Here is a 57,671-nt window from a genome sequence, read left to right as displayed (position 1 = left end):
TCATGCTGTCTAATCCCCATATTAATAACTACAGCAATCCCTACTTTAAAAATTTGACTATGATCAAAAAGAGCTCCCTTCGGTCGACCGGTTGTACCCGATGTGTAGAGAATTTCTAAATCATCCTGCTCGGAAACCTCAACAGCCGGCTCATTTAGATTATGGGATAAAATCCTTTCATACGAATGGGATCCAGTTGTTTCTGGGTCACCAACGGTAATGACCAGCCGAGTTTCCGTGTCTTGTTTGGCAGTTGTGATTATTTGTTCAAACTCCTTGTCACACACAATTAAAGACGTATTGGATTGGTCTAAAATGTAGTGAATCTCTGATGCAGTTAGACGAAAGTTAACAGGTACACGGCAACGGCCCCAATTTTGGCAGCGGCAAAAAACGTAAAGACAAAGTGATCGGAATTCTTCATCATCATTGCCAACTTGTCACCCTTATTTACCCCCTGGACCAATAAGCCGTTTGCCAGTCTATTTACTTCTTCATTAAATTGGCGATACGTATAACTTCGTCCTTCACATTCGATGGCTAGTATTTCAGGAAATTTGCGGGCATTTTGCGCTAAAAGGTTTCCGATATTCATATAAGAATCCTCCTTCAAAAAGACTTCCCTCAATATTCACGCAATTTTTGTGCCAGTATTCAAAAAAAAACAATACGTAGGCAATCAGCCTGAAAAGCAGCAGCCTTAAATGACGATCTGTTTTTCAAGCAAACACAAAATACAAAAAGGTGTCCATTTTTTGGACACTTTTCACCCTAGGTCGGCAGTTTGTATTTTTTGATTTTTTCATATAAACCGGATCGGCTGATTCCTAGTAATCTAGCCGCTTTTACTTTATTCCCTTGTTCTTGTACTAATGCCTTTTTAATCGCTTCGAGTTCTGCGTTTTCGACAAGAGATACATTTAAAGAAGGCTCTAGAACGGAAACCTGCTTTACTAAATAATCGGGAAGATCCTCCAATCTAATTTTCCCATTTTCCGCAAATGTCATGGCCCGTTCCATAACATTTCGCAGTTCACGGACATTTCCAGGCCAGGCATAATCTAACATCGCTCCTCTTGCCCTTTCTTCGATACCAGTAATGCTAGTTCCTAAAATTTGATTCAATTCAATCATGAACCGCCCAATCAAATGATCTGTATCATACAGTCGATCGCGGAGTGGCGGGACATTTAATGAAATAACATTGAGACGATAATATAAATCCTCTCTAAAAAGACCCTCTTGAACCATTTCTTCTAGGTTTCGATTGGTGGCGGCAATGATTCTGACATCAACCTGAATTCTTACCGTACCGCCAACCCGGTAGAATTCTCTTTCCTGAAGCACACGCAGCAGCTTGGCCTGCAATGAGAGTGACATGTCCCCTACCTCATCAAGGAAGAGCGTTCCGCCATTAGCCAAATCAAACTTTCCAAGTTTGCCTTTTTGTCTCGCACCCGTAAAGGCCCCTTCGTCATAGCCAAAAAACTCTGATTCTAGCAAATCCTCTGGTATCGCTGCACAATTCACCACAATAAACTTTCCTGTATTTCTTGCACTGCTATTATGAATTGCTTGAGCAAACAATTCTTTACCCGTACCACTTTCACCACGTATAAGAATAGTTGACCTTCCTTTTGCCGCTTTGGCCGCACTTTTTTTCAATTTTTCCATATATGGATCAACGGTAAATAGGTGATCCCAGGTAAACCTGGCTGACTCTGACTTCTGAAATTGCTGATGATAAAAACTCGCTTTATTTTCCGCTTTCTGCAGCTTTTTGAATAACTCGCTGACCTCATTTAATTGTCTAAATACGACCTTGCCAATGGCTCCAATGATTCTTCCATTCTCTTGAATGGGAATTCGGTGGACGATATATTTAATACCATTGATTTCTAAAAATTCGCTAACCTCAGCGGTTTCTGATTGATAAACATTGTCTAATTGTAGTTCCGGTAAAACTTTCGCAACGGGATGGTATAGAACTGCTTCTAGTTGAAGATTAAATAATTCGAGTAGAGGAGGACTGACCATCTGGATGTTTTTCTTTTCATCCGTCATGACAATCCCGTCATAGGCATGGTCTAAAGCTGTTTCTAATGTCCTTTTTAAGGTTTTTACTGTTTTTAACTCTTGTGAGGTTTGCAGCAGTGACATGACCATATCTGTTTTCGTGAGGATTCCTACGACCTGGTCCTGTTCATCAATGATCACACCGGTGCCAACCTGACTGTTTTTGACAATCAATTCGATTTTTTCATATGGGGTATTAATGGGCAGTGTTTCAACCTGAGCTTTTATGTATTTTTTGATGGGAGTGGTTAGGGGTTTCTCGTCCAAAACCATTTGAAACAAACTGCTTCGGGTAAAAACGCCAACTAGTTTTCTAGCAACATCCGATACAGGAAGCAGGTTCCACTTCTTTTTGTTCATTAGACTGATGGCTTCAACTAGTGTCGTATTTTCGGTAACTATACAATCGACTGGCGTAATAAGCTCTTTAATTTGGAGCATTTCGTTACCCCCTTTTATTCATATCTTTATTGTAACAAAAAAGAGGGATATTTTTGAATATTTTAACAATACTTCTGATCATTCCATACGAACAAAAAGAGAAGGCTTGTTCCTTCCTCAACTTCACCTTTATTTCGGCTGCATTCTTATTGCCCCATCAAGCCTAATTGTTTCTCCATTTAACATTGGATTTTCAATGATGCTTTGAACGAGTTGTGCGTATTCACTCGGGAATCCCAGTCTTGACGGGAACGGGACCATTTTTCCAAGCGAATCTTTCGCCTCTTGTGAAAGGGTATCAAACATCGGTGTATGGAAAAGTCCAGGAGCAATGGTCATCACACGAAATCCGTAGCGAGCAAGCTCTCTTGCAATCGGCAGAGTCATTCCGACAATTCCACCTTTCGAGGCACTATAAGCAGCCTGGCCAATTTGTCCGTCATAAGCAGCAACAGAAGCAGTATTAATAATCACACCTCTTTCACCCTGTTCATTCACTTTACTACTGATCATCGTCTCAGCAGCGATCCGAATCACATTAAAAGTACCGATTAAATTCACATGAATGACTTTTGAAAAAAGTGAAAGATTATGCACACCATTCCTGCCAAGCACTTTCTCCGCAATCCCAATCCCTGCACAGTTCACTACGGTATTCACTCCACCCATAAACGCAGCAGCTTTACTAACTGCTTCCTGAATGTCTTCCTCTATAGTGACATCTGCTTTTAAAAATAAAACAGCTTCACCAAGTTCGTTTTGGAGACGTAAACCATTTTCTTCCGATTGGTCAAAAATAACCGCTTTTCCTCCGTTTTGAACAATGTTACGGATGGTTGCCTCTCCAAGCCCTGAGGCACCGCCAGTAACGATCGCACGACAAGTTTGAATTTGCATAGTTCATACCTCCTAATAGGATTTCCTATAATTCTCTTTTGCAAGTATTATGCCAAAAAGAAAAACTCTAGAATAATGGTCATTTTTACTATTGACCTTTAATGAATGTGTTTTAGGTATGGACATCTTTGCCAGAAAAGTGATCATTTACTGAACAGTTTAATAAAGTTGTAGATGAAATGGCTCCCAGGCTGGATTAAGACATAAAAAAGGTCAGGACCTCATTTAATATGATGTCCTGACCTTTTCCTTTGCTACCACGTCTTTTAACGACGCTCGTTTCTTTCTTTCCATTATTATAACTAAAACAATAGCTGCTATGAGAAATAGACTTGCGATACGAAAGATGGATGCCGTCCCAACAAACTGCGCGAGCACCCCAAAAATAAGACCGCTTAGCCCAATCCCCAAATCAATCGACGAAAAGATCATCCCGTTGGCCACACCTCGTCGATGTGCAGGTGTCATGAGTAAGGCCCAAGATTGAAGCGTTGGGATCAAGCAACCGAATCCGATACCGAATAATGCACCTGAAATGGCAATAAATAAGCTGGAATGTGCAAAAGAGAGTACCCATATGCCAACAAATGTAGCGAATGTACAGAACAATACAAGTCCTATTGGACCCTTCTCATCAAACCATCTCCCTGCAAATGGTCTGCCCAATGTGGCCATCACCGCATTAAAAATATAAAATAAAAAGATCTGCTCAATGCCACGTTCTTCACCAAAAATAACAATAAATGTAACCACTGATCCGTAACCTAAATTGATGATAATCGTGATAAATGCTGGAAACCAACTTGATTTTTCAACCAGTGAACCTAGATAGGAAAACTTCAATTCTTCTTTTCTAGTATTTGTCACTGCTTTAGGAGTTTGATACTTTACAGCAGTAAGTAAAATGATCGAGATAACCCCTAATATCGCTGAAAAATAAATTAGATTCGTGAAAGAAGTAATATTGTAAACAAATATTCCTACACTAGGGGCAATAATGTATGCAATTGTCATCGAAAGCCCGAAATAGCCCATCCCTTCTCCGAGCCGTGAATTTGGAATCACATCAACCGCCGCTGTGCCATTTACGGTTGTTGACCAGCCCCAGGCAAGTCCATGGACAAAACGGAATAATAGAAAAATCACCACAACCTGTGAAACTGGATAAAGAATCGTGACCAGTAAAAGCATAATTGCTCCTATTAAAACTAGTGCCTTTCTAGGCTTATACTCAAGCATAAAGCCGATAAACGGCCGGCTAATGACAGCGCCAATCGAAAACAATGCCGTCACTAGGCCAATCTCCAGCCCCGAAGCCCCAATGGATTTTATATATGGCGGTAGTGTGGGAATAAGCATTTGAAATGACATAAACACAAACAGATTTCCCACCATAAGCATAATAAACGACTTCGTCCACAAACGCTCTTTCAAACAATCCCCTCCCTCACTCCAATAAAAAAGAATCTTCACACTGAAGATCCGCTTACTTATATTTACTTCGTATTTCTAAATAATAGCACAGAAGATGGAAAAAGAATATTTGGATATCAGATAGTTTTATTAAATTTGCTGGTTTCTTCGGATTAGTGTCCGACTAGAAAACAAAAATCTTATCAATTTTTTTGATTTCCGTTATCATTAAATAAAGAAAACATTGTTAAATTGGAGGAATCCCCACTTATGAAAAAAATGGTTATCACCCGTAATATTGATCAAGATTACATAACACAAATCAATGCGATGATTCCTGATTGGGAATTGATAGTAGGCAAGGATAAAAATATTTGGCAAGCGCATCTAAAGGACGCAGAAATCATCGCCGGCTGGCATAATGGGCTAGAAGAATACTGCCTCGCTTCACATTCCAAGCTGAAGTGGTTCCAATCATGGAGTGCCGGTGTTGATTACCTGCCGCTTGAAGAGATGGATTCTAGAAACATTTACTTGACTAGCGCTAATGGCGTCCATGCCTATCCAATTTCTGAGACTATTTTTGCATTAATGCTTGGCTTAACACGGAAAATCCATACCTATGTTAAAAACCAACAGAAGAAAACTTGGCATCATGCCCATATGGGACAAGAAATACATGAAAAAACCATTGGCATTATCGGCGTCGGTACCATTGGGAAAGAAACAGCGAAAATCGCTAAAGCATTTGGTATGCACGTCCTTGGTGTCAGGCACTCTGGAAAGCCAGAGGACTATGTGGATGAAATGTATTCTCCAGACCAATTAGATCAGCTTCTGCCAAAATGTGATTATGTTGTGGTTACATTACCGCACACCAAGGAAACGAATCAAATGTTTGGCGCAGAACAATTTAAGCAAATGAAGAAGTCCGCATTCTTTATGAATATCGGCCGCGGGGAGATTGTCGTGGAGGCTGACCTTATCCAGGCATTAAAGGAAGGAACAATCGCGGGAGCAGGACTCGATGTGTTTGAAACAGAACCGTTGGGTCCGGAAAGTCCGTTATGGGAGATGGAAAATGTAATCATCACCCCCCACACATCTGGGTCAACCGATCACTATAATCAGAGGGTCATTGAAAACATCTTGATCCCTAACTTAAAAGAATATCTTTCAGGTCATATCCCATCGATCAATCTTGTTAATTTTTCAAAAGGATATTAATACAGGAGGACAGAAATTATTGAAAAAAGAAAATAGAGAGACTATTATTACAGTCTCTCTCTCCCAAATCTATCATTTTTTAAATCTTCCAGGTGTGAACTTTTCACTGGCTTTAAAGTTATAAACCGGTTTAATGAAACCTGCAATCTCAACAGTTTCTTCTACCTTTTCTAAAATTTCATTCATTGACTTATAGGCCATTGGCGCTTCATCTAATGTTTCTTCCGAAACAGACGTCGTCCACACGCCCTCCATTGTTTTATGAAAATCGTCCATATTGAGAGTTTTCATTGCTTTCGTGCGGCTCAATACGCGACCCGCACCATGCGGAGCAGAATAATTCCATTCATCGTTCCCTTTACCGACTGCTAGAATCGACCCGTCTCTCATATTAATCGGAATAATAAGACGTTCGCCTTTTTGCGCGGACACGGCCCCTTTTCGTAAAATCAGGTTCTCCGTGTCGATATAATTGTGTACCGTATCGAAGCGGTCCTGCTCCTCAAGTCCCATATTTTCCGTGATCGCTCTTGCAATTTCTTCGCGGTTAGCTTTTGCAAATGCTTGAGCTAACTTCATATCATGCATATAGTTATGAAAATCCTCGCCTTCCAAATACGCTAAATCATTCGGAATAACGGGATTCTTTTCTTTATAGCTTTTAATCATTGCTTCGATTTCTTTTTGACGTCCTTCCGCCTTTAATTGGTCAATGATATCAGTTAAATCCTGCTGACGAAGCTTTGAGATAGCTACCTTTTGGTAGTAGGTGGCAATCTTCGCCCCAACATAGCGGCTGCCAGTGTGTATGGTTAAATAGTGATAGCCATTGGTATCAACTGAGACCTCTATAAAATGGTTCCCTCCGCCTAATGTACCTAAGCTATAAAGGGTTCTGTTTTCACTCAAAATGTGATCTGCTTCAAATTCTTGATTGGCGGGAAAACTAGTATTAATAAACCTGACTGTCTCCTCAGTATGAAGCTCCTGCCCACTTGGGACATACGTACGAATCACTTGATCAAGTTTATTAAAATCAATTTTTTGATCCTGAAGTTTGACGGTTAACACGCCGCAGCCGACATCTACACCCACTAGATTTGGGACAACCTTATCCTTTAGCTGGATGGTTGTTCCAATCACACAACCTTTGCCGGCGTGATAGTCTGGCATAATACTAATCTTTGTATCCTTTAAAAAAGCTTGATTACATAGCTCTTGGATTTGCTCTAAGGCTGTTTCCTGAGGATAGTTTGAAAAAACACAAGCCTCTGTTTGTGCACCCGATACTTTAATCACTCATTTTCCCTCCTTCAAAACAGATTACCCATAGGCTACCATTTTTTTGACATTTGGGCAACGCAAATTCATAAAAAAGGAAGATGCCTCGGACACCTTCCTTTTTCAAATATTAATAGACGGTTTGCATACCTTTTCCTGCCACCGTCATCCACTCAAACTGACGCAATCTAACTTCAAATAGTGTCAACGGATCGCGGAACATTTCTGGATTGGTATTCATATTCGTAAGCATTTCTTGGTTTGTCTGGATTCCTAATCTTGCTTCCTCCACTGAACGATTTAACAGATTCAATGGACTCTTGAAAAATAGGGTAACATCTCTCTCCAGTGATTTTTCAAACAGCTCAAATTGCTGAAAAAACTGTTGCTTGACGGCAGAAATCGCTTCGATATACTCCTCATTTTCTACAAATGATTTGTATTTGTTAAAAAGCAGCGCTTTATTTTGTGTCATGGCACCAAACAGCTTACCAGCACTTTTTAATAAAAATTGAGACGGGGTTCTGCGCAGCAGAATATTGACAGTTTCCAACTGGAAGCGACTTGTCATCCGGTCAGTATCACGGTGCCAATCATCGAGCACTTTAAAATCGCAATCAAGGCTGAGGCGTTCTTCCCCATACATGTGATTAAAGCCTTCACCTATTTCATTCAAGAATTCCTGACCTTGCACGAACTCCTCTTTGCTTCCCTCGATCCATTCTTGGAGCAAGCGGTAATATTTTGGCATGACCGTCTGATCTAGGTACACTTCCAGTCTCTTGTTCATCTCATCATTAAGTTCTAAGTGAATCTTGCTAAAATTACTGTCTTCTTTAATGAAAGAGGAACACTCTTGAAGCATCTTTGGAACAGACTCTGATATATCCTTTTCAATTGAAGCTTTGATGGCACGGTAGGACTGCACCACTGCTTTTGTTTTTTGGGTCTCCGTATCCTTCAGTTGATTTACTGCCCCCGTTAACTTCTGGAGCATTTCTTCATTCCAACGCACGGATTCTACCAATTGATTTTCAACATCGATCCGTTTTTGCATAAGGCTGGCAATCGTGGTCCGAATATAGAACAACAGCTTTGCCAACCGCTTATCTTCAATGTTTCTCATATTTTTAATGGATTGGATAAACTCTTTTAGGTCCTTAAGCTGCTGACTGCTTTCATATTGCGATGAAAAAGCAAACACGAAAGCATCCGGTAAATAGGATTGAATCCTCGCCCTAGTTTCATCGAAAACTCTTATCGCTTCCTGCTCATTTACAAGTGTATCGGTCTTACTTAGTAGAAAATGAACTGGAATATCAGGAGCTAACTCTTGAATCTTTGCAAGCACTGACCTTTCTTTATCCGTAAACGGTGCATTTGCATCGAGCACAAAGAGAACGGTATCTGCTAATTGCAGATTCTTCAATACTTCATAGGAATCATTATAGTTTCCTTTTACGCCAGGGGTATCAATTAGAGCAACCTTATTTTCCTGTAAAAAGGCGTTCGGACGCCTAAATTCAATCATAGATTCCAACGCATTACGGCGTCGGTCCATTCGTTCTTGAAAATCAGAAAAACCAGATAAACGAGTCTTCTCTCGATCAGTAATTTCTATGATTTCTTCTTCCTTGGAATCTTTAAACATGACCACAGATGAGGTTGGGCTGTCCTGCAAATCCTCTCCGAGAACCAAATTAACAAAAGTCGATTTTCCACTTCCGCTTAACCCGGTAATTAATAGATGTTGTTTGTCAAAATCGACTAATTGCTCGACAATCCATTTTACTCGATTATTCTCGCCCATCTCATTTGATTGGGCCCAATTCGTAATAGCATCAAATAGTGTCAGGCACTCCTCTAATTCATCCATATCAGTTTCCGTAATGCTGATCAGTTTTTCAGCCTCACTAACGATAGACATACTTATGCTTGCTGGAAAAAGCTCATTCCATGAGAGCACGGCAGCTGCTGCAAGCACGGTATCTTTACGATCGGCAAGTCGTAACCAATTTGTCAGGAAGTCTGGAATAAAATCCTGCAGACTTTTAATGAAATATCTTCCATCAATTAAGTTGAAAAATGCTTCCTTATGGAGGCCTGAAAGTACAGATAAGTTTCTATCCCGACTGATTTCAAGGTTTAATAACAAATGGTTCATTTCTCTTATCCAAGTAAAATACGATTCTTCATTCTTATAGCTGTCCCAAAGGGCGGAAATAAGATTCTCAAATTTTTGTTTATTCAGACTAAACACTTCAAGTAAAGCCTGTGAAAAATAACTCGGCGCATGACTTCTAGCCACACCATTTTCCACATAGGTAATGATCATATCGTACCAGTCTAATGATTCCGTCCGTTTTGCCTCGTTTACTGCTAGTTCAATCGCATGATTCCAATCCTGCTGCTCTTCAAAAAAAGAACGAGCGATTTCCGTTACGTTCGGATAATCTGGGTTTGCAGCAATTGTTTTTTTAATCACCGACAAGGCCAAGTCGAGCTTTCCTCGCTCTATATACAACGAAAATAACTGTAAGGCCACTTCCGTATTTAGGGTGAGATTATTGGTTTGAATTGCACAATAAAGGTCTTCAGCAGTCGATAATAAACCTAACTCATAATATGCATCCGCAGTATTTTTCTTTGCCCAGGGTTCAAGTTCATTGATTATATTCTCCCATTTAAAAATGGCAGCCTCATAATCTTTATGATGGAAGTACACTTCCCCCTGCGCAAAGCGAATAGACGATAAATCAGGCAGGTCCTTTAGCGCTTCCTCCTGAAACAGTTCACCAAGCACCTGGATCGGATGAATATTTTCATGTTCATTAATGAACATTTCATAATACGTTTTCTGTTTTAATTGCGTCTCTAATGTCATATCTTTCCCTCCAATTACACCACTCTCTGTCATTCATATGGAAAAGAGGCCTAATTATTCTATATACTATTCGACGGATTTTCTGATTATAAGTCCTAATTATACGATTCTACCAGAGCAATTTTTTAAAAGGATGTCATTTGTATTTCATTTTGGAGACAAAGAAACATAATTAATGACACTTACTACATATTTTACGAAACTTATTACATATTTTCATACTCTTATTACATATTTTACGAAACTTACTACATAATTTCAGACTTTTATTACATATTTAACGAAACTTACTACATTTGCTGGATATTATTAGGAAAATATTGATTATTAGACGTAAAATGAATTCTTATTTTCAAATCAAACTAAAAAAATAAGCCCACCATGAAATGGCAAGCTTCATAGAGTTCACTTATCTGACTGATAAAGGTTTCTTACTCTTCGAATTCAAAACAATTTCCGAAAAGTATTCGACTGTCCTCATTTCTTCATTGAACAAGTAAGAAGACTTCCACGTCTCCTCTAAAAATACCTCCATTACCATAAGGGCACGGCGGTCACCGCTTGCTGCCTGTTCAAGCGCGACAATACTCTCAAGAATTTTCACCATAAGTTCGGCCGCCTTTTTCGAGTGAAAGGTTTTATGATCTGCGGATGCCGTACGTAATGATTTCGATAGGTTCCGCAATTGAATTAATTTATTTTCAACCAAATAAGTCCATTCGGATGGCAAATGGGCAACTCCCCGTAAGCGTTGACTCATCTCTTCTAAAAACAGCTCTTCTGCCTTATACTTCTCGATTAAACGCAGAACCTCCAACCCGAGAATATTGGCCGTTCCTTCCCAGACAGTCAGGACTTGGGCGTCCCGCAATAGTCTTGGAGTGACGAAGTCTTCGATATAACCATTCCCGCCGTGCATTTCAATCGCTTCATGTGCATAATGAATCGCTTGTTCTGCCGTTTCTTTTTTCAAAAGGGCGATGTAGAGACGATTGAGAATGGCCTCCTTTTGACTTGCTTGATTATTCATAACGCACTCAAATAAAGGAAGATAGCTAAAAACGGTGCGGGTTTCAATTTCCAGCTTTACTGCAAGCCGTGTCAGCGTGTCCTTGACCATTGGATAGTTTGCTAGCTTACTTCCGAACGCATCCCTTTTTAAAGCATATTCCTTTGCTTCATAATAAGCTCTTCTCATAATTCCTAATGAGGCAACGGCATTGCAGACTCTTGATAGATTTAGAGCTTCCATCATATAGTAAAAACCTTTCGCTGGATCGCCCACAACAAAGGCATCTGCGCCATCAAATTCTACCTCAGCAGAAGGGACTCCCCTGACACCGAGTTTATCTTTTAAACGGCGAATACGAATCCCATTAAGTGTTCCGTCCTGGTTTCGCCATGGCACTGCAAATAGAGTCAGTCCCTTCGTTCCTGATGGTGCACCTTCTTTCCGCGCTAAAATCATAGCGACCCCGCACATACCGGCATTGGAGGCAAAGTACTTTTCTCCATAAAGTTTGAAATGATCTCCTTCTTCAACAGCTTTCGTCTCATTCGCACCGACATCGGAGCCTCCTTGACGCTCTGTTAAAAATGTCGCACCCTCATAGTGTGGAACTTCACCTGTTGAGAGGACATGCGGCAAAAATTGCTCCTTCATTTCTTTCGAAGCATATTGGTTAAGTAAATAAGCAGTAGCCATCGACAATGTGACTGGACAGTAAAATCCAGGCTCTGTTTGCGAGAGAAGATACCCTTGTGCATAAGAATATATGTAATTTCCTTTTTCCCCGAGTCCAGGAATTTCTTTATGAACATAACCAACTATTCCAGTATTGTAAGTTTCTTCAACGGTTCTTCTGTAGCCCTCGTTCACCCATACTTCAGAAATATCTTCACCATAGGCATCATATTTGTTTAAGCGCGGCTGTCCTTCCCGGTCCGTAAACCTTGCCCGATCATCGATAGCAGTTGCACATTTCTCACCAAAGACAGTTAACTCCTTGTCTGCATATTCAAAAAAGGGTTGATCGAGTAACTCTTTAAGCAAGGATTGAAACTGCAAATCATCTTTGTAAAAATTCATCAAATAACCTCCTGGTTTATTTTTCAGAATAGTCAATAAATAAATTATACCACTTTCTAATTCAGTTAAATATAAGTTTAAGTTAAATTTGGACATTCTTTCTTTTTCATCTACTTTCAAAGTATAATTGGTTCAAATACATAAAGGGGAAATCTAAGTTGGAAAAGGAACAAGCTATATTTTTAGCTAACTGTATCGAATCCTCTAATTCATCGGCCTATGAGATTAAACAACTTGAAATTACAGGTGGAAGCCTCCAAAAGTTTCATCAATGGACTAATGGAAAACCAACGTTAGCAGCATATGAGGTAACCAGGCCAGATAGCGATACGGGTTATTATTTTTTATTCATTGATTGGCATCGTAATGACAACTATTATTTAGTCATTTATGCACATGATCGGTCCACAACCTGCGCAGAGATACGACAAATCCAAGAAATTGATGGGGTGCCTCATATTGTCTGGGGATACAAACCATTTAAACGGGATGGAAAAAATGACCAAAGAAAAGCCTATTTTAAACAAATGTTTGGTTCAACAACCGTTCAAATCAAACTGCCTTCTACATTACTTGAGGTTGAAGTATTTTTGGGACAATTATTTAAACTGTGTCAAAACCGGCTAAAAGCAGACCGGATTGTGGATGTTTTTGACTTTGAATAAAGAAAGGAGTAATAGAAATGACCACCTATAAAAACTAGATGGCATTCGAGGAAATAACAAAAAGGAGGCTTTGAGCCTCCCTTTTCGTTATAAAACCTTACTTAAAAACGCCTTTGTCCGTTCTTCCTTCGGATGATCAAATAATTCGTTCGGAACATTTTCTTCGACAATCAATCCGCCATCCATAAATATAACCCGATCGCCAACTTCTTTGGCAAAGCCCATTTCATGTGTCACAACCACCATCGTCATTCCTTCTTTAGCTAGGTCCTTCATAACCTCAAGTACCTCGCCAACCATTTCAGGGTCGAGTGCAGACGTCGGTTCATCAAAAAGCATAATTTTCGGCTCCATTGCTAGTGCCCTTGCAATCGCAACCCGCTGCTTTTGCCCGCCTGATAAAGAATCGGGATAGGCATCTGCCTTATCCTCTAATCCAACTTTCCGTAAAAGGTCCAACCCCTTAGCTCTCGCTTTTTCCTTTGGAATATTTCTTACTTTCATTGGTGCAAGCATTATATTTTCAATCACTTTTTTATGCGGAAAAAGATTGAATTGCTGAAAAACCATTCCCACTTCTGTACGTACTTTATTGATATCTGTTTTTTTGTCCGTCAAATCGATTCCTTCAATTAAGACATGACCACCGGTAATCGTTTCTAGCATATTTATGCAGCGAAGAAATGTTGATTTTCCGGAACCCGAAGGTCCAATTACCACGACTACTTCTTGATTCTTGACTGTAACATTGATGTCCTTGAGGACTTCGTTTTTGCCAAAGGATTTTTTTAAATTCTTTACCTGAATCATTCGGTTGCCAACCTCCTTTCAAGAAGATTTAACAGGAAGCTTAAGGAAAGTGTTAACACAAGATAAATAACTGCGGCCGCAAGATACGGTTCCCAGACTCGGAAATACTGTCCCTGCATGGCTCGTCCCCAATACATAAGTTCAGGGGCTGCAATAAGAGCCGCCAGCGATGACTCTTTTATTAAGACGATAAATTCATTTCCAAGCGGTGGAATCATTCGTTTAAAGGATTGCGGGAGGATGATATACCGCATAGCTTGTACATGATTCATCCCTAAAGAACGAGCTGCCTCCATCTGGCCCCGATCAATCGATTGAATTCCCGCACGGAAGATTTCAGCGATATATGCCGCAGCGTTTAATGATAGAGTAAGAATTGCAGCTAAAATAGGACTTGTTTTTCCAAGAAAAAGAGGTACGACGGCAAAATGGATTAATAATATTTGAACAAGTAATGGTGTACCTCGAAAAAAGGTAATGTAAATGGTAAAAGGCCAGGCGAGGAGCTTATTTTTCATTATTTTCCCTAATCCGATGAATAAGCCAAGAATGGTACCAATCAAAATGCTTGCGATTGAAAGCCCAATGGTTAATATTGTTCCTTTAAGAAAAAAAGGAGCATATTCAACTAAAATATCCCAACGAAAATCCATACTTTAAATCCCCCTATTAAACAACAAGCTAATTATCGAATCTAACTAGCAAAAATTGCGTAACTGCTAAGTAAGAGTTACGCAATTTAATAAGCAATATTACTGCTGATCCTTTAAGATTTGGGTATCTGGTTCTACTTTAAACCACTTCTTGTATACATCTGCATACGTTCCGTTATCAATAACCGCTTTTACAGCTTTATCAAAGTCTGCTTTAATCTTGCTTCCCTTTGGAAACATTAATCCGTAAAATTCCTTAGCAAAAGCACTTGAATCTTCAATGACAACAAAATTATCTTTCGGGTTGTTTTTTGCATATTGCTCGATAACTGTGTTATCAGCAACTACAGCATCTGCTCCGCCGCTTTTTAGTTCTAAGATTGCTAGGTTATTATTTTCAAACTTTTTGATTTTATCGCTATTTTTGCCTAAAAGACCTTCAACTGCTTCTTGTCCAGTTGTTGCATTTTGAACGGCTACCGTTTTATTATTCTTTAAATCTGCTGCACTCTTAATATCACTATCTTTTGGAACTAAGATTTTATTGGTTGATAAAAAGTAAGGTACTGAAAAATCATAGGTTTGTTTTCTTTCATCGTTGATGGTGATGGCGGAAAGTCCAATGTCAGCGATTTTCTTATCTAATTCAACAAAAATTGGATCCCAGCCAACATGCTCCACCTTAATTTTATAACCAGCTTCTTTTGCCACTGCATTGATAAAATCAATATCAAAACCGACAACTTCCCCTTTATCCTGGTATTCAAACGGTGCATAGGCGGCATCTGTTACCACACGCAATGTCTTCTTTTCCCCGTCTCCCCCAGTTGTTGTGCTTGTACTCTTACTCGTTCCACAAGCTGAAAGAACTAAGAGTAGTGCTGCCATTAATACAGTTGAAAATAGTTTAAATTTCTTCATTTGTTCAGACCTCCAATGTTTTTTTATAAAAGTAATTATTGTAAGAATTGATAATATTCCGAATATACATGATTATACCCTGTTTTGACTTTATATTCAATATTTTAAATATTTTACCATATTAATACTGTAATAACCTGAAGTGTTTAGCATCGTAGAATAATAACTTCTTTTATTTCCATCTATTACTCCTGGATCCTCCTTTTTACATTGCATATTCTTTTTCTTGAGATGACTTTGTCATGGGCATTCGCCGATACACCTCCTATACACCTACATAATCTATAGGGTATTTACCACATAAGGAGAGATGCCCAATGAATCCGTATGGTTATTATCAAATGCCACAAATGCCGGTTGATTATAATGCCTATGTACAACCAGAACAAATGAATTACTATGGTCAACCAGAACAATTTATTTCCTATGATCAACAAGAGCAAATGAATCCCTATGCTCCAGCAGAGCCATTTAATCCCTATCTTCAACCTGAACAATATGACCCAGCAAGGCAGCCACAGCAGGTTGAGCGCAGACTGAATCAACTGGAGAGGGCGAATGAGCGTCAAGAAAGGGAGATCAATCAACTACAACGCCAAGTAGCCCAAATCGACCGTAGACTCCAACGCGTGAATCAACGCCTTCGTGCAGTTGAAAGAAGATTTAATTTCCCATTCACACCATTTGATGGAGAATACTAAGAGAAAATCTAAGGACCGGGCATGCGCCCGGTTCTTTTTGCTTCCAAATATACATCGTCAGATTCTTTTACCCAATCTTAGATGACGATTTAAAATTCCTGTCAGTTTATCTAACAAAACCACTGACAAGAACCAAAAATTCAGTTAACTTTTCATTATAAACAAGAAAGAAAGGAAGATTTCAATGTATCGAAAAATTGATATTAAACTAGCTGAAAGAATCCTTCAATTAGATAAATTAAGAGATGAGTTGTATGAAGAACTCATGAAAACAATGGGATCTCAGGCGAATGAACTTTTAAGAAGACTTCAAAATTATTAATTTCAGTTTGAAGGGGTGATGAAAGTTGGCCACTCATTTGCGTAAAGGACTCGAACGCCTTAGGCAGTTTTATATTAAGAAGTTGTTAGACTCAGGCATGTCTTATTCTTCTGACCACGAGCTTCACTCTCTTACCTTCAATGAACTGGAAAGCCTATACAAAAAAATATTTTCCCCAACAAAATCATGACGAATGCACTCCATAGAAATTTCTTCTGAAAAACAAGTAAAATGGTTTGAATACCCAGTCCAATGTAAGAAAATCTAACATATAATATATTAAATTAACAAATTGATTAAATATTGAAACAACAGGGTGTGGTGAGAGGCAAAAATGGGAAAAGACATATCATATAAAGATAAAAAAGTGATTACAATTGGAATTGTTCGGGACCTCACCGGTCTCTCCGAACGACAAATACGATATTACGAAGAACGAAAGCTTATTTTCCCTGAAAGGTCTGCTGGAGGAAGCCGCAAATTTTCATTTTCAGATGTTGAACTATTGATGGATATTGCCAATAAAATTGAAGACGGAATTCAAACACATGATATTAGGAAAGAAATGCTTCGTGAACAAAAGAAACACAACCAAGAAGATGTACGCAGAAAGATGATTCAAGGGCAATTAAACGCCCAATTTGGTATACGGAAAAAGTAAGGAGCTAACCTTCAATCCCATTCCTTCTATAGAGAATGGGATTTTTTATCGCACTTTTCTCCCTCCGTTCAGACAAAAAGCTGGGGTTATGCCTCATTATCAAAAACCATGTTAGATTATCTTCCAAATTTATAGAAACTAATTCGGAATCATGTAAGAATACTAACATACCGAATGTTAAGAAAACTAACATCATTTAAAAGGGGGAGAAAAAATGGATACTTTATTCTTAATGAACAGTCTTTGGGTAATGCTAGGAGCGATACTTGTCATTTTAATGATCGGCGGGTTCATCCTGTTAGAAACAGGTTCCACCCGAATGAAAAATGCAGGACATATTGCTGGTAAAACCATTCTCACATTTAGTATTAGCTCAATTGTATTTTGGGCAGTTGGATTTGGATTAATTTTCGGAAAAGGAAATGCACTTATAGGCCTTTCTGACTTCTTATACTCAGGCTATGATATCGATAGTTTATCACTTTCTGGTTCTGTTTTCTTTTTATTCCAATTAGCTTTTGCAGGTATTTCCTTAACAATTGCATTTGGCGGGTTTGCTGAACGAGCAAAATTAGGTGTCTATCTCGTATTCGCTGTATTATTTTCTGTTATTGTTTATCCTCCAATCGCTCACTGGATTTGGGGCGGCGGCTGGTTAGCAGAGATTGGTCAACAAGACTTCGCCGGTTCCACCGTTGTTCACTTAACTGGTGCTATGGCTGCACTGGCAGCTACGATTCTATTAAAACCACGTATCGGAAAATTTAATAAAGATGGTTCCGCCAATAATCTAGCTGGTCATAACCAAGTATTTACAGCACTAAGTGTTTTACTCTTATGGGTTGGATGGTTCGGATTTAACGCGGGCAGTACATTATCCGTTGACAAAGGTTTCTTTGGCTTTGTCGCATTAAACACAAACCTTGGTGCTGCTGCTGGTACCGTTGCCGCAATGATTATCTCTTGGATCGTATTGGGTAAGGCAGATGTTCCAATGATGTTAAATGGTGCATTAGCAGGCCTTGTAGCGATTACTGCTTCTTGTGCATTTGTTGATACTTGGGCCGCTGTCCTGATTGGTTTTATCTCTGGTATTCTTGTATTTTATAGTATTCACTTCTTTGAGAAAAAAGGAATTGATGATCCAATCGCAGCACTATCTGTACATGGTACGGCTGGTGTCTGGGGAACGTTATCAACTGGTTTCTTTGCAACAAAAGAATTAGCCACGGTCGGAAAACCTGGATTATTTTATGGTGGCGGCTTCCATCAGCTCGGGGTTCAAGCATTAGGCGTTATCGCCTCTGGTGCCTTCGCCTTGGTCGCATCCTTTATCTTGCTTGCCATTATTAAAAAAGCAATGAATGGCTTGCGTGTCACAGAAGAAGAAGAGATTATGGGCTTAGATATGAGCGAGCACGGAAGCTATGGATATCCCGAATTGCTTAAAGCGGAACAAAACAAGGCTCTTTAAATTTTTATACATTAAGTGTGCAACTCCTATTTAGGGCTTGCACATTTTCTAGATTTTTTAAGTGGAGGTGAAAATATGAATGATAATACCTACTCAGCCATTGCAGAATATAGAAAATTTCACATGAAGCGCGTTACTCAGGATCACTTCAAATTAAACGAACTTCATGACAACATGATTAAACAGGTATTGGAGATATCACTGAAAGAAGTTCTTGCTCGATATGGGCCTCCTCCGTCTCCCTTTTCTTTCTTTGTAATGGGGAGTGCTGGACGTTTCGAACAATCTGTATGGAGTGACCAAGACCATGGCATTGTTTATCTCGATCCAACAACAGAAGCAAAAGCTTATTTTTTGTCATTAGGAAAGGAAATTGCAAAAGGTCTTTATCAAGTAGGCTATCCTTATTGCGATGGCGGTGTCATGGCTGGCAATCCGTTCTGGTGTAAATCCCATTCCGAATGGGAGAAGCAAATAAAGAACTGGGCCCAAGAGGCGTCTTGGGAATCGTTACGGTATCTACTCATCATTATTGACGGTCGTTCTATTTTTGGACAGCATCAAATCTTGGAACAACTAAAGACCTTTGTTTATCAGACTGTTCAAAAGGAACATCTTCTGCCAAGAATGACAAACAATACTCTTCATTTCAAAAAAGGGATTGGCGTATTAGGTCAGCTTTTAGTAGAGACTCACGGGGTACATACTGGGTCTCTAAATATAAAGGAGACTGCCCTCTTTCCATATGTGAATGCGGCTCGGTTATTGGCAGTAAAAGAAAATCTACCGGAGACCTCTACCCTATCAAGGCTCAACAAACTACAGATACATGACAAGGATTTATATACAGCTATGTTTTTAAAACTGTTAAACTATCGTCTTCTTTTTGTCAATCACTCAGACTATGATTCTGGTCACTATTTACCGGTCGACATCCTAACAAAAAAGCAAAAGAATGAAATGAAAGACATCATTAAAAATGGGGTTACTCTTCATCAATCCGTAAGAAAATTAATAGAAAAGGAGGGAAAACATGAGAATAAATGATTTAGCACAATACTTTAGGCAAATTTCCGGCAAAGTCAGTTCTAATATTTATGCTGGGATTCAGGGGCAAAGCTATCCACAACAACTCTCGTTCATCCGGCAGCTGCAGAAAGAAATGAAAGTAAAAAACAACTTAGATACCCCGCTTAACGAATTAGAAGTCGTTGTCTTTGATTTGGAAACCACTGGTTTTTATCCAGAAAAGGGAGATCGTGTCCTCTCGATCGGAGCAGTAAAAATGATTGGTCCGCATATCGAGGATAATCATACTTTTTATTCACTTGTAAAATCAGACCTTCCTCTTTCCGCAGAAATTTCAACTTTAACAAATATTCATGAAGATCAATTGCGGGATGCTCCGGATGCCAGGGATGTCTTAATTCAATTTTTTAAGTATGCACAAAGCCATATCCTTGTCGCACATCACTCTAAACATGAAAAGTCCTTTATGCAAAAAATGACATGGGATCTGTTAAAGGCACGATTTGAACATCGAATCATCGATACCTCCTTCTTAATTCGTCTATCAGATTCATCTATGAAATCATTACCACTAGAAGAAGTCTGCCATAAATGTGGGATTGTTATAAAAGATCGCCACCATGCACTTGGCGATGCAATCATGACAGCGCAAATTTGGTCCAGCTATTTAAAAATAGCTCAAAAAAACGGATATAGTAATTTACGAGAAGTATATGAACATCTTGCAAAGCTTTGATCATAAGAACACTATTTTAAACTAGTGTTTTTTTGTCTAGAATTAAAAATTTTAAGTTTGAAATATAATTCACTTTGCAACACCACCATCTTACTTACCTCTGAATATTCCCCCCGTTTCGAGGACAAAATAACCTACAAATAAAAAAATTTCAAAAAAATTTTTTTCGCTGTTTTCCTTATCACTACAATAATGTAAACGCTATCAACTTTTTTGATTTATTTGAATTGTCAGATTTTTTCATTGACCATGTTTTCGATTGGTTGTATGATTATCGAAAATAATCATCTATTCAATAACTGCCATAGCTCCTCACCATTTGGAGATGGGTATGGCAATTCTTTTTAAAAAATTTGTTTAGTCATTTAAAAGCGTTCTATCACAAAAGAGGAGTGGTTAGGTTGGGGAGTCAATGGATTTTCCTTGGCGGCGAGTTCGTCAAGAAAGAAGATGCTGTAGTTTCAGTTTTCGATCATGGTTTTTTATATGGTGATGGTGTGTTTGAAGGCATACGCGTTTATAGTGGAAACGTCTTTAGACTCGATGCTCACCTGAAAAGACTGTATGAATCAGCACAATCCATTATGCTGAATATTCCATACACACAGGAGGAAATGACTCAATTAATCGTAGAGACAATTATAAAAAATCAGCTAGAAAGCGCCTATATTCGTGTCGTTGTTTCCCGTGGAAAAGGGAATCTCGGCCTAGACCCTTCTTCCTGCTCGATACCAAGCGTCATTATTATTGCTGAAGAACTTAGCATGTATCCTAAAGAGTATTACGAACGTGGAATTAAAATTGCATCTGTTGCGAGTCGAAGGAATCGCCCAGATGTCCTAAGCCCACAGATTAAATCACTTAACTATTTAAATAATATTCTTGTAAAATTAGAGGCTAATCAAGCTGGCGTTGAGGAAGCATTAATGCTTAATGATCAAGGTTATGTTACTGAAGGCTCAGCTGACAATATCTTTATTGTAAAAAATGGTGCCATCTATACCCCGCCTGTTTATTTGGGGGCGTTAGAAGGAATTACCCGAAACGCTATCCTAGATATTGCAAGAGACAAGGGCTTTGAAGTCCGTGAATCACCATTTACAAGACATGATGTCTATGTGGCTGATGAGGTGTTCTTAACCGGCACAGCTGTAGAAGTAATTGCAGTTATTGATGTGGATGGCCGTAAAATTAGTGATGGAAAACCTGGTGAGGTTACTAAAGTTCTTTTAGAAGAATTCAGGAAAATTGTAACAACAGACGGAGTGGCTTGTTACCCGACAGGTTCAAACCATGCAATCGTCAGTTAGGAGCTAAATTAATATGCGAAGCGATATGATTAAAAAGGGAATTGATCGGGCACCCCACCGTAGCCTTTTATATGCAACAGGGGTAAAAACGAGTGATCTTGAAAAGCCGTTTATCGGCGTATGTAACTCGTTTATTGAAATTATTCCAGGACACAAACACCTTAATCATTTCGGTGAGATTGTAAAAGAGGCCATCCGTGAGGCTGGCGGTATTCCATTTGAATTCAATACGATTGGTGTGGATGATGGCATTGCGATGGGACATATTGGGATGCGATATTCCCTTCCAAGTCGCGAGCTTATCGCCGATAGTGCCGAAACCGTGATTAATGCTCATTGGTTCGATGGTGTTTTTTACATTCCAAACTGTGACAAGATTACACCTGGCATGTTAATGGCAGCAGCGAGAACAAACGTCCCTTCTGTATTTGTATCAGGTGGACCGATGGAAGCAGGTGTTTCGCCTTCGACTGGAAAGAACCTTTCTCTTACTTCTGTATTTGAAGGTGTTGGAGCTTACCATAACGGTACAATCAGCCAACAGGAACTGCTTGACATCGAAAACAATGCCTGCCCTACTTGCGGGTCATGTTCAGGGATGTTTACAGCCAACTCAATGAACTGTCTGATGGAAGTATTAGGAATGACTGTTCCTGGAAACGGAACAATTGTAGCAACTTCAGATCAAAGGCATGAATTAATTCGCCAAGCTGCAAAGCATTTAGTTGAATTAGTGAAACAGGATATTCGTCCACGTGACATCATTACAAAAGAAGCAATCGATAACGCATTTGCTTTAGATATGGCCATGGGTGGTTCAACCAACACGGTTCTTCATACACTAGCTATCGCTCATGAGGCTGGGATTGATTATGATTTACGTGATGTTAACAGCATTGCTGAAAGAGTACCTTATTTAGCAAAAATAATGCCGGCATCCGATTATTCAATGGAAGATATTCATCATGCAGGCGGTGTTAGTGCCATTATCAATGAGCTTTATAAAGTTGAAGGCGCCTTACATGATAATTGCTTAACTATTACTGGAAAAACCCTTGCTGAAAATGTGAAGGATGCAACAATCACGAATGAAAATGTCATCCGGAGTAAAGACTATCCATATAGCCCTGTGGGTGGATTATCCATCCTTTATGGAAACATTGCTCCAGATGGAAGTGTTATCAAAGTTGGTGCAGTAGATCCATCCATTAAAAAATTCCTGGGTGAAGCAATTGTCTTTGAATCCCAAGATGAAGCACAAGAAAATATTAATAACGGTACTGTTCAAGCTGGACACGTGGTGGTTATCCGCTATGAAGGTCCAAAAGGCGGTCCAGGAATGCCTGAAATGCTTGCACCTACTTCCGCGATTATGGGTCGTGGATTAGGTAAAGAAGTTGCCCTAATTACAGATGGACGCTTCTCGGGAGCTAGCCGTGGTATCTCCATCGGTCATATCTCTCCTGAAGCAGCAGAAGGCGGACCAATCGCCCTTGTTGAAAATGGCGACAAAATCTTAATTGATCTTGAAGCACGCTCGATTGAACTTCTTGTAGATGATGAAGTGTTAGAAGAAAGACGTAAGGCATGGGTGAAACCAGAGCCAAAAATCAAAACAGGTTACCTTGCAAAATATGCAAAACTCGTTACATCTGCTAATACTGGCGGGATCATGAAATTTTAGAAATACCAATGGGAATTCGTAGTACCCCTCCCCTTCCTAAGGAAGTTAAGGTATTATTGGCGTTAAATAAAGATCTTTTGACAAAAAAATAGCGAATAAATCGATGACGGGAATAAAGGAATAAGATTTAGTATTTTCAGAGAGCTGGGGTTGCTGGAAGCCCAGTAATACAACTTATTCCGACATCATCCCTGAGTGTTGAGCTGAACGGTCCTGACTTTAGTAGGCTCAATCGGGTGCATATCTTTGAGCACCTGTTACAAAAAGAAGCGTTCTATGCTTTCGTGGATCGCTTCATAAGGCAGTATTCGTAAGGATACTGTAAAACCGGGTGGTACCGAGAAAATGAAAGGCCTTTTCTCCCCGATTATTCTGCTTATGTTTTCGTTTTTGCAGTTAATTCGTGGAGAATGGGCCTTTTTAACTATGCATAAAGATTTATTGTCAAATTCCGACGTTTTACCAACAAAATTTTCTGTTTATTTACAAATTTCTATATTATAATACAAAAATAACAAATCACTATTTTCCGACATCTACATTCAATTTTACCCTTAAGGAGGGATTATGACGTGAAAGTAGAAGCAAAAAAGCTTGAGGTCCAAACTACAACAGAGCCGAGAACCGGTGCAGACCTTCTCATCGACTTACTGAAAAAGGAAGGTGTGGAAACGCTGTTTGGATATCCCGGGGGTGCCGTCCTTCCAATCTATGATGCCATTTACCGCGCCCAGGGTACAATCAAGCATGTTCTCTTCCGACATGAACAAGGAATGATCCATGCAGCTGAAGGGTATGCCCGAGTTACAGGGAAACCTGGAGTCGTTCTCGCCACATCAGGACCTGGGGCAACCAATCTTGTGACTGGGATAACCGATGCGATGATGGATTCCCTGCCACTTGTTATTTTCACCGGCCAGGTTGCACGAAGCGTCATCGGAACAGACGCCTTTCAAGAAGCCGATGTTATGGCGATTACAACACCAATCACGAAACATAACTATCAGGTACAATCTATCGAGGACTTACCACGCATCGTCAAAGAAGCTTTTCATATCGCTTCTACTGGACGACCAGGGCCCGTCTTAGTCGATGTCCCTAAAGATATTTCCGCAGGATTTTTAACTGAGGAACCAGAAGAAGCAAGCATAAATTTACCTGGATACCAGCCAACAACAAAGCCAAATCCATTACAAATTAAAAAACTTGCCGATTCAATTTCAAAAGCTATCAAGCCTGTAATTCTTTCAGGCGCAGGTGTTCTCCATGGGAAAGCATCTGCTGAACTAACTGCTTTGGCGGAAAAACACCAGATCCCGGTGGTCACAACTTTACTTGGACTTGGTACTTTTCCGGCAGATCATCCCCTCTCGTTAGGAATGGGTGGAATGCACGGAACATATGCAGCTAACATGGCCATTTACGAATGTGATCTGCTTATCAATTTTGGAGCCCGCTTCGATGACAGACTAACAGGTAATCTTAAACACTTCGCACCTTTTGCGAAGGTTGCCCATATTGACATCGATCCAGCAGAAATTGGTAAAAATATTCCAACAAATCTCCCAATCGTTTCTGATACGAAAGAGGCACTTACTGAACTGCTTGATCAAGCGATTGAATCACCAAATTCTGCTGAATGGCTGGAAAAACTGAGCCAAAACAAGCAGGAATATCCACTTTGGTATAAGCATGATCCGAACGGAATGTGTCCGCAATGGGTCATTGAAGCAGTCCATAAAGTAACGAACGGTGACGCCATCGTCGCAACCGATGTAGGGCAGCACCAAATGTGGGCAGCACAGTATTACACTTTTAAAGAGCCGCACCGCTGGATTACCTCTGGCGGACTTGGAACAATGGGCTTTGGCTTCCCTGCTGCGATTGGCGCACAAATTGCCGCACCGGATAGTACCGTTGTTGCAATTGTTGGAGATGGCGGTTTTCAAATGACACTTCAGGAATTATCGATTATTTATGAAAGAAACCTTCCTGTAAAAATCATTATTGTCAACAACGGCGCACTTGGAATGGTTCGCCAATGGCAGGAACTATTACACGGAAACCGTATTTCAGAATCGATCCTGCATACACAGCCTGATTTTGTCAAACTTGCAGACAGCTATTCGATTAAGGGTTATCAAGTTAATAATCAAGAAGAACTGATCACTGTTTTACCGGAAGTATTTGCTCATAATGGCCCGGTATTAGTTGATTGCCGTGTACTTCAACAAGAGAAAGTATTCCCAATGATTGCCCCTGGCAAAGGAATCCATGAAATGATTGGGGTGAAACCATGAAGCGAATCATAACCGCAACCGTTCAGGATCGAGCCGGTGTACTCAACCGCGTTACTGGACTTTTGCAAAGACGGCAATTCAATATTGAAAGTATTTCCGTTGGTCCAACAGAAACGGAAGGTGTTTCAAGAATGACCCTGGTTGTCGAGATTGAGGATGAACAGCGTCTCGAACAAGTGACAAAGCAACTCAATAAACAGATTGATGTTTTAAAAGTTTCTGATATCACTGATAAAGCAGTCGTTGTCCGCGAATTGGCCTTGATTAAAGTAGCCAGCAGCAGCCAGCTCCGCAGTGAGATTAACGGAATTATTGATCCATTTCGTGCGATTGTTATTGACGTAAGTAAGGATAGCTTAACCATTCAAATCACCGGCAAACCTGAAAAAGTCGATGCATTACTAGAATTGCTTCGCCCTTATGGAATTAAAGAGATTGCCAGAACAGGGTTGACCGCCCTTTTACGCGGGCATCAACCGCACGTAAACGAACTAACTCACCACACCCTACTAAAATAATAATTTACCTTGAAAGGATGATAGATCATGGCAAAAGTACTATATAACGGAGATATTCAAGAAGAGGTTTTACAAGGAAAGAAAATCGCAGTAATTGGATATGGTTCACAAGGTCATGCACATGCACTAAATTTAAAAGAGAGCGGTTTTGATGTAGTAGTTGGATTAAGAGGCGGAAAATCATGGGATAAAGCAGTTGAAGATGGCGTTGAAGTTACTTCAGTTGCCGAGGCAGCTGCAGCAGCTGACGTTATTATGGTTCTTCTTCCTGATGAAATGCAGCCAAAGGTTTACAATGAAAGCATCGAACCACACCTTGAAGCAGGTAAAGCCCTTGTTTTTGCCCATGGTTTCAATGTTCACTTTAGCCAAATCGTTCCTCCTGCAGATGTAGACGTATTCTTAGTAGCACCAAAAGGCCCAGGTCATTTAGTACGCCGTACTTACACTGAAGGCGCTGGTGTACCAGCACTTTACGCGGTTTATCAAGACTACACTGGTCAAGCACGTGATCTTGCCCTTGCCTATGCAAAAGGTATTGGCTCAGCCCGTGCAGGTGTTTTAGAAACTACCTTCCAAGAAGAAACAGAAACAGATCTTTTCGGAGAACAAGCTGTTCTTTGCGGCGGAACTACTGCCCTTATCAAAGCTGGATTTGAAACTCTTGTTGAAGCTGGTTATCAGCCTGAAGTTGCCTACTTTGAGTGTTTACATGAATTAAAATTAATCGTTGACCTTTTATATGAAGGTGGCTTTGAAAATATGCGTTATTCAATCTCCGATACTGCACAATGGGGAGATTTCGTTTCTGGACCACGTGTCGTAAATGCAGATACCAAAGCACGGATGAAGGACGTATTAACAGATATCCAAACTGGAGTGTTTGCAAAGGGCTGGATCCTTGAAAACCAAGCAAACCGTCCACAATTCAACGCAATTAATCGCGCTGAAAACAATCACCAAATTGAACAAGTAGGTCGTGAGCTTCGTGCATTAATGCCGTTTATTAAAAACAAACCAGTAAATGCAAAGAAAGAAGTGGTGGTAAATGGTTCACGTTAACATCTTCGATACGACATTACGCGATGGCGAACAGTCCCCTGGTGTAAATTTAAACCAGCTTGAAAAATTGGAAATCGCAAGACAACTTGAACGGTTTGGTGTTGACATTATGGAGGCCGGCTTCCCGGCTTCCTCCCAAGGCGATTTTGAAGCAGTAAGAGCAATCGCCCGGAATATTAAAAATGTATCGGTCACAGGCCTGGCAAGAGCGACGAAATCGGACATTGACATTGCGTGGGATGCGTTAAAAGATGCTGCAGAACCAAGGTTGCATGTTTTCCTTGCCACCTCTCCTATCCATATGCAATATAAACTAATGAAAACACCAGAGGAAGTTACCCAAATAGCGGTAGACATGGTTTCATATGCAAAACGGAACTTCCCGCATATTGAGTGGTCTGCTGAAGATGCTTCTCGCTCTGACCTTGATTTTCTTGTTCAAATTATTACCAAGGTCATCGATGCTGGTGCAACAGTCATCAATCTTCCGGATACAGTCGGATATACCACACCAGAAGAATATGGACGCATGTTCCGCTACATCCGCGACAACGTTCCAAATATTCATAAAGCAGCATTATCTTGCCATTGTCATGATGACTTAGGGATGGCCGTTGCCAATTCCCTAGCTGCTATCGAAAACGGGGTTACGCAAGTCGAGGGTACGATTAATGGAATTGGAGAACGCGCAGGTAATGCAGCTTTAGAGGAAATTGGAGTTGCCTTAAATATTCGTAAAGATAAGTATCCTTATACTACGAATCTCGTGTTAAAAGAAATAAAACGCACGAGTGACCTTGTCAGCCGCTTTACAGGTATGATTGTTCCTCCGAATAAAGCAGTTGTTGGAAAAAATGCCTTCGCACATGAATCAGGGATCCACCAGGATGGCGTCTTAAAAAATACGTTAACCTATGAGATTATTACGCCTGAATTAGTAGGGGTTAAATCTAATGATTTAGTTCTTGGCAAACATTCCGGACGCCATGCATTCAAAGATAAAATTGAGCAAATGGGCTTTGAACTCTCGGACGAAAAACTAGTCGAAGCGTTTACTGCTTTTAAACTATTAACCGATCGTAAGAAAGAAGTAACAGACGAAGATTTATTTGCAATTTTAACCGATATCCAAACAACGGCTGTTGATATTAAAAAATATGAACTGGTTGCCTTCCAAGTCCATTACGGTTCAGCAAACTTGCCAACCGCAACTGTGGCTCTAACCACACCCGAAGGTATTCGCGTGGAAACGGCGCGCACAGGCTCAGGCAGTGTCGAAGCTTTAATGAATACCTTAGAAGCACTGATTAAAGAAGAAATTCATCTTACTGATTTTAGATTAAGCTCGATCGGTCAAGGACGGGATGCACTTGCTGAGGTTCATGTCAAAATGACGGTGAACGGATCACCTGTAACCGGGCGCGGTTCAGCACAGGATGTACTGGAAGCTTCAGCAAAATCATTCTTGAACGCAGTGAATCGTGTATTTTTCAATCAAAGTTCAACTGTGAAAGAAACGGCGAAAATATAAAAAATCAAACAAAAAATGAGGAGGTTGCTTCTAATGAAAAAACGAATTGTCTTACTTCCCGGTGATGGCATTGGTAAGGAAGTTATTAACTCTGCAAAAGACGTGTTAAATGCAATTGCTGAAGAATACAATCATACTTTTAGCTTTGAAAGCCATGAAATCGGAGGAGCAGCCATTGACCTTTACGGCACACCGCTTCCTGAAACAACCGTTAATGCTTGTAAACAGGCAGATGCGGTCTTGCTGGGTGCTGTTGGGGGGCCAAAATGGGATACCAATCCCTCCCATTTACGTCCTGAACGAGGCTTGCTTGGAATCCGGAAGGCACTTGATTTATATGCGAATTTAAGGCCGATCAAAGGATTTAAAAACCTTCTTCATGCATCACCCTTAAAGGAAGAAGTAGTCTCTGGGAGCGACCTCCTTATCGTTCGTGAATTAACTGGCGGCCTTTATTTCGGAACACCAAGTGAACGCCGCGACAACGGAAACACCGTTGTAGACACACTTGTTTACTCTCGCCAAGAGATTGAAAGAATTGTTGATAAGGGCTTTCAAGCAGCCCAGCAGCGCAGCGGTCATCTTACTTCGGTTGATAAAGCAAATGTACTTGAATCCAGTAAGCTATGGCGCGAAATTGTCGAAGAGAAAAAAGCTCAGTATCCAGATGTAGCCGTTGAACATGTTTTAGTAGATGCTGCTGCTATGAAATTAATCACTAACCCAACTCAGTTCGACGTAATTGTAACGGAGAATCTATTTGGTGATATTTTAAGCGATGAAGCCTCTGTTATCACAGGATCACTTGGTATGCTTCCTTCTGCTAGTTTAAATGAAAATGGCGTTGGTCTTTATGAGCCTGTTCATGGCTCTGCCCCAGATATCGCTGGTAAGGGTATAGCCAATCCAGTTGCAATGATTTTGTCTGCAGCACTGATGCTCCGCTATTCATTCCAATTGAATGACGAAGCAAAAGTGATTGAAGATGCAGTCCAATCTGTTTTAGATGCTGGCTTCCACACAGGCGATCTTCAAGTTGCAAATGGACGCCTTGTTGGGACAGCGGAAATGACGAAGCTTATTGCAGATTATATTAAATCGCAAAACGCTTCGAAATGTATCGCCAGCTGTTATTTTTAATGATTGATTGGGTGGGTAAATCGTCTTTGTTGCGATTTACCCCTAAATTTATCCAAAATAATTGTTAGTTAGTCATACAATAAAATTCATAAATGTGAGGAAGGACGCTATGCAAACTCCAAAAAATATTATCCAAAAAATTTGGGAAAAGCATGTTGTACATCAAGAAGAAGGAAAGCCGGATTTATTATATATTGATTTACACCTTGTTCACGAAGTAACCTCTCCTCAGGCATTTGAGGGCTTGCGAATGAACGGGCGCAAGGTGCGACGACCGGACCTTACTTTCGCAACGATGGATCATAATGTTCCAACTCGCCAGCGTCTTGTTATCAATGACCCTATTTCAAAAAAACAAATCGATACACTGCAAGAGAATTGTCAGGAATTCGGGATTACACTCGCTGATATTCATCATCCTGATAACGGGATTGTCCATGTAATTGGACCTGAACTTGGTCTTACCCAGCCTGGTAAAACGATTGTTTGCGGTGATAGTCATACCTCTACACATGGTGCATTTGGTGCACTTGCTTTTGGAATTGGTACAAGTGAGGTCGAGCATGTTCTTGCAACACAAACACTTTGGCAAGCACCGCCTAAAACGTTAAATGTCAAAGTGAACGGAAAGCTAGGTACTGGCGTAACTGCTAAAGACTTAATTCTTGCCATTATCGGTAAATTCGGTGTCCAATTTGGAACTGGCTATGTGATGGAATATACAGGTGAAGCCATCCGCGCCCTCTCCATGGAAGAACGAATGACCGTTTGTAACATGTCCATTGAGGCGGGTGCTAGAGCCGGGCTTATTACTCCGGATGAAACCACTTTTGAATACTTAAGAGGAAGACGGCATGTCCCTCAAGACGAAGCGTTTGAAGAAGCAGTTGCACAATGGAAGGCTCTTGCTACGGATGAAGATGCTGCCTATGATCGGGTTGTTGAAATTGAAGCAGCCGAAGTTGAACCACAGGTAACGTGGGGAACAAATCCAGGAATGTGTATTCCAATTACTTCCAATGTACCAAACCCTGATGAAACTGAGAAGACAAGCGAGAAGGACGAGATTAACCGTGCGCTTGAATACATGGGTCTTGAAGCAGGTCAGCCTATTTCAAGTGTAAAAATTGACCATGTTTTCATCGGTTCTTGCACAAATTCGCGCATAAGCGACTTACGAAGTGCAGCTGAGGTTATACGGGGCTTAAAGGTCAGCCCATCTGTTACCGCCATCGTTGTTCCTGGTTCATTTAGCGTTAAGCTTGCGGCAGAAAAAGAAGGACTTGATAAAGTCTTTACAGATGCAGGCTTTGAATGGCGCGAAGCAGGATGCAGCATGTGCCTTGCGATGAATGATGATATCGTTCCACCGGGGGAACGCTGCGCATCCACTTCTAACCGAAATTTTGAAGGGCGCCAAGGTAACGGGGCCAGAACCCATCTGGTCAGTCCTGAAATGGCAGCCGCTGCGGCTGTTGCAGGCCACTTCGTTGATGTCCGTCAATTCTCTGCAGCACAGGAGGTTAGATAATATATGGAACCGTTAAAAACCCATCAAGGCCTTGTTTATCCATTAAACCGGTCAAACGTTGATACTGACCAAATTATCCCTAAGCAGTTTTTAAAGCGGATTGAACGCAGCGGCTTTGGCCAATTCCTGTTTTATCATTGGCGCTTTGATGACAATGGAAATCTTCGACCTGATTTTTCTCTGAATGATCCAAAATATAATGGCGCATCAATTTTGGTTGCCGGTGAAAACTTTGGCTGCGGCTCCTCTCGTGAGCACGCTCCATGGGCAGTTCAAGATTTTGGCTTTAAAATTGTCATTGCCCCGAGTTATGCAGATATTTTTAAAAACAATTGTGTAAAAAATGGGATTCTCCCTATCCAGGTTAGTGACGAACAAGTTCAGTACATTATTAAAAAAGCTGAATCCGAAGAATACCAATTAACCGTAGACCTTGAGAATCAAGTGGTTTATGATAACGAAGGCTTTAAGGTTACATTCGAAATTGCCCCGTATCCAAAAGTCATGCTGCTTAATGGCTGGGATGAAATTGGTGTTACCTTGACATATGAGGATAAAATTTCACAATACGAACTAAGTAAATAATAAAAAATGAGCTTGGATACCCAGGCTCATTTTTTTAATTGGAGAAAGCACAGCACCGGTGTCACAACCCGTTTAAAATATTTTTATTCTCAGTTTCTTCGTTAAAGGTCAGGACCTCCTCAACTGGCTCATATGATTCACCATAAAACTGATGATCTTTATAGGTGTGAATCATATCATATGTTTTTCTCATGGCTTCAAAAATCATTTCTTCTGATTCTTCATTAGGCGCCCAGTAGAGGATCTCCATCCTATTAACTTCATTTGTCGCCAATGATCTTCTCTCATAACCAATAGACACGGCGTGCTCGAATCTTTCTCTTTTGTAAAAATGGAGACGTTTTTCGGAATGGCTGTCTTCATAGTTGACTGGCTCTACTTCAAGGATAATGGGCTTACCCTTTCGTTTTAACTTTTCCAAGAGTTTATGGCCAAGTCCCTGTCCACGGGCATTTTTTGAAACAAATAGATAATCAATAAACACAAAATTGTCTAATTCCGCATACATCAAAACATAGTTTGGCCCCTCATCCTTATGATAGATGTTTGATCGCTCTTTCAGTAAGGTTTCCATATGTGCTCTTGATTTCATTTCTTCAACAGGAAAATACTGATTCAACTTTTCATACCAATGCATGGACACACTCCTTAAAAACCAGGTAATTGATCCAGATTATTTTCTTTAATTCCGTCTGGCTCACTACGGATGATGTCACGACCATATTTGTGAAAGACATCCACATGAGCGATCTTACCAGCTTTCGCCTCATTCAAAGCCGTGATATAATCCAACTCGCGTCCAGCGCTTGTTTTAAAAGCGATAATATCTCCATCATCGTTCTTCCTGACGGAAACGAACTCTTCTTTGCCATCTGGATTACTATCACCTGCTTCAATTTGGGCTTGCTGCTGACTCTCCTGCTTGTATTCTTCATAAATTTGTTCAAAATCTTTTTGATCCATTGATTCCACCTCCGAACATTTGTTAGTATTTTTCTTTTTTTATTAATTATCCCCGCTAGACACCTCATTTACGTTTTTCAAAATTAAAAACATGAGATAAATAACTACGAGCAAAAAAAGCTTGTAGACTGGTGAAATTCTGTCCACAAGCTAATCTTTCCTTTTGTTAAAACTTCTGAGGGAACTGTTTGATGATTCCATCTGATATTATGTCAGCAATTTTAATCAGGTGGATTTCGCCTTCATCAAAAGCACGAATGTCTCCGTTCCAATCCTTTTTAAGTCTTGCTAGTACACTCTGTGTAATCATTTTTAAGTGCGCATGAAGTAACTGCCTCACTGCATTTTTATTCCAGTTTGGATTTGTACTGCTGAGAAATGCGGCAATATCATCCGCATTTTTGTACCATGCAGTATTATATTTTTGCAAATCAGCTTGGTTATTGGCTTTGGCAGCTTCAAGTACCTTTCCGACAAGCAGGATATCCTCTCGTAAAAATTGTGCAAGCTTTGTTCCTGCTGCTTCGCCGTAAAATGGTTTGATTGCATTTCCGAGTTCATCTTGATTTTTCAAAAGTCTTGCCAGGACAATTTCTTGGTCCTCAAGATTTGCTGCCGCACTAACAATATAACTTCTCGTCCAAATGCCATGCTCCATCCAAAGTCTTCTAAAGTTAAACTTTAGCTCGTGAGCAGACTCACTCATGGTCTGCTTCTGGTTAACTGGTGGTGGAGGCGGGGTTGCCTTCACGCTAATGGCAGGTAAAATTAAGGCGATAGACAATAGCAATACGGTAAATTTCTTAGTTAACCTTTTCAATTCATAATCTCCTTCTAGTAAAGTAATTTCAAAAGGATTTTTCCCTAAAAATGAAAATATTATTTATCGCCGAATAATGTCATAATAATTTTAATAAGAATTTCCTTTGGAGTGAGAAATGATTGCTTTATTTAGAGAAAAACCATGATCCAAGAAAGAATGCCGCAATCCTTGCCCAATTTACAAACCAAATTGACCTAACAAAGGCCATTCAGGTAACCGAGCAACTTTTCAATCGAATACGTGGGAATGAAGCCTCTCCTCGTCAGAAGGAAAATCCGCATTTAACAGGATCACTTCTTCAAAAAATTACAGCAGCTTTTTTTCGTCTCTTATCGACGACCGCCAATTCTGATGATCAAGTAAAGGTTAAGGTAGATTCTGAAGGAAATGTGATTCCGGATTGGAAAGGTATGTTGGATGAAGAAAACTTGAATTTACATAAGAATATGATGAAAGAGGTGCATGTTGAAGATTTTGGAGCAATTGGCGATGGGAAGACGGATAACACCCTTGCATTTAAAAAAGCGATTGGCAACGGCAAGGTGAAAGTGGTTGTACCAGCTGGAGTATTTATAACAAAGGGAATCCAACTGCCCTCTTGGACCATGTTTGTTGGCGCAGGAAAAGGTGTGACAACCATTAAACTTCATGATTCAGCTAAAAAAGGCACCCGACTCATCACAAACTCTAATCATTGGAACGGAAATCACCATCTTTTCGTGGGGTCGCTAAGTTTGGACTGGAATGTAGAAAGACTAGGCAATGTCGTTAAAACAAGTACCTGGGGGAACCACTCAAGCTGCTTAACGTATGCAAATGTTACCTATGGCTGGGTTAAGGATGTTGAAGCGATTAATCCGGGACTGCATTGCTTTGATGTTTCATCAACTCTGTACAATTATGCGGGTGACGGCTTTCGTGCCCGCGGCGGCAGCAAGTATGTTTGGCTCGATAACCTAAATGGATATGGCTTCGGCGATGATGGTATCACCACCCACCACAGCGATTATATTTTTATCTCACGTTGCCATATGTGCGATCCAAGTGGTCGTGCCCACAAGATGGGCTTTTCCAACTCCAACGGGATTGAGGTCGATGATGGTTCGAGGAATGTGGTCCTTTTCAATAATTCTTCTGCTCGTTGCTTTGGCGGGGTGGAAATTAAAGCGCACGAAAATTCTTCAGCCGCTTCAAATGTACAAATTATCGGGCATATTTCTGTCAACGATAACCGCTCATTTAATTTCCGGCATATTGGACATCACAAAAGCACGGAGGCTGAATCGCAAACTGCCTACAATATTAGTGCTGCCAATCTTGTATCCATCGCACCGATTTTTACTGAGTTATATAAAGGCTCAACGCCACGCGGAATGGTTGTCTCAGCTTATAAAAATGTAGTCATTAACCATTTTACTTTGGTTGGTGATCCCGATTATGACTACAAAGGCCAACCGGTAATTGCCCTTCAGTATCGGGCCAGAAATGTGATAGTAAAACATATATCTGTTAAAGATTTTAAAAAAGCGGGGAGTGATATTAAAGTCTTCGGTGGTGAAAATCGAGCGGATTCTATTCAAATTTATGATTTAATCAGCCGAAATTCCTCACCAAAAGTGATCGAAGTCGGATTAGGGGTCAAAGATATTACCATTGAAAATGCAAAAAGCGTCGACAATTATTTGTGACGCTTTGCTTCTTTTCCTACTGTTATGTCATCGACTAGTTTTTCGGCCACTTTCCGATATAAATTACTCATATGAACGAGAGAAGAAATCATTAATACCTGCTCAAGATACGGCGAGTTTCCTTTTTCATCCTCGGTGATTTCTTCTCTAACATCCTTTACTCTTTCCTCAATGTCTACTTTGAAATCCTCAACATTTTGGCGTGTTAAATTCAGATAACTCGTATAAAAAGAATCTAACTCCATCTCCTCTTTGATAATTTTTTGATTGATCCCTTGAAGGGTAACTTTAATATCATTGATGGATAAGGCCCCTTTTAGCTGGTAAATTAAGCTCATGAGGATTAGGTGTTCTTTTGAATATTTTTTATTATGGATTGGAAAAATGAGCTTTCCTTTTGCATAGTTATTGATCATGGTTTTGGTGAGGACTTTGTCGTCATCATTCCGTTTTGTTTCCGTGAATTTATTTTCAAATAATTGAATCACCTGGTCCATATATAAATCGATCTGTGGGATCTCATCTAAAGCTAAACAGGCTTCTAAGCCGAGTTGCTCAATAATTTGATTGATATTTTCCATTCATTTATCTCCAATCATGTTCTTTATTTTTTTATTATACCTAAAGATATATGCATTGACTAGATGTCGATATATCGTTATTATAATAAGTAGTTATTAAAACTACATGCTGTGCTGGGAGGCATATAAAATGAATAATTACATTCGCGAACCTATCAATGGACTAACCCATTTAGCTGGAGCAGTTTTAGCCTTTGTCGGGTTGCTTGCGATGGTTATCAAGGCCGCTGCGACGACAAGTTCACCGTCTTCAATTACTGCGGTCATTATTTTCGGCGTTAGTATGATTCTGCTTTACTCGGCATCGGCAACCTATCATATGGTAATTGCTCGCGATCAAGTCATTGCCTTTTTACGACGGCTGGATCATTCAATGATCTTCATTTTAATCGCAGGTACGTATACTCCTTTTTGCTTTATCAGTTTGAACGGAAAAATAGGGGCGATTCTATTTTCAATTATTGCAGGAATTGCAATTAGCGGGGTTGTTTTTAAAATGGTCTGGTTTAATTGCCCTCGCTGGATTTCTACCTCCTTGTATTTAGCGATGGGTTGGATGATTGTGTTTGTATTCTCGCCGCTAACTGGAAGCTTAAACCCGATTGGTTTATTTTTGCTCATTCTCGGGGGAATTTTTTATACGATTGGCGGGGTGATCTACGGTGCAAAACCTAAGTTCTTGCAGTCAAAGTACATGGGCTTCCATGAGATTTTCCATATTTTCATTTTGCTAGGAAGTCTGGCACATTTTTTAACCGTGTTCCTATATGTCATTTAATTTTTGGTGCATTTGAAACGCCCTCTTTTGATGGCGTTTTTTGTTTTTTGAAATAAACTTTTTAAAAATAGTACAAAATAATATGGTATATACTAATCAGAATAAATTAACCCTAACGATTGTGACGGATAAGTATGAAGAGCTTACGGATGAACTACGGGTCACGGTAACGGATACAGAAGGGGCATTCACCCATAATCCCAAAAAGGTGTTAACCACGGTGATTATCAAATTAAATGAAACAAATCACACGATTAGAACGGTGGATCAAAAGGCGTTTGTGAATATCATGCAAACGATGGAGGTAATGGGACGCTTCCGAAGGGATTAAAGAGGGGCTGATGCCCATGGAACTTAATTTTTTTTTGTGAAAGGGGATCATACGCTCGAGGTACCTCCTACTTCAACGTTCCATCGCAATTAATCTACCAAGTTCCTCCATCAATACCAGTGCGTGATTATGTACCGAGTCCTTTGCTCCATAGAGGAGTGTTACTGGGCCCTTAGCTTCCATTTCAATGATTTGCCGGATATATTCCCGCTTTTGTTCGTCGGTTCGAAGTTCATCAAGGTATCTTCTACTAAATTCCTCAAACAGCTCTGGCTTATGACAAAACCACTTCCTCAGCTCATTGCTTGGAGCTAGATCTTTAAACCAAAACGAAAGCTTCGCGGCTTCTTTCGAAATCCCCCTCGGCCATAAGCGGTCAATTAAGATTCGGCAGCCATCCATTTCCTCATAGGGCTCATAGATCCTTTTCATAAAAAGATTAGACATTATAATTCACCTCATTCTTATCTTAGTTTTTGTGTCCACCGCGTATGGACAAATCCATAGATTTGTCCACGAATGGTGTCAGGCACCAAAATTGAAATGGTATCAAATGCGACTTAGTTAATCTTCGTCTTTTACGTCGATACTTTCTGGGATGGGTTCGTTCAGGATTTCTTCGATTAGTTGTTTGTATTTTTCCATTTGTTTTAGGTGGGTGCTGAATTGTTCTTTGTAGATTAGGTACTCTTCCCCGTCAAATAGGGCGCGGATTTTCTTTTGTTGGATGAGGCTTTTGACAGTTGCCTCAGGAACCGATAAATATTCTGCTGTCTCTTTTATAGTAATGTACAATATGATTTCTCCTCTTTTAATAAATTGATTTGTTGGACAACCCGGCCTGCTTTTCCCATTGTATTGCCCGCCTGTGACAATGAATTGAGGATCGTTTCTTCAGCTGCTTCCGCCGCCGCTGTAAAAAGTTGATTCTTCATCGGATCATCCCTGGCCGATGATCAAGAAAGTTTTGATAGGCAAATCCGCGGACCACTTCTTCACTGTAATATTTTAATAGTTCATTAATAAGATTTTGGCTCTTCGAGGCGTCATCTAAATTCGTAATAAATGTCGAAATCCCATCAAAATCCGAGCCAAATCCAATTTGTTTGACTCCGCCCAATGAGCAAAAGTGATCAATATGTTTAACAAGATCTGAAATCGTCACTTCTCCCGATTCTTTTACAAAAGGTGGATTGTAGACAACATGAATGAGGCCACCCTTAGCAAACATTGCCGCCGCCTGTTCATCTGTGAGGTTTCGCAGATGGTTGCAAAGTTCTCGAGCATTCGAGTGGCTCGCAATCGGATACTTGGCTAATTCAATGACTTCCCAAATCCCTTTGTCGCTTAAGTGAGAAACATCAGTCAGGATTTGATGCTCGTTATTAAACTCGACAATTTCTTTTCCGAACAGCGTCAGCCCCGCGCCGCGCGGTTCACCAGCGCCATCAGCGGCAAGATTGGCTTGGTTCCATGTCAAACCAACGGAACGGACACCTAGTTGATAGAGAATATGGAGCTTCGATAAATCGTTGCCAATTGGATCCACGCCTTCAAGCGTTAACATTGCGCCAATCTGACCGATCTTTAAGCGATCAAAATCCGACCATTCTTTGATATGGAACATGTCTGGATTTTTCCCAAGCACTTCCTTGTAAAAATAATCGATTTGCTCAAGGACAACCTGAAATTTCTGGTCCCCCTTTATTTCGGGTTCAATAAAAATCGCAAAACACTGGACTTTGATTTGGCCCTGCTGGAGTCGTGTTTTACAAGTTTGTAACTCTGGCGCATCAGCAAATCGTAACGTACCATGCGCTTCTTGGAGTTTCATTAGGGCATCACAATGTAAATCAATGATATTCATTTAGCAAGTCTCCTTTTTATAAAAATTTTAACACAACAAAATAAGGCTAGGAGAATCATTTACCTAGCCCAACATAAATTTAAGTTTTTCAAAAAAACTGGTTAGTTTGATTCCGCCATTTCTTTGACCATTGGGAGCACCTTGTCCCAAATTTCAGCACTTAAATCGCGGTATTTCTTCCCTTCCGGCATCACTGAGAAATCCCCTTGTAAAATATGTAGAGTCGTCTTTCCATTGTCCTCAGACAAACGGAAGGTGATCCCGTCTTCTTCCGTGACAAGTGCCTTTTCCTCACTCCGAACATCAAATACAGTAAACCGAAGGAGTTTATTCTTCTCAAGAGCCGTCACATTTCCTTCAACAATGACGGTCCCATCCTCCCCTTTCCATAGTACAGGACTTCCAAGCTCCCAAGTGGAATCGAGATGAAATTGTGGTCCGCCGCTTGAAAATTCAGTCGCCCAACGGTTATTATACTGACTGACCGTAAGAATATCCCATACCTTAGACGCTGGAGCATTGATCTCAATCGTTTGGTCAACAAAAAGCTTACTCATTTCTTCCCTCCTCAATAATAGTTATTATAGATACTCTCATTATACTTCAATGAAAAACCTAACTACAATTATTCCTGTAATGACAAGGAAAAATCGGCGATGGATGATACACCAGCCGATTAATATTTTCTTAGAAATACAGGTTCTTTTTCCAATACTTTGATCCTAATGATTTCATGACAGACATGTAAGACTTTTTCTATAACCTGTGTTGTATTCGCCAATACCCTTAGGGCAAACCCTGATACGGCTAGTATCGAAATACCAATTCTAACATCAAGGAAAGTATCGAGAATTTCTTGCAACTCTTCTACTAAAGAAGGATTGATTCGATGATCAATAACAATCATCGTCCCAAAATGAGAAAATCCTTCCATCATGCCAATCCCTTTAAGATCATTGTCAGGTTGAAGTTTTACATGATCAAATAAAATAAGTTTGTCTTCCATATAAATTTCCATTTTTGCTTGGAGTAAGTCATATTTAAAAAGTGTCCCATCAGGAGCCCAGCCTGGAGTAAAAATATCTGTGCAAATAAGAGAAGAGTTTTGTTCCATTCGAATGACCGTACGCTGTTTGAAACAAGCATGCTGGTAAGCAATAACTGGATCTGGCAGATATTCAAAAACACTTCCGCTTTTCAAATATATGTCCATTTCCTGCAAAGCCGGAGAGGTTCGTGTTTTATATATTTTAGTAGAGGATTGAGTGGTAACAACTACCTCAGCATTCTCCTCCAATAAGATGACCGTTTGGTAGGAATCACCATCAATGTACCCCCCGCCCGGATTCATCACATAAAGATAGGCTTCGCCGCCTCCTGTTAGGTAAACAGGTCTAGTAATTTTTAATGCACCCTCTGAGTAGGATTCTTTTAGAATCGTTTTCTTACCTTTCTTTGCACCTGTTAGTCGCAAATATCCGGTCCGCTGTTCCACCTACCCTAATCCTTCCAATAGCGCATTTAACTTGAGCCACTCAATAACCTCGTTTACACCAACATCCTCTTTTAAGTTTGTAAAGATATATGGCTTCTTGCCTCTTGCCAGCTTTGTATCTGCCTCCATGACTTCTAAGCTTGCCCCTACATATGGGGCTAAATCAATTTTGTTGATGATAAACAGATCAGATTTAATCATCCCTTGGCCGCCTTTACGCGGAATTTTTTCCCCTTGAGCTACATCAATAATATAAATAGAAAAGTCTACGAGTTCGGGACTAAAGGTGGCAGCTAGGTTATCGCCGCCGCTCTCGACAAAAATAAGTGATAGATTCGGATGTTTCTCCTTTAGCTCATCAATGGCTGCGAAATTCATGGATGCGTCTTCCCGGATCGCCGTATGCGGGCATCCTCCTGTTTCCACACCAATAATTCGATCCTCTGAAAGTACACTATTTTTTATTAAAAATTGTGCATCTTCCTTGGTGTAAATGTCATTGGTTACGACCGCCATGTTATATTCATTTTTGAGGTGTCTCGTTAATCGCTCCACAAGCAACGTCTTCCCTGCTCCAACTGGTCCGCCAACTCCTATACGTATCGGTTCCATCGTTACCCCTTCTTTCATCATTTTTTAGGACATAAACAAACGGGTATGTAATCTCTCGTGGCGCATTTGTGAAATTTCAATTCCAGGAGCCACAGCTCCAAAGTCATCAGCATCCATTCCTTCAATTATCTCTGTAGTCTTTTGTAAATAAGGGTGAAATTCTAAAAGAATACGTTGACCTGCTGTTTGCCCTAGTGGTATCCCTCTTACACCATTCTGAATAAGGGTCACCATACTTGAATACAGGAAAGTCAGTATTCCTTGTCTTTTCTCGATTCCTAAGTACTGGCAGATAATCGAAAAAGCAATTCCAGGATGACCATACGCCTCCTTGGCACGTATCTTTTTTAGGTATTCTTCTAATAATGGGATCGAATATAAATCAATTCCCATCCGAATCAATCTTTCCCCAATCCTCCGGTTTGCCTCTCGTGCTTCTTTAGGGATATTCTGGACAAACAATTTTTGATCGAGCACCCATAGCCCTTCGATATCATCTTTAAATAAGGCGTCAAAGGTTAGGCGGCAGGCAAGTCCATCGGTATAAGCGATTTGTTTTTCCAAGTAAATTCGAATCCATTCAAAAAAGGTTTCCTTACTATAGACGATTTCTTCCTGTATGTAGGTTTCCAATCCAAATGAATGTGAAAAAGCTCCCGACGGAAAATTGGAATCCCCTATTTGCAATAAGGACAAGAGTTGATTATCCATGGGAGTGACCGATATGCCGGAATGCCTTTTTCACTTTTCTATCTTCCCTTGCGTATGGAATCTCTAATTGTTTCAGCAGTTCTTCAACAAGATAATCATATTGGACGAGCATCACCTGGCCTTCAAATTGTGCAGGCAGGTGTCGGTTACCCAACTGATGCGCAATTTCCCCCATTTGCTTAAAGCTTGTCGGATGAATTACCAGCAAGTCGTCACTGGTGACACTGACAACAATCATATTTCGGTCATCCATGAATAATACATCGCCATCAATCAGGTCTTTTGGTTCTTTCAGCCGGATGCCAATCTCTTTACCGTGGTCCGTTGTCACCCGCTGAATTCGCTTCACTAAGTCATCACTGGCTAAATATACTCTTTCGATGTGTCGGCCAGAGGCTGCGATTTCATCTACATTTCCCACGATTTGTTCAATAATCATGATTTTCCTCCTAAAATAAGAAATAACGCTGTGCCATCGGTAATACTTCTGCTGGTTCACAGGTCACTAGCTCCCCATCCACAATAACTTCATAGGTTTGTGGATCGACTTCAATTGTTGGCATTTCCGCATTGAGCTTCATATCTGTTTTTGATAGTTGGCGAATTCCCTGTACTGGTTTGATTTGTTTTTTTAGTCCAAGCTTTTCAGGTACACCAAGTTCAATGGCTGCTTTTGACATGAAAGTAATCGAGGTGCTGTACTTGGCTTTTCCGAAGGAAGCAAACATTGGACGGTACAGAACTGGCTGCGGAGTAGGAATGGAGGCATTCGGATCTCCCATTAAACTGTGGGCAATCATTCCACCTTTAATGACGATCTCTGGTTTAACACCAAAGAATGCAGGTTCCCAAATGACGAGATCCGCCAATTTCCCCACTTCCACCGAACCAACCTCCTCAGCAATACCGTGCGTAATTGCCGGATTAATCGTATATTTGGCAATGTATCGCTTTACACGGGAGTTATCTCCTACTCCTGTGTCTTCAGGCAACTTGCCTCGTTGCTTTCGCATCTTATCAGCGGTTTGCCAGGTTCGAGTAATCACTTCGCCGACTCTTCCCATTGCTTGTGAATCTGAACTTATCATGCTGAATACGCCCATGTCGTGGAGAATATCTTCCGCTGCAATCGTTTCTTTTCTGATGCGTGAATCAGCAAAGGCAATGTCCTCAGGTACGTCCGGGTCTAAGTGATGACAAACCATTAGCATATCTAAGTGTTCATCTAAGGTATTTTTTGTATAGGGTCGTGTTGGATTGGTGGATGACGGCAGGATATACGGGAAGCTTGCGACCTTAATAATATCGGGAGCATGACCGCCGCCGGCCCCTTCTGTATGGTAAGTATGGATAACTCGGCCATTAATGGCTGCCAAAGTATCTTCGACAAAACCGCCTTCATTTAATGTATCGGTGTGAATGGCAACTTGGACATCATACTTGTCCGCTACCCTGAGGCAGTGGTCAATGGCTGAGGCGGTCGTCCCCCAGTCTTCATGCAGTTTAAGTCCAATCACACCGGCTTTGATTTGTTCAATTAACGGTTCTTCAGCGGACGAATTTCCCTTTCCTAAGAATCCAAGATTCATTGGGAATTCTTCGGCAGCTTCTAACATTCGGTGAATATTCCATTCTCCCGGTGTACAAGTGGTTGCATTTGTTCCGGTTGCCGGACCAGTGCCGCCGCCAATCATGGTTGTAATCCCAGATGAAAGGGCGGTTTCGATTTGCTGCGGGCTTATAAAATGGATATGGGCATCAATGCCGCCAGCTGTTACAATCATGCCTTCTCCAGCAATGACTTCCGTTGAAGCCCCAATGATCATGTCTACTCCTTCCATTAATAGAGGATTTCCACTTTTTCCAATCCCAGCGATTCGGCCATCACGAATTCCAATGTCCGCCTTATAAATCCCGCTATAATCTAGAATAATTGCATTGGTTATGACAGTATCAAGTGCCCCATCTGCTCGTGTAGCAAGCGGATGCTGCCCCATCCCGTCACGGATTACTTTTCCGCCGCCAAATTTGACCTCATCACCATAAACCGTAAGATCTTTTTCTATTTCGATAAATAAATCGGTGTCCGCTAGCCGGATGGCATCACCCGTTGTAGGACCAAACATGTCTGCATATTGTTTTCTCGACATTCGAAAGCTCATATCGGATTCCTCTCTCCTTGGTCCAATGGGCCATCTGTTTTATTATTTAACCCATAGACTTCACGCTGACCGGCGAAGGGAACGAGTTCTACTTCTTTCGCATCCCCTGGTTCAAACCGGACAGCGGTACCGGCAGGGATATTTAGGTGCCTGCCAAATGCTTGGTCTCGTTCAAATTTTAGTTCGGAATTCACTTCGTAAAAATGAAAATGTGACCCGATTTGAATTGGCCGGTCACCTTGATTGAGCACCATAACTTTAGAAGCCTTCCTATCCTGGTTGCAGATAATCGGCTCTTGCCTTAATCGATATTCTCCTGGTATCATTTCTTTTACTCCCCCTTCCCAATTGGAAGTTATTTTACATTTATCGTAAAATTAACTATCTATTTCGTAAAATAACTTCATTTTTTGTAAAATCGAACTTCTCATTCGTAAAATAAATTTGTTTTTTGTAAAATTAACCCTCTATTTTGTAAAATCCCCCTATCTTTCTTGTAAAATTAGATAAAAGTCACACCAAACCGCTCTAAATCTAGCGAATCGGCTCATGTACGGTAACAAGCTTGGTTCCATCTGGAAATGTTGCCTCTACTTGGATATCGTGAATCATTTCCGGTATCCCTTCCATCACATCTTCGCTTGATAATATCTTTGTTCCCTCACTCATTAATTCAGCCACCGATTTCCCATCTCTTGCCCCCTCCATAATTTCGTAGGTGATGAGGGCAATCGCTTCGGGATAATTTAATTTTAGCCCCCGGTTCTTTCGGCGCCTGGCCAAGTCTGCTGCAATGACAATCATTAATTTTTCCTGCTCCCGCTGGGTTAATTTCATCCCTTACCTCCCCCTAGTAAATCGTAAAGTGTACAGGCAATAATCTTTGTCGCATCCACCAGATCATCTACACGGATATTTTCATCAGCCCGGTGCCCATTAGCCTCTTCCAGCAATTTGGGCCCAACACCAAACATGATCGTTGGGATGCCTTTTTCATAAAAATGGCGGGCATCTGCATAGATCGGTACTCCGTTTATCGCTAAATCACCTTTCCCTTTCATAATGGACCTCCAGTTCGTGGATAATGCTGAAATCAGTGGTGAATCTTCCGGAACAGGCCCGAAGCTTTCTGCATGAAGTATTTTTCGAATTTCTAGTTTTATTCCTTGAGTCGTCTTAACCGCTTCTTCCACAACTTTTCTAAATTCCACTTCCGCTTGAGCCCCGTCTTCGCCTGGAATCAATCTTCGGTCAACCCTTATTGTACATTCATCAGGTACAACATTTGTGTTAATTCCTCCCGAAATGAGACCGACAACCAAGGTTGGATGGTCAATCCCAGGCACAGAAGATTTATTGGCCGCGAGAGTCTGACGATATTCGTATAAACCATTTAAAATCTTTGTCGTCGCCTCAAGCGCATCAATTCCTGTATGCGGCAGGGCGGCATGGGCAGACTTCCCTGTTGTTTTCACTTCAAAATGTAAACAGCCGTTATGGGCATTAACTGCCGAATAGGTAAAGCCGGCTGCAATCGCCTGGTCAGGACTGATATTCCCTTGATCAAGCAGCCTTTTGGGTCCTAATTCTCCGCCTGTTTCTTCATCAAAAGTAAAAGCAAGGTCGACTTTCCCGTGCAGAGGTTGACTGATTTTGGCTTGTTTTAAGGCTAAAACGGCGTAAGAATAGGCAGCAATATCGGATTTTGAAACTGCCACGCCACGTCCATACATCTTTCCATTAATGATCTCCCCTCCGTATGGGTCAACACTCCAGCCTAACCCAGGGGGCACCACATCACCATGTGCATTTAAGACAATATTTGTTCCTTCCCCGTTCGCAAACACGGTGCTGCTAAGGACATTTGCCAAACTAATCATTCCAGCAGCTTTGACTTCCTCTTCATCTACCTCTAATAGAGATACATCCACAAAGCCAAGCTCTTGAAGCTGGTGGTGTAAAAAGGCAGCAATAGGGTAACAATCACCTGCAGGGTTATCTGAAGGAACTTGCACTATTTTTTTTAAAAAATCAATCATTTCTGTTTGGTGCTCCTCAATCCACTGGACCAAACTTTCCTTATCCTGATTCATAAAGATCCTCCTTTTTGCTGCGTGTCCACTTACAAGCAAACACCAAATTTCTCCTGGATCACCCCGGATTGATCATCAAAAATGACCTTTCCTCGTAAAATCGTTTTCTTCACCCTGAGCAAAAACTCCTTATTTTCATAGGGTGAAAATACATTTCGAAAAGCCAATGATTGTTTATCAGCAATCGTTGATTCATCTAAACGTATCAAAACAAGGTCAGCATCTAAGCCGGGACGAATTCGCCCTTTTTGGTCTGCTATTCCAAACCGTTCAGCCACATTCGACGTCCCTAATGGTAAAATTTGTTTAAGACTAATTTTCCGTTTAAGGGCCTCATCTAGCAGTGAAAGCCACGTAAATTGAACCCCTTGAATCCCTCCCCATGCGTCCCAGATGGAATCCGTTGCTTTCATCGAATAAAGACACGGGGAATGATCGGAGCCAATTGTGTCAATCCAGCCTCTCTTAATGCAGTCCCATAGCCCCTCTACCTCTTCGCGCGGTCTTAGCGGCGGTGCACATTTGAGGATGGCACCACTTTTAATAAAATCCTCTTCATCAAAAATCAAATAATGCGGGCAGGTTTCAACCGTGACGTCTACACCGCTTTTTTTGGCTTGCTCGATTAGTCCGATTACTTTCGCCGAACTAATATGAACAAAATGAAGGGCTGTTCCGTATTTGGCAGCAAGTTCTAAAGCATAACTAACCGCTTTCTCTTCCGCTGACACGGGCCTGCTCGCGAGAAAGGCCTTTCGTTCATTCATCCCGTCCCTATGTTTATAGAAAGCTGTAAATTTATTAATCTCTTCATTCCATTCTGCATGGAGGGCGAGAATCTTCTTATGCTCCTTTGCTGCTTGCATGGCTTGTTTCAATCCATCTGGCGGGACAAATCGGAAATCTTCAATCCCGCTCTCACTCATAAATGCTTTCCAGGCAATAATCCCCTTACTCATTTGAGTGAGTTCTTCCCGGTTAGCGAGGTTCGTGTCTGTCATTCCGCCCCAAAGAGCATAATCAACATGTGACATAGAGGTTAAATAATCTTTTTTATCAAGTAAATTCTTAAAATTAGTAACAGAAGGTGCACAATTCAGTGGCATATCAAAAATGGTAGTCGTTCCACCAATAGCTGCAGCTCGGCTGCCTGTCTCAATTCCTTCCCAATCCGTTCTTCCTGGATCATTGAAATGGACATGGGCATCAATAAAGCCTGGAACCACTAGACACCCGCTTGCATCAATAATCGTATCCGTTTCCTCTTTCAATGGTTCTCCTTCACTTTTTAAAAGGGAGTCAATCCTCTCATCAAGGACTCGAATATTTACCTCTCGAAAGCCTTCCTCAGTAAAAACAAGCCCATTCTTCACCCAAAGTTCTTTCATCTTATGACCCTCCTTAACTCCCGCGATACGTACTGTACCCACCCGGTGAAATCAACAATGGTACATGATAATGTGAGGCGGGTTCAGAAATGCCAAAGCGAATGGGGACACAATCTAGGAACGAAGGATCTCCGAGTAATATGCTGCGATTGCTGAAATAATCTCCAACATGAAAACGAATTTCATAAACTCCCTTTTTCATGGATGCCCCTTCGAGGAGAGGTTGATTGACCCGGCCATCTTCATTCGTATAGCTGATTTGAATGAATTCGAATTTGTTGTCTGGAATAACTTGCCATAATTCCACCAGGACGCCACTTGCCGGCTTTCCCAAACTTAAATCAAGGACATGGGTAGTTAACTTTCCAGTCATTTCGGTGATTCCCCTGGATTTTCTAAATCTTTACGTGTCATGGAAAAACATTGAAACCCATACGGAGGACGCGGTTCGGTAAAAACTTTCCCTTCTTGTGAGGCAGGAATTTCGTCTAAAACGGTTTCCCAGGTCCGGTTATTGGATTCAAAGTGAACCTCCACTAACTGTGGAAAACGCTCTAATATACGAAGACCAATACGGTAGATAAGATTTTGAATGGAGGGAGAATTCTCTTCATGAAAAACCGTATAAGAAATATCTCTAACTTGCTCTGCTGCGACATACCCATCTGTGGTACTGCCCTTTGCAGCATCGAAATCGTTATAGCGCCACCCAATATTCAAAAAGATAAATAGTGGCCGGTCATAGGATTCTGGCAGTGTCGTATATTCATCCTTCACAAATCCATAAAAGGAGCTGCCACGTACCTTTAAAAGCTTTAGTCCCTTCAAACTGCTGAGATGATCGGCTGTGATGATCTTTTCTCCAGAGCGTTTCACTTCAACTTGAGCCACCGATTGTTCATTTAATGAATAGCGGAATACGAATGGACTCGGTTCAAAACTATCTTTCGTTGGTACTGGGAGCTCGTCAAATGGGATTTGTTCGCTAGAGATATCGACAGCACTCATATGAGAATACGTTTCAAGGAAACGGCGGGCGACAAATTCTAGGAATCCTTCTTGTGTTGAACCTTCATAATCACCAGCATGTTTAAGAATGAAATTTTTCATCGAATCGGTTGCCACAACTAATGTATTATCCCCCTCTTTAAACGACGATAAGAAGGCTTCGCCTTCTACTGCCACCTTCACATTCATTCCAAACAGAATATTGCTTCGGCCCGTAAAGGCTGATTCAGGAATCGGACGGACTCCTGTTAATGGGGCTGCGTAGGTACGATAAACCCAAACATCTGCTTTTCCGTAGCGCATCGTTCTTTGCATATCATCATCCCCCTTTATTGAATAACATCATTTAAGCGGAACCCTGCAATTTTATAGACCTCATCCAAAGCTGTCAGGAATTCTTGATCATAGGTATTGCCCACACGTTCTTTCATCGCTGTAAGAATTGTTTCCTTGCTTTGGCCCTTCACTGCCATAATAAAAGGAAAATCAAATTGCTCGACATACCTCTGATTGAGTGAAACAAACTCACTATGTTCATTCTTCGAGAGCCGATTAAGACCTACTCCAGCTTGCTCCTTTTGCGAAACCTCTGATATTTTTAATCTAGTACCAAGATCCGGATGGGCACGGAGCAGGGCCAATTGAAAGGCTGCCTCTGCATTTTTTACAACTGTCACCATTATTTGTAAGAGTTCCTCACGAGATTGAAAGGGTATACTCTCCCATGCCTTCTCAGCCACCCACGGGGAGTGCTCAAACACCCAGCCTACTGTTCTCACAAATTCCTCTTTGTTCAATTGATTTATTTCCTCTATGGAGCCTTGATTATTCTTCATTACATCCATGGTTTCATCTCTCCCAACCTAACTGATTTCAGCAGGATTTCAGGAGAAACAGACAACTTGCCTCTCTTCACCACTCGTGCCTCCACCCTTTCAGCCATTCATATTCATCTTTGGTATCGACGTCAAAAAAGTCCCAACCGTTCTCATAGTTAACTAGTATGCCAGTTAATTTTTCCTTTTTAAAAAGCTGTCGTGCCCCTTCATCCCCCTCTAGTTTCAGTAAATCAGGAACCACCTTTGGCGAAAAAATAATGGGCGGTCTCGGAATCCCCTGAAAGCTAGCCGCTATAAACGGAACATTTTTATTTCCCTGATATTCTTTCAGGTATCGTTTAACCAAATCATTGATGATTTCTACTGATAAGAGCGGTTGATCAGCAAGAAGAATCATGATTCCTTTCGGTTCCATTTCCATGGCTGCAAGCAATCCACATTGCAAGGAATGTGCCTGCCCTTTATCAGCAGCACGGCATCTCAATGCTTTCCAGCGTTCTCGGAGGGGGGTACTGAAAAGGGTTCCATTTATCCAGTTGAGCGTATCCTCTTCCCTTGTCACCACAATGGTATAGTCCAGTGTGGAATTCACTGCCTTTTCTAAGCCTGAATTACCAACAGTTTTCTGCCCCCAAGGGAGTGCCAGCTTATTAACTCCCATCCGGCGGCTCTTACCCGCCGCAAGATAGACTGCGATGACTCCGTCGTTATCCTTCAAGAGAACCCACCTTTTGATGCCTTTTTTGAATCCCTTCCATCTTGACCCCCTATTCATTGCGAGTTACCTAACACTATATATATTGATAGACCTCCCAAAATACACCCAGGTTCTTTTTCAATTTTCTGATACTGAGTAGATTTTCAGTAGATAGACGAACATTACCAACAAAGCTTATGTCATCTTTTTTCACAATAATATCCAAAAGGGGAAATAGTATCTACACTAATGTCATATAATCTAACATGGAAAAATTGTTGATTGGAGCCGATATCAACAGGCAAGTAATCAGAGCAATTTTATAAAAAAATATGTTAGATATACCTACAACAATTGAGCAATTGTAAGCATCATGTAGAATAATGTATTTTAAATTAATTAACTGGAATGGAGAGGTTGTATGACAGATTCTCACTTTATGGAAAAGGCAATTGAACTAGCGCTAAATAATGTTATGACGAAGCAAGGGGGACCATTTGGAGCTGTCGTCGTCAAGGACGGAAAGGTTATTGGAATCGGCCGAAATGAAGTAACCGGGACAAACGATCCCACTGCACATGCCGAGGTGCAAGCCATTCGAGATGCCTGCCGGAATTTAAACGACTTTCAGCTGAACGATTGTGAAATCTATACCAGCTGTGAACCTTGTCCGATGTGCATCGGCGCCATTTATTGGGCACGACCCAAGGCTGTTTATTATGCTTGCACCAAACAAGATGCAGCGAAAATAGGGTTTGATGATCAATTTATTTATGATCAACTCTCCCTCCCCATCGAATATCGAAAAATACCTATGAAAAAGATTTTTCCACCAGATGGAGATATTCCGTTTAGAACATGGGAGAATTCACAAGATAAAGTAGAGTATTAATATGACAGAAAAGGATGTTGTCCTATGGAGGGAAAACAGTTAAAGAGACGAATCTCTATAGCATCTAAAAGAGAGCCAGCGGATACGGTCATTAAAAATGGGAAAATTATCGATGTCTTTAATGGAGAAATTATTGAAGGAGACATTGCGATTGTTGATGGATACTTTGCCGGTATAGGTGATTATGAGGGGAATAGGGTGATTGATGCAAATGGCCGCTATATATCCCCTGCTTTTATCGATGGTCATGTTCATATTGAGTCCTCTATGGTCACACCAAATGAATTTGCAAAGGTTCTTCTTCCGCATGGGGTAACTACCATCATTGCAGACCCACATGAAATTGCCAATGTATTAGGTGCTGAGGGGATACAATACATGCTTGATTCCTCTGAAAACTTACCGTTTGACTTTTTCTTCATGCTTCCTTCATGTGTTCCTGCGACCGAATTTGAAAATTCCGGCGCTACTCTTAATGCAAAAGATCTAAAACCCTTTTATCAGCAGCCACGAGTCTTAGGATTAGCTGAAGTCATGAATTTCCCAGCAGTTCTAAAGGCTGAGGACGACATGCTTGAAAAAATCTTAACAGCAAAACAATTTGGCAAAAAAATTGACGGCCATGCGGCGGGGCTATCGGCCAATGATTTGAATGTGTATATGGCAGCAGGCATTCGAACAGACCATGAAAGTACAACAGCAATAGAAGCAAAAGAACGTCTCAGAAGAGGAATGTATTTAATGATTCGCGAAGGTACGGTGGCAAAAGACTTACAACAATTGATTCCCATCGTCAATGAGCGAAATGCAAGAAGATGTTTATTTGTAACGGATGATAAGCATTTAGACGATCTCATCCATGATGGCAGCATCGATCACAACGTAAGACTTGCTATCTCCTCAGGTCTATCTTCCATAACTGCGATTCAAATGGCAACCATTAATGCAGCAGAATGCTATGGGCTTGAGGCTAAGGGTGCGATCGCTCCTGGATACAAAGCAGATTTCTTCCTGTTTGATGATCTTGATAAAATTATTATTACAACCGTTTATAAAGATGGGATTGCCGTTGTCGAGAATGGACAGCTTATTATTGAATCACAGGACCATTCCTTGGTTGAAACAGACCGGTTAAGAAATTCTGTTCGTTTCCATGAATTAACGGAAAATCATTTCCAAATTCCATTAAAAACGAATAAAGCAAATATTATTGAAATTATCCCCAATAGTCTTGTAACGCGTCATATTATTGAAAAAGTTAATGCTAGTGATTCAGGGATATTTCAACCCTCTATCATAAATGACCAATTAAAGCTGGCCGTGATTGAGCGCCATCATATGAAAAATCAAATTGGATTAGGGATTGTCAAAGGTCTAGGTTTAAAATCCGGTGCGATTGCAACCACCATTGCTCACGATTCCCATAATCTTATTATTGCCGGAACAACCGATTTGGATATGGTAGTTGCTGCCAAAGCGATCAAAGATATCCAAGGGGGTCTCGTTGTTGTCAATCAAGGCGAAGTGATTGCCTCATTGCGACTTTCTATCGCAGGGTTAATGTCAGATCGCCCGTATCAAGAGGTTTATTCCAGTTTAAATGAGATAAATCTTGCCCTAAAAAAACTAGGTGCACACGACCACTTCAACCCATTTTTAACGATTTCGTTTTTATCACTTCCTGTCATACCGGAACTAAAGTTAACTGATAAGGGTTTGTTCCAGATTAGTAAGTTTGAGCATATAGATCTCGACGCTTAGGAAATAATAAAATATCCAGCAAAGGTGCTGGATAGAAGAAAACACCCTGGTTTGAAAGGATGGGAAAATGAAGAAAAGTATATTTAATGAGGGTGATGAAGTAAATATTCGTTCTTCGGGTGAATCAGTAACAATCAATAAATCTCAATATGTAAAAAACATGAAAAGGTACTCTTACATTGTCAATGAACATCCGAATACCTTTTTCTTTGAAGAAGAACTAACAAAAGATTAAGCTATTTTTTTGCTGAGTTCTTTGTCATTGGAAATTATATCTTTAAATTCAAAGGAGAAATACCCCAAAATGTCGAAGATAAGGTAAAGGGGTTGTCCAATGAATAAAGCTGAATTATTAAAAAATCTACACTACGCCAGTCGGAGTAATTTATTTTCAATTGAGATTCCAAAGGCTGTTAAAGAAGATGAAAAGCTTATTGAAGGCTTGGTTAGAGAATTAGTACAAGACGGAAAAATAAAAATGAGAGAAGTTGTCCAACGAGACTGCTCCGTTTATTTATCCGGAATTATCAAGTATGCAACAAAGTAATCGGCTCTTTTGAGGGAATTCCCTCATAAAAACATCCCCTCGCAAATAATTCCGAGGGGATTTCTTTTTTAAACATCTTTTTACATTGCAACCGATTCTTGCTTTTCCACATTTTTATTATAGTAACGATTGAGAAAATGCCCATTTAACGAGGCAAGTATTTGCTGAAATAACATCCCAACCACTACTGGTACCGCAACTGCAGCTGGGAAGTAAGTAATAGCTATAACGGCCCCAGCACTAATATTTCTCATCCCGCCAGTGAATGTCAGCGAAATGACGTTGTCTCGTCCACCATTAAAAAATCTACCAATTAAAAATGAAAACAAGTAACCAGTCAGCGCAATCAAGAAGACCGTTAAGGTTATACTCACTAGTTTAAGGTTAAGTTCTCTTAAATAGGGTGCGACTACTGCCCCATTAAGCATGACCACAAATCCAAGGCTAATTTTTGAAAAAGGAGCAAGCCGTGTCCCTAATTGGTCTTTAATTTTCCCCTTTGTAACTTGGTTTAAGTACATCCCAATCAAGGAAGGAATGACCACCATTCCCAATAGACCTTTCATTATACTGATAAAGTCCATTTCAATTTTTTCACCTATAAATAACGATAGCGAATATGGAACAATGATTGGTGAAAGCAAGGTATCAATTAAAATGATCGATAAGACTAATGGAATGTTTCCTTTGTAAATGGCTACCCACATAAAGCTTGTCACTCCTGTTGGAATGACCATTCCCAAGACAAGTCCGGTAATCGTGTAAACATCACCAGAAAAAGCGACATGACCTACACCCCAGGCCCAAATTGGCATGAGAACATGAAGGATTGCCATTGCAATAAAAATTGGAAACGGATGAACGATTACCTCTTTTAATGAATGGAAATTGGAACTTAAACTCCCAGCGAAGGTCATAAAAGCAAAAATCCAAGGAATTAAAAATGAAAAATCCTTAAGATGGCCACTGAACAATACTCCAGTCAATACACCAACCGGGGTAATTAATGGCATGATTCTTTCTAGTTGTTTATTTATCTTTTGCAGCATATGCCTCTCCCCAAACACTTAAATTGTGTATACTCCATTATCAAGAATACCACATTTATTCAGCTTGGAGCTCAAGAATTTCGAGAACCTAAAAATATCCAAATACGCCTTTTTTATTAGTTTTTCAAATTTAAAAAGGATTTTCTCCAAGGGAAGGGTCGTCCTCTATAACAATGTCAGTATATGGTATATCTTCCTCAGGTGGTATGGAATTTACGTGAGATGATGACTCATTATTTTGGGAATCTGTCTGTTTTTCTGCACTAGTATGATTTTTTTCCATTTCCTCTTTTACAGTCTTCATTTTTGCTAGGTCCTCTTTTACCTGCTCAGTTATTTTCTTTGGTACAACATCTCTTCCGTATGTGGCACCAATGTTTAGGGCACCACTCAGATGATTAATGCCAAGCTGGGCAAAGTTGTTGTTTTGCTCATATTTATCTAAATAAAGCTTATCTATATATAATGTGTTACAAATGGAATCTTGCTGCATAGTCGCATCTTCTGTTTCCACCATTTTCTTTGTTAACTCATTACATTTTTCTATAAGATTATCCACTCTTTTAAGTAGCCCAGCTTGTACTTCATTAACTAGTAAATAATTATTTTCCAACGCAAGGACTCTCATTTTGATATGTGAATCAAATGATTCAACATTTGCTTCTTCCAGCTCGTCCCCATCACAGGGTGAGCCGATTACTGCTATTCCTTCTAATATCGATTGATTAATTCTCTCTTCCTTAGAGAAGCCGTTGAATTGATGGTTTTCTCGTTCCATTAGTTTCAAAATTAGACTTTCCAACGACCTTACTTTTTCTTGCATCATTTCTTGCTTTTTAATATGAGTAGCTAATTTTTCTGAAAGACGTCGTTCCACTAAATGTAGCAATCTTCCTTCCCTCTCCTGTTCTTCTTCCACGGACAAGGAAGTGGTCTTACTTGTATTTACGGATAATATTATTTCTCGAACAGATTGTTCAAACTTGTTTAGCCTCCCAGTCAGTTCATTAAGTTTTTTGTCACACAAATCACATTCCTGGGTTTTTTCAAGGTTTTCTAACGAAGGTTGACCTTTTATTTGAGACTTTTTGTTTACCTCGTTTTTACGTTCAATCCAAGGATTCTCTTCTTTTTCTCCTCTGCCCATTCCAAGCATGAATGTCCGAACCTGTTTTTCAAACTTTAACAAATTTTTCATATGAACTTCAAGTGCATTTATTCTTAAAATCTGCTGTTCAAACTCATTCACATCATTTCTCGTTTTTTTACTATTTTGATTAAAAATCCCTTTCATAGACATAATAAATCCCCACAATTATTTATTTTTTCCCACAGTATATAGACCAATGAAAACCAGTAATTCTTCAAACAAGTAAGGTTATTCAATTGGTACTTGCTCTTCATTCCTAAATTGCCGTTTATATGCAACAATAAGAAGTCCATTATGAAATCTTGCCCGAATCTGATTTGGAAACGTAGGTTCTGGGAGCTGAATCATTCGTTCAAAATCTCCCTGATACCTTTCTTTCTGCACTAGCTCACCTTTATTTGTCTGGTTGTTGTTTCCTTTAATTAATAGCTTTGTACCTGACACAGACAATTGAATATTTTCTTTCCCGTAACCGGCCAGATCCGATATCAACATAACCTCCTCATCTGTTATGTAGATATCTGTTGGTGGAAATGTTTTTGCTTGTCTAGGTTCTAAAGAAGAGTCACCGGCCTGCCAAAAATCTGACTTATTCTTCATAAATTCATCAAAGGAGGACTGTCCTAATATCTCATTCCAAAAATCGGTATTCTGATAATTTTTCGCCAAATCCATCCATTGCAACATCTTATTCATATCCATGATGGATCCCCCCTTGCGATGTATCGTAATGATTTAAATATTCCTAAAAAATGTCTCATCTATAGATAATCATATTTAATTTTTATTAATTCATTCATAAAAATCTTTAGAGCTTAACCGTAAAAATATCATTAGTCCCATCTTATAAACTATCTAGATTATCAGCTAACATAATTTCTACTAAAGATGCATATCTTTACATACCCGGGAAGAAAAAAAGGAAGGATAATGATCTATGTTCTTTTTACCAACCAAGGTGAATATCGGCGCTTTTAAACTGAATAATATTGATCATTTAAGTTCAATATCATTTAGCTCCACTATTAAAAAAAACAGAAATGTAAGTGCCAAAAAAAATCAAGGGTTTGGGCAACAAATAGCAGATAATACCCTGAGAGTTTACTCAAAAGGTTCAGTCATAGATAATGATATCGAGGATTCTTACACAGTAAAATCAAATATTTAACCTGTATGAACTACTTAGGAGGTTTAACATGGCTGGTCCAGTCCCTTATATCAACATAAATATAAATATTATTAAAGTGAATTCCTTTGAGAATGCATCAGCTATAAATGTTGGTCAAAACCTTTTGGCTGAATGGCATAACTCAGACAAGAAAAATATGGGGTTAGGGCAAAATATGGGAGATGGAAGCAACTTTCTTGGTACGAGGAGCAGTGTTGATGATCGGGATCAGTTTGATTCCAATTCCTCTTTTGAAACAGCTAATCTGCCTAACCCCTTAGGAATGACACCATGACATTTGCGCCAGTTGTACTCAATATTTTAGGTATTAAGATTAATTCCATTGACCATGGAGCAGTTCTCAATCTTGGTCCAAGTCAGCACCTGGATCTATTTGTTTCATACAAACGGAACCAAGGAATTGGGGAACAGAATGGAGATTTATCCCCCACCATACAATCTCAATCCGGGGTATGGGATATGGATTTAATTGATAGCCCGACGGTCAAATCAAGTTTTTTATAGTATCTCTTTTAGGACCATTCTTGAGCTTATAGGATTTTATATTACAAATTGAGGTGTTTATATGGTATTTATCACTCCGACGGTAATAAATGTTCTGGGATTTAAAATTAATACTATTGATAATGGAGCTGTGGCGAATATGGGCTCTCTTCAATTAATCGACCAACTAGTGAGCTATAAACGGAACCAAGGAATTGGGGAACAAAATGGAGATCTATCCCCTTTAAATTTTCCAAGCGTTGCTTTATTTGATCCTGATGGCAGCGATAGTGCTACCGTTAAAAATAGTGTGGTTTAAAACATTCGAGCCTCCGAAAAAATCAAAAAGTTCTTCCTCAAGATACAAGAATACTAATCTTGTATGTTTTTATTGAATACCCTCTGGATGCTTTGGAAATTAAAGAATGTAGGACTAATAATATTAGCAACTGAGTTAATTCAGTTGCTCAGGCTGTCGAGAAACTTTCGACAGCCTCTTATTTTCTACAATAACTTTAATCATTCACCGCATTAATTTGTTATAATATTATTAATATATACACTTTGCAACATGTCTGTTGATTTGCGCTCCAGGCGTGCCGAGGAGCCTCCTCGGCGCTGAA

The 57,671-nt window shown here is 40.3% G+C and carries 65 protein-coding genes (1 of these 65 running past the window's edge); 29 read left to right on the top strand and 36 right to left on the bottom strand.

Features of this window, described 5'->3' with window-relative positions:
- The 5 genes from J7E66_RS19360 to J7E66_RS19345 all read right to left on the bottom strand — a co-directional run.
- Positions 1-326 carry the 5' end (the start) of a class I adenylate-forming enzyme family protein gene (locus J7E66_RS19360; protein ID WP_308162551.1) on the bottom strand. The gene continues 931 nt to the left of window position 1, outside the view, so the window shows 326 of its 1,257 coding nt (coding positions 1-326); the start codon lies at positions 324-326; the stop codon falls past the left edge of the window.
- Between the two features lie 11 nt (positions 327-337).
- Positions 338-595: an AMP-binding protein gene (locus J7E66_RS32645; RefSeq protein ID WP_308162549.1), complete on the bottom strand. Its 258-nt coding sequence runs from the start codon at positions 593-595 to the stop codon at positions 338-340.
- A 176-nt stretch (positions 596-771) separates the two neighbouring features.
- On the bottom strand, positions 772-2,517 hold the full coding sequence (locus tag J7E66_RS19355) for a sigma-54-dependent Fis family transcriptional regulator (protein ID WP_215002849.1): 1,746 nt from the start codon (positions 2,515-2,517) through the stop codon (positions 772-774).
- A 129-nt stretch (positions 2,518-2,646) separates the two neighbouring features.
- Positions 2,647-3,414 carry a 3-hydroxyacyl-CoA dehydrogenase gene (locus J7E66_RS19350; RefSeq protein WP_215002847.1) on the bottom strand — a complete coding sequence of 256 codons (768 nt, stop codon included), beginning with the start codon at positions 3,412-3,414 and terminating at the stop codon, positions 2,647-2,649.
- Positions 3,415-3,639: 225 nt separating this feature from the next.
- Positions 3,640-4,848 (bottom strand): MFS transporter, encoded by a 1,209-nt coding sequence (locus J7E66_RS19345; RefSeq protein ID WP_251033011.1) that lies wholly within the window; start codon positions 4,846-4,848, stop codon positions 3,640-3,642.
- 249 nt (positions 4,849-5,097) lie between these two features.
- On the opposite strand from J7E66_RS19345, the gene J7E66_RS19340 reads away from it, so the two are divergent.
- Positions 5,098-6,054 (top strand): D-2-hydroxyacid dehydrogenase, encoded by a 957-nt coding sequence (locus J7E66_RS19340; protein WP_215002845.1) that lies wholly within the window; start codon positions 5,098-5,100, stop codon positions 6,052-6,054.
- A 72-nt stretch (positions 6,055-6,126) separates the two neighbouring features.
- Here J7E66_RS19340 and J7E66_RS19335 read toward each other — a convergent pair whose 3' ends face one another.
- The 3 genes from J7E66_RS19335 to J7E66_RS19325 all read right to left on the bottom strand — a co-directional run bounded on the left by J7E66_RS19335 (position 6,127) and on the right by J7E66_RS19325 (position 12,308).
- Positions 6,127-7,353 carry an RtcB family protein gene (locus J7E66_RS19335; protein WP_215002844.1) on the bottom strand — a complete coding sequence of 409 codons (1,227 nt, stop codon included), beginning with the start codon at positions 7,351-7,353 and terminating at the stop codon, positions 6,127-6,129.
- A gap of 112 nt (positions 7,354-7,465) precedes the next feature.
- On the bottom strand, positions 7,466-10,219 hold the full coding sequence (locus tag J7E66_RS19330; protein WP_215002842.1) for a dynamin family protein: 2,754 nt from the start codon (positions 10,217-10,219) through the stop codon (positions 7,466-7,468).
- A gap of 409 nt (positions 10,220-10,628) precedes the next feature.
- The gene (locus tag J7E66_RS19325; protein WP_215002840.1) at positions 10,629-12,308 is read right to left on the bottom strand and encodes an acyl-CoA dehydrogenase family protein; all 1,680 of its coding nucleotides are present in this window, start codon (positions 12,306-12,308) and stop codon (positions 10,629-10,631) included.
- Between the two features lie 158 nt (positions 12,309-12,466).
- On the opposite strand from J7E66_RS19325, the gene J7E66_RS19320 reads away from it, so the two are divergent.
- Positions 12,467-12,973 (top strand): hypothetical protein, encoded by a 507-nt coding sequence (locus J7E66_RS19320; protein ID WP_215002838.1) that lies wholly within the window; start codon positions 12,467-12,469, stop codon positions 12,971-12,973.
- A gap of 87 nt (positions 12,974-13,060) precedes the next feature.
- On the opposite strand, the gene J7E66_RS19315 is transcribed toward J7E66_RS19320, so the two are convergent.
- The 3 genes from J7E66_RS19315 to J7E66_RS19305 form a co-directional block, all read right to left on the bottom strand.
- Positions 13,061-13,783, bottom strand: a complete 723-nt coding sequence (locus J7E66_RS19315) for an amino acid ABC transporter ATP-binding protein (RefSeq protein ID WP_215002836.1) — start codon at positions 13,781-13,783, stop codon at positions 13,061-13,063.
- The gene (locus J7E66_RS19310) at positions 13,780-14,436 is read right to left on the bottom strand and encodes an amino acid ABC transporter permease (protein WP_215002834.1); all 657 of its coding nucleotides are present in this window, start codon (positions 14,434-14,436) and stop codon (positions 13,780-13,782) included. Before J7E66_RS19310 ends, J7E66_RS19315 begins: the two co-directional genes overlap by 4 nt.
- Before the next feature lie 99 nt (positions 14,437-14,535).
- Positions 14,536-15,357 carry a basic amino acid ABC transporter substrate-binding protein gene (locus J7E66_RS19305; protein WP_215002832.1) on the bottom strand — a complete coding sequence of 274 codons (822 nt, stop codon included), beginning with the start codon at positions 15,355-15,357 and terminating at the stop codon, positions 14,536-14,538.
- 317 nt (positions 15,358-15,674) lie between these two features.
- On the opposite strand from J7E66_RS19305, the gene J7E66_RS19300 reads away from it, so the two are divergent.
- From J7E66_RS19300 to leuD, 16 genes are all read left to right on the top strand, one after another.
- Positions 15,675-16,058: a hypothetical protein gene (locus tag J7E66_RS19300; protein WP_215002830.1), complete on the top strand. Its 384-nt coding sequence runs from the start codon at positions 15,675-15,677 to the stop codon at positions 16,056-16,058.
- A gap of 184 nt (positions 16,059-16,242) precedes the next feature.
- Positions 16,243-16,380 (top strand): hypothetical protein, encoded by a 138-nt coding sequence (locus tag J7E66_RS19295; RefSeq protein WP_215002829.1) that lies wholly within the window; start codon positions 16,243-16,245, stop codon positions 16,378-16,380.
- A gap of 25 nt (positions 16,381-16,405) precedes the next feature.
- On the top strand, positions 16,406-16,570 hold the full coding sequence (locus J7E66_RS32930) for a Fur-regulated basic protein FbpA (RefSeq protein WP_215002827.1): 165 nt from the start codon (positions 16,406-16,408) through the stop codon (positions 16,568-16,570).
- Positions 16,571-16,714: 144 nt separating this feature from the next.
- Positions 16,715-17,041, top strand: coding sequence for a MerR family transcriptional regulator (locus tag J7E66_RS19285; protein ID WP_098930184.1), 327 nt, complete (start codon positions 16,715-16,717; stop codon positions 17,039-17,041).
- Between the two features lie 214 nt (positions 17,042-17,255).
- Positions 17,256-18,515, top strand: a complete 1,260-nt coding sequence (locus tag J7E66_RS19280) for an ammonium transporter (protein ID WP_215002825.1) — start codon at positions 17,256-17,258, stop codon at positions 18,513-18,515.
- 75 nt (positions 18,516-18,590) lie between these two features.
- Positions 18,591-19,562, top strand: a complete 972-nt coding sequence (locus J7E66_RS19275) for a DUF294 nucleotidyltransferase-like domain-containing protein (RefSeq protein ID WP_215002823.1) — start codon at positions 18,591-18,593, stop codon at positions 19,560-19,562.
- Complete coding sequence (locus J7E66_RS19270; RefSeq protein WP_215002821.1) at positions 19,549-20,280, top strand: exonuclease domain-containing protein; 732 nt, start codon at positions 19,549-19,551, stop codon at positions 20,278-20,280. Before J7E66_RS19275 ends, J7E66_RS19270 begins: the two co-directional genes overlap by 14 nt.
- Before the next feature lie 401 nt (positions 20,281-20,681).
- Positions 20,682-21,590 carry a branched-chain-amino-acid transaminase gene (ilvE, locus tag J7E66_RS19265; RefSeq protein WP_215002819.1) on the top strand — a complete coding sequence of 303 codons (909 nt, stop codon included), beginning with the start codon at positions 20,682-20,684 and terminating at the stop codon, positions 21,588-21,590.
- A gap of 13 nt (positions 21,591-21,603) precedes the next feature.
- Positions 21,604-23,274 carry a dihydroxy-acid dehydratase gene (gene ilvD, locus J7E66_RS19260; protein WP_215002817.1) on the top strand — a complete coding sequence of 557 codons (1,671 nt, stop codon included), beginning with the start codon at positions 21,604-21,606 and terminating at the stop codon, positions 23,272-23,274.
- 572 nt (positions 23,275-23,846) lie between these two features.
- Positions 23,847-25,574 (top strand): biosynthetic-type acetolactate synthase large subunit, encoded by a 1,728-nt coding sequence (gene ilvB, locus J7E66_RS19255; RefSeq protein ID WP_215002816.1) that lies wholly within the window; start codon positions 23,847-23,849, stop codon positions 25,572-25,574.
- Complete coding sequence (gene ilvN, locus J7E66_RS19250; RefSeq protein WP_215002815.1) at positions 25,571-26,092, top strand: acetolactate synthase small subunit; 522 nt, start codon at positions 25,571-25,573, stop codon at positions 26,090-26,092. The genes ilvB and ilvN overlap by 4 nt, the downstream gene beginning before the upstream one ends.
- Before the next feature lie 27 nt (positions 26,093-26,119).
- Positions 26,120-27,154, top strand: a complete 1,035-nt coding sequence (gene ilvC, locus J7E66_RS19245) for a ketol-acid reductoisomerase (RefSeq protein ID WP_215002813.1) — start codon at positions 26,120-26,122, stop codon at positions 27,152-27,154.
- Positions 27,141-28,685, top strand: coding sequence for a 2-isopropylmalate synthase (locus J7E66_RS19240; RefSeq protein WP_168242129.1), 1,545 nt, complete (start codon positions 27,141-27,143; stop codon positions 28,683-28,685). Before ilvC ends, J7E66_RS19240 begins: the two co-directional genes overlap by 14 nt.
- Positions 28,686-28,718: 33 nt before the next feature.
- The gene (gene leuB, locus J7E66_RS19235; protein ID WP_215002811.1) at positions 28,719-29,825 is read left to right on the top strand and encodes a 3-isopropylmalate dehydrogenase; all 1,107 of its coding nucleotides are present in this window, start codon (positions 28,719-28,721) and stop codon (positions 29,823-29,825) included.
- 109 nt (positions 29,826-29,934) lie between these two features.
- Entirely contained in the window at positions 29,935-31,356 is a 1,422-nt protein-coding gene (gene leuC, locus J7E66_RS19230) for a 3-isopropylmalate dehydratase large subunit (protein ID WP_215002809.1), read from the top strand.
- Between the two features lie 3 nt (positions 31,357-31,359).
- Entirely contained in the window at positions 31,360-31,941 is a 582-nt protein-coding gene (gene leuD, locus J7E66_RS19225; protein ID WP_215002807.1) for a 3-isopropylmalate dehydratase small subunit, read from the top strand.
- 61 nt (positions 31,942-32,002) lie between these two features.
- Here the strand turns inward: leuD and J7E66_RS19220 are convergent, their stop codons facing one another.
- From J7E66_RS19220 to J7E66_RS19210, 3 genes are all read right to left on the bottom strand, one after another.
- Complete coding sequence (locus J7E66_RS19220; protein ID WP_215002805.1) at positions 32,003-32,578, bottom strand: GNAT family N-acetyltransferase; 576 nt, start codon at positions 32,576-32,578, stop codon at positions 32,003-32,005.
- 11 nt (positions 32,579-32,589) lie between these two features.
- The gene (locus J7E66_RS19215) at positions 32,590-32,904 is read right to left on the bottom strand and encodes a DUF3892 domain-containing protein (protein ID WP_215002803.1); all 315 of its coding nucleotides are present in this window, start codon (positions 32,902-32,904) and stop codon (positions 32,590-32,592) included.
- Positions 32,905-33,070: 166 nt separating this feature from the next.
- Positions 33,071-33,724, bottom strand: coding sequence for a glycosyltransferase (locus J7E66_RS19210; protein WP_215002801.1), 654 nt, complete (start codon positions 33,722-33,724; stop codon positions 33,071-33,073).
- 122 nt (positions 33,725-33,846) lie between these two features.
- Between J7E66_RS19210 and J7E66_RS19205 the strand changes: the two genes are divergently transcribed.
- Positions 33,847-35,415, top strand: coding sequence for a glycoside hydrolase family 55 protein (locus tag J7E66_RS19205; RefSeq protein WP_215002799.1), 1,569 nt, complete (start codon positions 33,847-33,849; stop codon positions 35,413-35,415).
- Here the strand turns inward: J7E66_RS19205 and J7E66_RS19200 are convergent.
- Positions 35,406-35,996, bottom strand: coding sequence for a DUF1836 domain-containing protein (locus tag J7E66_RS19200; RefSeq protein WP_215002797.1), 591 nt, complete (start codon positions 35,994-35,996; stop codon positions 35,406-35,408). The genes J7E66_RS19205 and J7E66_RS19200 overlap by 10 nt on opposite strands.
- 130 nt (positions 35,997-36,126) lie before the next feature.
- Between J7E66_RS19200 and trhA the strand changes: the two genes are divergently transcribed.
- Positions 36,127-36,774, top strand: a complete 648-nt coding sequence (gene trhA, locus J7E66_RS19195) for a PAQR family membrane homeostasis protein TrhA (protein WP_215002795.1) — start codon at positions 36,127-36,129, stop codon at positions 36,772-36,774.
- A gap of 40 nt (positions 36,775-36,814) precedes the next feature.
- The gene (locus J7E66_RS19190) at positions 36,815-37,105 is read left to right on the top strand and encodes a DUF2179 domain-containing protein (RefSeq protein ID WP_215002793.1); all 291 of its coding nucleotides are present in this window, start codon (positions 36,815-36,817) and stop codon (positions 37,103-37,105) included.
- A 72-nt stretch (positions 37,106-37,177) separates the two neighbouring features.
- Here the strand turns inward: J7E66_RS19190 and J7E66_RS19185 are convergent, their stop codons facing one another.
- From J7E66_RS19185 to J7E66_RS19100, 18 genes are all read right to left on the bottom strand, one after another.
- Positions 37,178-37,552, bottom strand: coding sequence for a DUF488 domain-containing protein (locus tag J7E66_RS19185; RefSeq protein WP_215002792.1), 375 nt, complete (start codon positions 37,550-37,552; stop codon positions 37,178-37,180).
- 117 nt (positions 37,553-37,669) lie between these two features.
- Positions 37,670-37,900, bottom strand: a complete 231-nt coding sequence (locus J7E66_RS19180) for an excisionase family DNA-binding protein (RefSeq protein ID WP_088085696.1) — start codon at positions 37,898-37,900, stop codon at positions 37,670-37,672.
- Positions 37,885-38,040 (bottom strand): hypothetical protein, encoded by a 156-nt coding sequence (locus J7E66_RS19175; protein ID WP_215002790.1) that lies wholly within the window; start codon positions 38,038-38,040, stop codon positions 37,885-37,887. The genes J7E66_RS19180 and J7E66_RS19175 overlap by 16 nt, the downstream gene beginning before the upstream one ends.
- The gene (locus tag J7E66_RS19170; protein ID WP_215002788.1) at positions 38,037-38,972 is read right to left on the bottom strand and encodes a dipeptidase; all 936 of its coding nucleotides are present in this window, start codon (positions 38,970-38,972) and stop codon (positions 38,037-38,039) included. The genes J7E66_RS19175 and J7E66_RS19170 overlap by 4 nt, the downstream gene beginning before the upstream one ends.
- Before the next feature lie 101 nt (positions 38,973-39,073).
- Positions 39,074-39,529, bottom strand: a complete 456-nt coding sequence (locus J7E66_RS19165; RefSeq protein WP_215002786.1) for an SRPBCC family protein — start codon at positions 39,527-39,529, stop codon at positions 39,074-39,076.
- Between the two features lie 119 nt (positions 39,530-39,648).
- Positions 39,649-40,467: an urease accessory protein UreD gene (locus tag J7E66_RS19160; protein WP_215002784.1), complete on the bottom strand. Its 819-nt coding sequence runs from the start codon at positions 40,465-40,467 to the stop codon at positions 39,649-39,651.
- Complete coding sequence (ureG, locus tag J7E66_RS19155; protein ID WP_215002782.1) at positions 40,468-41,079, bottom strand: urease accessory protein UreG; 612 nt, start codon at positions 41,077-41,079, stop codon at positions 40,468-40,470.
- A 24-nt stretch (positions 41,080-41,103) separates the two neighbouring features.
- On the bottom strand, positions 41,104-41,790 hold the full coding sequence (locus J7E66_RS19150) for an urease accessory protein UreF (protein ID WP_215002780.1): 687 nt from the start codon (positions 41,788-41,790) through the stop codon (positions 41,104-41,106).
- The gene (ureE, locus tag J7E66_RS19145) at positions 41,783-42,229 is read right to left on the bottom strand and encodes an urease accessory protein UreE (RefSeq protein ID WP_215002778.1); all 447 of its coding nucleotides are present in this window, start codon (positions 42,227-42,229) and stop codon (positions 41,783-41,785) included. Before ureE ends, J7E66_RS19150 begins: the two co-directional genes overlap by 8 nt.
- Positions 42,230-42,239: 10 nt before the next feature.
- Entirely contained in the window at positions 42,240-43,952 is a 1,713-nt protein-coding gene (gene ureC, locus J7E66_RS19140) for an urease subunit alpha (RefSeq protein WP_215002776.1), read from the bottom strand.
- On the bottom strand, positions 43,949-44,278 hold the full coding sequence (locus J7E66_RS19135) for an urease subunit beta (RefSeq protein WP_215002774.1): 330 nt from the start codon (positions 44,276-44,278) through the stop codon (positions 43,949-43,951). Before J7E66_RS19135 ends, ureC begins: the two co-directional genes overlap by 4 nt.
- A 208-nt stretch (positions 44,279-44,486) precedes the next feature.
- Positions 44,487-44,789 (bottom strand): urease subunit gamma, encoded by a 303-nt coding sequence (locus tag J7E66_RS19130; protein WP_215002772.1) that lies wholly within the window; start codon positions 44,787-44,789, stop codon positions 44,487-44,489.
- Positions 44,786-46,045 carry an ArgE/DapE family deacylase gene (locus J7E66_RS19125; RefSeq protein ID WP_215002770.1) on the bottom strand — a complete coding sequence of 420 codons (1,260 nt, stop codon included), beginning with the start codon at positions 46,043-46,045 and terminating at the stop codon, positions 44,786-44,788. The genes J7E66_RS19130 and J7E66_RS19125 overlap by 4 nt, the downstream gene beginning before the upstream one ends.
- Positions 46,046-46,074: 29 nt before the next feature.
- Positions 46,075-47,433, bottom strand: coding sequence for an allantoinase AllB (gene allB, locus J7E66_RS19120; protein WP_215002767.1), 1,359 nt, complete (start codon positions 47,431-47,433; stop codon positions 46,075-46,077).
- Positions 47,434-47,446: 13 nt separating this feature from the next.
- The gene (gene uraH / locus J7E66_RS19115) at positions 47,447-47,806 is read right to left on the bottom strand and encodes a hydroxyisourate hydrolase (protein WP_215002765.1); all 360 of its coding nucleotides are present in this window, start codon (positions 47,804-47,806) and stop codon (positions 47,447-47,449) included.
- The gene (gene pucL, locus J7E66_RS19110) at positions 47,803-48,756 is read right to left on the bottom strand and encodes a factor-independent urate hydroxylase (RefSeq protein ID WP_215002763.1); all 954 of its coding nucleotides are present in this window, start codon (positions 48,754-48,756) and stop codon (positions 47,803-47,805) included. Before pucL ends, uraH begins: the two co-directional genes overlap by 4 nt.
- A 14-nt stretch (positions 48,757-48,770) precedes the next feature.
- Positions 48,771-49,286 carry a 2-oxo-4-hydroxy-4-carboxy-5-ureidoimidazoline decarboxylase gene (gene uraD / locus J7E66_RS19105; protein ID WP_251033009.1) on the bottom strand — a complete coding sequence of 172 codons (516 nt, stop codon included), beginning with the start codon at positions 49,284-49,286 and terminating at the stop codon, positions 48,771-48,773.
- 67 nt (positions 49,287-49,353) lie between these two features.
- Positions 49,354-49,998, bottom strand: coding sequence for an NTP transferase domain-containing protein (locus J7E66_RS19100; protein ID WP_215002761.1), 645 nt, complete (start codon positions 49,996-49,998; stop codon positions 49,354-49,356).
- 400 nt (positions 49,999-50,398) lie between these two features.
- On the opposite strand from J7E66_RS19100, the gene J7E66_RS19095 reads away from it, so the two are divergent.
- From J7E66_RS19095 to J7E66_RS19080, 4 genes are all read left to right on the top strand, one after another.
- Positions 50,399-50,869 (top strand): nucleoside deaminase, encoded by a 471-nt coding sequence (locus J7E66_RS19095; protein WP_215002759.1) that lies wholly within the window; start codon positions 50,399-50,401, stop codon positions 50,867-50,869.
- Positions 50,870-50,893: 24 nt separating this feature from the next.
- Entirely contained in the window at positions 50,894-52,630 is a 1,737-nt protein-coding gene (ade, locus tag J7E66_RS19090) for an adenine deaminase (RefSeq protein WP_215002757.1), read from the top strand.
- A 67-nt stretch (positions 52,631-52,697) separates the two neighbouring features.
- Positions 52,698-52,865 (top strand): hypothetical protein, encoded by a 168-nt coding sequence (locus tag J7E66_RS19085; protein WP_168242104.1) that lies wholly within the window; start codon positions 52,698-52,700, stop codon positions 52,863-52,865.
- A gap of 99 nt (positions 52,866-52,964) precedes the next feature.
- Positions 52,965-53,177 (top strand): hypothetical protein, encoded by a 213-nt coding sequence (locus J7E66_RS19080; RefSeq protein WP_215002755.1) that lies wholly within the window; start codon positions 52,965-52,967, stop codon positions 53,175-53,177.
- 80 nt (positions 53,178-53,257) lie between these two features.
- Here J7E66_RS19080 and J7E66_RS19075 read toward each other — a convergent pair whose 3' ends face one another.
- The 3 genes from J7E66_RS19075 to J7E66_RS19065 all read right to left on the bottom strand — a co-directional run bounded on the left by J7E66_RS19075 (position 53,258) and on the right by J7E66_RS19065 (position 56,078).
- Complete coding sequence (locus J7E66_RS19075) at positions 53,258-54,226, bottom strand: bile acid:sodium symporter family protein (RefSeq protein ID WP_215002753.1); 969 nt, start codon at positions 54,224-54,226, stop codon at positions 53,258-53,260.
- Positions 54,227-54,356: 130 nt separating this feature from the next.
- Positions 54,357-55,526: a hypothetical protein gene (locus J7E66_RS19070; RefSeq protein WP_215002752.1), complete on the bottom strand. Its 1,170-nt coding sequence runs from the start codon at positions 55,524-55,526 to the stop codon at positions 54,357-54,359.
- Positions 55,527-55,604: 78 nt separating this feature from the next.
- Entirely contained in the window at positions 55,605-56,078 is a 474-nt protein-coding gene (locus tag J7E66_RS19065) for an Hsp20/alpha crystallin family protein (protein WP_215002751.1), read from the bottom strand.
- Between the two features lie 235 nt (positions 56,079-56,313).
- On the opposite strand from J7E66_RS19065, the gene J7E66_RS19060 reads away from it, so the two are divergent.
- From J7E66_RS19060 to J7E66_RS19045, 4 genes are all read left to right on the top strand, one after another.
- A complete protein-coding gene (locus J7E66_RS19060) occupies positions 56,314-56,544 on the top strand; it encodes a hypothetical protein (RefSeq protein WP_215002750.1) in 231 nt (76 codons plus the stop codon).
- Between the two features lie 28 nt (positions 56,545-56,572).
- The gene (locus tag J7E66_RS19055) at positions 56,573-56,839 is read left to right on the top strand and encodes a hypothetical protein (RefSeq protein WP_215002748.1); all 267 of its coding nucleotides are present in this window, start codon (positions 56,573-56,575) and stop codon (positions 56,837-56,839) included.
- Positions 56,836-57,069, top strand: a complete 234-nt coding sequence (locus J7E66_RS19050) for a hypothetical protein (protein ID WP_215002746.1) — start codon at positions 56,836-56,838, stop codon at positions 57,067-57,069. Before J7E66_RS19055 ends, J7E66_RS19050 begins: the two co-directional genes overlap by 4 nt.
- 61 nt (positions 57,070-57,130) lie before the next feature.
- A complete protein-coding gene (locus J7E66_RS19045; RefSeq protein ID WP_215002744.1) occupies positions 57,131-57,367 on the top strand; it encodes a hypothetical protein in 237 nt (78 codons plus the stop codon).
- Positions 57,368-57,671 lie beyond the last annotated feature (304 nt).

The organism is Bacillus sp. ISL-7 (assembly GCF_018613065.1).
Note: the sequence above shows the minus strand (reverse complement) of the source record. Positions and strands in the feature narration are given on the sequence as shown.

Bases quoted from the DNA above. Each gene is read 5' to 3' on its own strand.
- J7E66_RS19135 (WP_215002774.1), bottom strand. From the start codon at position 44,278: ATGATACCAGGAGAATATCGATTAAGGCAAGAGCCGATTATCTGCAAC.
- uraD (WP_251033009.1), bottom strand. From the start codon at position 49,286: ATGGATGTAATGAAGAATAATCAAGGCTCCATAGAGGAAATAAATCAA.
- J7E66_RS32645 (WP_308162549.1), bottom strand. From the start codon at position 595: ATGAATATCGGAAACCTTTTAGCGCAAAATGCCCGCAAATTTCCTGAA.
- ilvD (WP_215002817.1), top strand. From the start codon at position 21,604: ATGCGAAGCGATATGATTAAAAAGGGAATTGATCGGGCACCCCACCGT.
- J7E66_RS19325 (WP_215002840.1), bottom strand. From the start codon at position 12,308: ATGAATTTTTACAAAGATGATTTGCAGTTTCAATCCTTGCTTAAAGAG.
- J7E66_RS19050 (WP_215002746.1), top strand. From the start codon at position 56,836: ATGACATTTGCGCCAGTTGTACTCAATATTTTAGGTATTAAGATTAAT.
- J7E66_RS19065 (WP_215002751.1), bottom strand. From the start codon at position 56,078: ATGGATATGAATAAGATGTTGCAATGGATGGATTTGGCGAAAAATTAT.
- ureG (WP_215002782.1), bottom strand. From the start codon at position 41,079: ATGGAACCGATACGTATAGGAGTTGGCGGACCAGTTGGAGCAGGGAAG.
- J7E66_RS19175 (WP_215002790.1), bottom strand. From the start codon at position 38,040: ATGAAGAATCAACTTTTTACAGCGGCGGCGGAAGCAGCTGAAGAAACG.
- J7E66_RS19165 (WP_215002786.1), bottom strand. From the start codon at position 39,529: ATGAGTAAGCTTTTTGTTGACCAAACGATTGAGATCAATGCTCCAGCG.
- J7E66_RS19355 (WP_215002849.1), bottom strand. From the start codon at position 2,517: ATGCTCCAAATTAAAGAGCTTATTACGCCAGTCGATTGTATAGTTACC.
- J7E66_RS19085 (WP_168242104.1), top strand. From the start codon at position 52,698: ATGAAGAAAAGTATATTTAATGAGGGTGATGAAGTAAATATTCGTTCT.
- allB (WP_215002767.1), bottom strand. From the start codon at position 47,433: ATGAAAGAACTTTGGGTGAAGAATGGGCTTGTTTTTACTGAGGAAGGC.
- pucL (WP_215002763.1), bottom strand. From the start codon at position 48,756: ATGCAAAGAACGATGCGCTACGGAAAAGCAGATGTTTGGGTTTATCGT.
- J7E66_RS19170 (WP_215002788.1), bottom strand. From the start codon at position 38,972: ATGAATATCATTGATTTACATTGTGATGCCCTAATGAAACTCCAAGAA.
- uraH (WP_215002765.1), bottom strand. From the start codon at position 47,806: ATGACTGGAAAGTTAACTACCCATGTCCTTGATTTAAGTTTGGGAAAG.
- J7E66_RS19075 (WP_215002753.1), bottom strand. From the start codon at position 54,226: ATGCTGCAAAAGATAAATAAACAACTAGAAAGAATCATGCCATTAATT.
- leuD (WP_215002807.1), top strand. From the start codon at position 31,360: ATGGAACCGTTAAAAACCCATCAAGGCCTTGTTTATCCATTAAACCGG.
- ureE (WP_215002778.1), bottom strand. From the start codon at position 42,229: ATGATTATTGAACAAATCGTGGGAAATGTAGATGAAATCGCAGCCTCT.
- leuC (WP_215002809.1), top strand. From the start codon at position 29,935: ATGCAAACTCCAAAAAATATTATCCAAAAAATTTGGGAAAAGCATGTT.
- J7E66_RS19185 (WP_215002792.1), bottom strand. From the start codon at position 37,552: ATGTCTAATCTTTTTATGAAAAGGATCTATGAGCCCTATGAGGAAATG.
- J7E66_RS19130 (WP_215002772.1), bottom strand. From the start codon at position 44,789: ATGAAATTAACCCAGCGGGAGCAGGAAAAATTAATGATTGTCATTGCA.
- ade (WP_215002757.1), top strand. From the start codon at position 50,894: ATGGAGGGAAAACAGTTAAAGAGACGAATCTCTATAGCATCTAAAAGA.
- J7E66_RS19150 (WP_215002780.1), bottom strand. From the start codon at position 41,790: ATGGATAATCAACTCTTGTCCTTATTGCAAATAGGGGATTCCAATTTT.
- J7E66_RS19310 (WP_215002834.1), bottom strand. From the start codon at position 14,436: ATGGATTTTCGTTGGGATATTTTAGTTGAATATGCTCCTTTTTTTCTT.
- J7E66_RS19270 (WP_215002821.1), top strand. From the start codon at position 19,549: ATGAGAATAAATGATTTAGCACAATACTTTAGGCAAATTTCCGGCAAA.
- J7E66_RS19080 (WP_215002755.1), top strand. From the start codon at position 52,965: ATGAATAAAGCTGAATTATTAAAAAATCTACACTACGCCAGTCGGAGT.
- J7E66_RS19215 (WP_215002803.1), bottom strand. From the start codon at position 32,904: ATGGATCAAAAAGATTTTGAACAAATTTATGAAGAATACAAGCAGGAG.
- J7E66_RS19330 (WP_215002842.1), bottom strand. From the start codon at position 10,219: ATGACATTAGAGACGCAATTAAAACAGAAAACGTATTATGAAATGTTC.
- J7E66_RS19060 (WP_215002750.1), top strand. From the start codon at position 56,314: ATGTTCTTTTTACCAACCAAGGTGAATATCGGCGCTTTTAAACTGAAT.
- J7E66_RS19350 (WP_215002847.1), bottom strand. From the start codon at position 3,414: ATGCAAATTCAAACTTGTCGTGCGATCGTTACTGGCGGTGCCTCAGGG.
- J7E66_RS19315 (WP_215002836.1), bottom strand. From the start codon at position 13,783: ATGATTCAGGTAAAGAATTTAAAAAAATCCTTTGGCAAAAACGAAGTC.
- J7E66_RS19280 (WP_215002825.1), top strand. From the start codon at position 17,256: ATGGATACTTTATTCTTAATGAACAGTCTTTGGGTAATGCTAGGAGCG.
- trhA (WP_215002795.1), top strand. From the start codon at position 36,127: ATGAATAATTACATTCGCGAACCTATCAATGGACTAACCCATTTAGCT.
- J7E66_RS19055 (WP_215002748.1), top strand. From the start codon at position 56,573: ATGGCTGGTCCAGTCCCTTATATCAACATAAATATAAATATTATTAAA.
- J7E66_RS19305 (WP_215002832.1), bottom strand. From the start codon at position 15,357: ATGAAGAAATTTAAACTATTTTCAACTGTATTAATGGCAGCACTACTC.
- J7E66_RS19300 (WP_215002830.1), top strand. From the start codon at position 15,675: ATGAATCCGTATGGTTATTATCAAATGCCACAAATGCCGGTTGATTAT.
- leuB (WP_215002811.1), top strand. From the start codon at position 28,719: ATGAAAAAACGAATTGTCTTACTTCCCGGTGATGGCATTGGTAAGGAA.
- J7E66_RS19240 (WP_168242129.1), top strand. From the start codon at position 27,141: ATGGTTCACGTTAACATCTTCGATACGACATTACGCGATGGCGAACAG.
- ilvC (WP_215002813.1), top strand. From the start codon at position 26,120: ATGGCAAAAGTACTATATAACGGAGATATTCAAGAAGAGGTTTTACAA.
- J7E66_RS19045 (WP_215002744.1), top strand. From the start codon at position 57,131: ATGGTATTTATCACTCCGACGGTAATAAATGTTCTGGGATTTAAAATT.
- J7E66_RS19220 (WP_215002805.1), bottom strand. From the start codon at position 32,578: ATGCATTGGTATGAAAAGTTGAATCAGTATTTTCCTGTTGAAGAAATG.
- J7E66_RS19275 (WP_215002823.1), top strand. From the start codon at position 18,591: ATGAATGATAATACCTACTCAGCCATTGCAGAATATAGAAAATTTCAC.
- ureC (WP_215002776.1), bottom strand. From the start codon at position 43,952: ATGAGCTTTCGAATGTCGAGAAAACAATATGCAGACATGTTTGGTCCT.
- J7E66_RS19070 (WP_215002752.1), bottom strand. From the start codon at position 55,526: ATGTCTATGAAAGGGATTTTTAATCAAAATAGTAAAAAAACGAGAAAT.
- J7E66_RS19340 (WP_215002845.1), top strand. From the start codon at position 5,098: ATGAAAAAAATGGTTATCACCCGTAATATTGATCAAGATTACATAACA.
- J7E66_RS19125 (WP_215002770.1), bottom strand. From the start codon at position 46,045: ATGAATCAGGATAAGGAAAGTTTGGTCCAGTGGATTGAGGAGCACCAA.
- J7E66_RS19285 (WP_098930184.1), top strand. From the start codon at position 16,715: ATGGGAAAAGACATATCATATAAAGATAAAAAAGTGATTACAATTGGA.
- J7E66_RS19200 (WP_215002797.1), bottom strand. From the start codon at position 35,996: ATGGAAAATATCAATCAAATTATTGAGCAACTCGGCTTAGAAGCCTGT.
- J7E66_RS19295 (WP_215002829.1), top strand. From the start codon at position 16,243: ATGTATCGAAAAATTGATATTAAACTAGCTGAAAGAATCCTTCAATTA.
- J7E66_RS19095 (WP_215002759.1), top strand. From the start codon at position 50,399: ATGACAGATTCTCACTTTATGGAAAAGGCAATTGAACTAGCGCTAAAT.
- ilvN (WP_215002815.1), top strand. From the start codon at position 25,571: ATGAAGCGAATCATAACCGCAACCGTTCAGGATCGAGCCGGTGTACTC.